Source organism: Frankia sp. Mgl5 (assembly GCF_023242985.1).
Lineage (GTDB): Bacteria > Actinomycetota > Actinomycetes > Frankiales > Frankiaceae > Parafrankia > Parafrankia soli.
The window spans coordinates 1-57,671 of sequence record NZ_JALKFY010000676.1; the positions used below are offsets into that span (position 1 = coordinate 1).

Annotated in this window: 43 protein-coding genes, 1 tRNA gene and 3 pseudogenes (1 of these 47 running past the window's edge); 20 read left to right on the plus strand and 27 right to left on the minus strand. The window is 72.1% G+C overall.

Going from position 1 to position 57,671, the window contains the following annotated elements; genetic code table 11:
- The 3 genes and pseudogenes from MXD62_RS23040 to xerC form a co-directional block, all read left to right on the plus strand.
- A pseudogene (locus MXD62_RS23040) lies at positions 1-510 on the plus strand (hypothetical protein); the annotation flags it as partial.
- Between the two features lie 307 nt (positions 511-817).
- Positions 818-1,039 (plus strand): DNA-binding protein, encoded by a 222-nt coding sequence (locus MXD62_RS23045; protein ID WP_248831554.1) that lies wholly within the window; start codon positions 818-820, stop codon positions 1,037-1,039.
- A 117-nt stretch (positions 1,040-1,156) separates the two neighbouring features.
- Positions 1,157-2,638: a site-specific integrase gene (gene xerC / locus MXD62_RS23050; protein ID WP_248831555.1), complete on the plus strand. Its 1,482-nt coding sequence runs from the start codon at positions 1,157-1,159 to the stop codon at positions 2,636-2,638.
- 320 nt (positions 2,639-2,958) lie between these two features.
- Here xerC and MXD62_RS23055 read toward each other — a convergent pair whose 3' ends face one another.
- Entirely contained in the window at positions 2,959-3,507 is a 549-nt protein-coding gene (locus MXD62_RS23055; RefSeq protein ID WP_248831556.1) for a hypothetical protein, read from the minus strand.
- Between the two features lie 762 nt (positions 3,508-4,269).
- On the opposite strand from MXD62_RS23055, the gene MXD62_RS23060 reads away from it, so the two are divergent.
- Positions 4,270-6,657, plus strand: a complete 2,388-nt coding sequence (locus MXD62_RS23060) for a tetratricopeptide repeat protein (RefSeq protein ID WP_248831557.1) — start codon at positions 4,270-4,272, stop codon at positions 6,655-6,657.
- Between the two features lie 123 nt (positions 6,658-6,780).
- Here the strand turns inward: MXD62_RS23060 and MXD62_RS40845 are convergent.
- The 3 genes and pseudogenes from MXD62_RS40845 to MXD62_RS23070 all read right to left on the minus strand — a co-directional run.
- Positions 6,781-6,873: pseudogene (locus MXD62_RS40845) on the minus strand (DNA-binding response regulator); the annotation flags it as partial.
- A gap of 55 nt (positions 6,874-6,928) precedes the next feature.
- A pseudogene (locus MXD62_RS23065) lies at positions 6,929-7,363 on the minus strand (DDE-type integrase/transposase/recombinase); the annotation flags it as partial.
- 510 nt (positions 7,364-7,873) lie between these two features.
- Positions 7,874-7,949, minus strand: a tRNA-Thr gene (locus MXD62_RS23070).
- 323 nt (positions 7,950-8,272) lie between these two features.
- Here MXD62_RS23070 and MXD62_RS23075 point away from each other — a divergent pair.
- Positions 8,273-9,340 (plus strand): adenylate/guanylate cyclase domain-containing protein, encoded by a 1,068-nt coding sequence (locus MXD62_RS23075; RefSeq protein WP_248831558.1) that lies wholly within the window; start codon positions 8,273-8,275, stop codon positions 9,338-9,340.
- A gap of 133 nt (positions 9,341-9,473) precedes the next feature.
- On the opposite strand, the gene MXD62_RS23080 is transcribed toward MXD62_RS23075, so the two are convergent.
- The 10 genes from MXD62_RS23080 to MXD62_RS23125 form a co-directional block, all read right to left on the minus strand.
- Positions 9,474-9,899, minus strand: coding sequence for a DUF3307 domain-containing protein (locus tag MXD62_RS23080; RefSeq protein ID WP_248831559.1), 426 nt, complete (start codon positions 9,897-9,899; stop codon positions 9,474-9,476).
- 379 nt (positions 9,900-10,278) lie between these two features.
- Positions 10,279-10,752, minus strand: coding sequence for a hypothetical protein (locus MXD62_RS23085; protein ID WP_248831560.1), 474 nt, complete (start codon positions 10,750-10,752; stop codon positions 10,279-10,281).
- Positions 10,753-10,973: 221 nt separating this feature from the next.
- Positions 10,974-11,651 carry a hypothetical protein gene (locus MXD62_RS23090; RefSeq protein WP_248831561.1) on the minus strand — a complete coding sequence of 226 codons (678 nt, stop codon included), beginning with the start codon at positions 11,649-11,651 and terminating at the stop codon, positions 10,974-10,976.
- Positions 11,648-12,019: a hypothetical protein gene (locus MXD62_RS23095; RefSeq protein WP_049795875.1), complete on the minus strand. Its 372-nt coding sequence runs from the start codon at positions 12,017-12,019 to the stop codon at positions 11,648-11,650. Before MXD62_RS23095 ends, MXD62_RS23090 begins: the two co-directional genes overlap by 4 nt.
- Positions 12,020-12,078: 59 nt before the next feature.
- Positions 12,079-12,672 carry an ATP/GTP-binding protein gene (locus tag MXD62_RS23100; protein WP_248831562.1) on the minus strand — a complete coding sequence of 198 codons (594 nt, stop codon included), beginning with the start codon at positions 12,670-12,672 and terminating at the stop codon, positions 12,079-12,081.
- The gene (locus MXD62_RS23105; RefSeq protein ID WP_248831563.1) at positions 12,653-13,045 is read right to left on the minus strand and encodes a DUF742 domain-containing protein; all 393 of its coding nucleotides are present in this window, start codon (positions 13,043-13,045) and stop codon (positions 12,653-12,655) included. Before MXD62_RS23105 ends, MXD62_RS23100 begins: the two co-directional genes overlap by 20 nt.
- 34 nt (positions 13,046-13,079) lie before the next feature.
- Complete coding sequence (locus tag MXD62_RS23110; protein ID WP_248831564.1) at positions 13,080-13,490, minus strand: roadblock/LC7 domain-containing protein; 411 nt, start codon at positions 13,488-13,490, stop codon at positions 13,080-13,082.
- A gap of 3 nt (positions 13,491-13,493) precedes the next feature.
- Complete coding sequence (locus MXD62_RS23115) at positions 13,494-16,607, minus strand: nitrate- and nitrite sensing domain-containing protein (protein ID WP_248831565.1); 3,114 nt, start codon at positions 16,605-16,607, stop codon at positions 13,494-13,496.
- Positions 16,608-16,844: 237 nt separating this feature from the next.
- Complete coding sequence (locus tag MXD62_RS23120) at positions 16,845-18,281, minus strand: LuxR family transcriptional regulator (RefSeq protein WP_248831566.1); 1,437 nt, start codon at positions 18,279-18,281, stop codon at positions 16,845-16,847.
- Positions 18,282-18,895: 614 nt separating this feature from the next.
- Positions 18,896-20,167, minus strand: a complete 1,272-nt coding sequence (locus MXD62_RS23125) for a sensor domain-containing protein (RefSeq protein WP_248831567.1) — start codon at positions 20,165-20,167, stop codon at positions 18,896-18,898.
- A 1,203-nt stretch (positions 20,168-21,370) separates the two neighbouring features.
- On the opposite strand from MXD62_RS23125, the gene MXD62_RS23130 reads away from it, so the two are divergent.
- The 5 genes from MXD62_RS23130 to MXD62_RS23150 all read left to right on the plus strand — a co-directional run bounded on the left by MXD62_RS23130 (position 21,371) and on the right by MXD62_RS23150 (position 27,062).
- A complete protein-coding gene (locus tag MXD62_RS23130; RefSeq protein WP_248831568.1) occupies positions 21,371-21,649 on the plus strand; it encodes a hypothetical protein in 279 nt (92 codons plus the stop codon).
- Entirely contained in the window at positions 21,646-22,977 is a 1,332-nt protein-coding gene (locus MXD62_RS23135) for a glycosyltransferase family 2 protein (protein WP_248831569.1), read from the plus strand. The genes MXD62_RS23130 and MXD62_RS23135 overlap by 4 nt, the downstream gene beginning before the upstream one ends.
- A complete protein-coding gene (locus MXD62_RS23140) occupies positions 22,974-23,801 on the plus strand; it encodes a family 16 glycoside hydrolase (protein ID WP_248831570.1) in 828 nt (275 codons plus the stop codon). Before MXD62_RS23135 ends, MXD62_RS23140 begins: the two co-directional genes overlap by 4 nt.
- 136 nt (positions 23,802-23,937) lie before the next feature.
- A complete protein-coding gene (gene wecB / locus MXD62_RS23145; RefSeq protein ID WP_248831571.1) occupies positions 23,938-25,200 on the plus strand; it encodes a non-hydrolyzing UDP-N-acetylglucosamine 2-epimerase in 1,263 nt (420 codons plus the stop codon).
- Positions 25,197-27,062, plus strand: coding sequence for a polysaccharide deacetylase family protein (locus MXD62_RS23150; RefSeq protein WP_248831572.1), 1,866 nt, complete (start codon positions 25,197-25,199; stop codon positions 27,060-27,062). Before wecB ends, MXD62_RS23150 begins: the two co-directional genes overlap by 4 nt.
- A gap of 139 nt (positions 27,063-27,201) precedes the next feature.
- Here the strand turns inward: MXD62_RS23150 and MXD62_RS23155 are convergent, their stop codons facing one another.
- Positions 27,202-27,846 (minus strand): hypothetical protein, encoded by a 645-nt coding sequence (locus MXD62_RS23155; RefSeq protein ID WP_248831573.1) that lies wholly within the window; start codon positions 27,844-27,846, stop codon positions 27,202-27,204.
- Between the two features lie 141 nt (positions 27,847-27,987).
- Complete coding sequence (locus tag MXD62_RS23160) at positions 27,988-29,433, minus strand: EAL domain-containing protein (protein ID WP_248831574.1); 1,446 nt, start codon at positions 29,431-29,433, stop codon at positions 27,988-27,990.
- A 118-nt stretch (positions 29,434-29,551) separates the two neighbouring features.
- Here MXD62_RS23160 and MXD62_RS23165 point away from each other — a divergent pair, with 118 nt between their 5' ends.
- Complete coding sequence (locus MXD62_RS23165) at positions 29,552-33,355, plus strand: ABC transporter ATP-binding protein (RefSeq protein ID WP_308301309.1); 3,804 nt, start codon at positions 29,552-29,554, stop codon at positions 33,353-33,355.
- Positions 33,356-33,490: 135 nt separating this feature from the next.
- On the opposite strand, the gene MXD62_RS23170 is transcribed toward MXD62_RS23165, so the two are convergent.
- Together MXD62_RS23170 and rlmB are read right to left on the minus strand one after the other, a co-directional pair.
- Positions 33,491-34,564 (minus strand): PHB depolymerase family esterase, encoded by a 1,074-nt coding sequence (locus MXD62_RS23170; RefSeq protein WP_248831576.1) that lies wholly within the window; start codon positions 34,562-34,564, stop codon positions 33,491-33,493.
- Between the two features lie 96 nt (positions 34,565-34,660).
- On the minus strand, positions 34,661-35,806 hold the full coding sequence (rlmB, locus tag MXD62_RS23175; protein ID WP_248831577.1) for a 23S rRNA (guanosine(2251)-2'-O)-methyltransferase RlmB: 1,146 nt from the start codon (positions 35,804-35,806) through the stop codon (positions 34,661-34,663).
- 445 nt (positions 35,807-36,251) lie between these two features.
- Between rlmB and MXD62_RS23180 the strand changes: the two genes are divergently transcribed.
- The 5 genes from MXD62_RS23180 to MXD62_RS23200 all read left to right on the plus strand — a co-directional run bounded on the left by MXD62_RS23180 (position 36,252) and on the right by MXD62_RS23200 (position 43,917).
- Positions 36,252-37,970, plus strand: coding sequence for a hypothetical protein (locus MXD62_RS23180; RefSeq protein WP_248831578.1), 1,719 nt, complete (start codon positions 36,252-36,254; stop codon positions 37,968-37,970).
- A complete protein-coding gene (locus tag MXD62_RS23185) occupies positions 37,967-39,265 on the plus strand; it encodes a serine/threonine protein kinase (protein ID WP_248831579.1) in 1,299 nt (432 codons plus the stop codon). The genes MXD62_RS23180 and MXD62_RS23185 overlap by 4 nt, the downstream gene beginning before the upstream one ends.
- Before the next feature lie 123 nt (positions 39,266-39,388).
- Positions 39,389-40,924, plus strand: coding sequence for a protein phosphatase 2C domain-containing protein (locus MXD62_RS23190; protein WP_248831580.1), 1,536 nt, complete (start codon positions 39,389-39,391; stop codon positions 40,922-40,924).
- A 106-nt stretch (positions 40,925-41,030) separates the two neighbouring features.
- Complete coding sequence (locus MXD62_RS23195; protein ID WP_248831581.1) at positions 41,031-42,317, plus strand: VWA domain-containing protein; 1,287 nt, start codon at positions 41,031-41,033, stop codon at positions 42,315-42,317.
- Between the two features lie 4 nt (positions 42,318-42,321).
- A complete protein-coding gene (locus MXD62_RS23200) occupies positions 42,322-43,917 on the plus strand; it encodes an FHA domain-containing protein (protein ID WP_248831582.1) in 1,596 nt (531 codons plus the stop codon).
- 219 nt (positions 43,918-44,136) lie between these two features.
- On the opposite strand, the gene MXD62_RS23205 is transcribed toward MXD62_RS23200, so the two are convergent.
- The 5 genes from MXD62_RS23205 to MXD62_RS23225 all read right to left on the minus strand — a co-directional run bounded on the left by MXD62_RS23205 (position 44,137) and on the right by MXD62_RS23225 (position 48,272).
- A complete protein-coding gene (locus MXD62_RS23205; protein WP_248831583.1) occupies positions 44,137-45,726 on the minus strand; it encodes a cysteine--tRNA ligase in 1,590 nt (529 codons plus the stop codon).
- Positions 45,727-45,795: 69 nt separating this feature from the next.
- Complete coding sequence (locus MXD62_RS23210; protein ID WP_012157807.1) at positions 45,796-46,188, minus strand: PPOX class F420-dependent oxidoreductase; 393 nt, start codon at positions 46,186-46,188, stop codon at positions 45,796-45,798.
- Between the two features lie 228 nt (positions 46,189-46,416).
- Positions 46,417-46,899, minus strand: coding sequence for a 2-C-methyl-D-erythritol 2,4-cyclodiphosphate synthase (gene ispF, locus MXD62_RS23215; protein ID WP_012157806.1), 483 nt, complete (start codon positions 46,897-46,899; stop codon positions 46,417-46,419).
- Entirely contained in the window at positions 46,896-47,585 is a 690-nt protein-coding gene (ispD, locus tag MXD62_RS23220; RefSeq protein ID WP_248831584.1) for a 2-C-methyl-D-erythritol 4-phosphate cytidylyltransferase, read from the minus strand. The genes ispF and ispD overlap by 4 nt, the downstream gene beginning before the upstream one ends.
- A 204-nt stretch (positions 47,586-47,789) precedes the next feature.
- On the minus strand, positions 47,790-48,272 hold the full coding sequence (locus MXD62_RS23225) for a CarD family transcriptional regulator (protein WP_006545253.1): 483 nt from the start codon (positions 48,270-48,272) through the stop codon (positions 47,790-47,792).
- Positions 48,273-49,398: 1,126 nt separating this feature from the next.
- Here MXD62_RS23225 and MXD62_RS23230 point away from each other — a divergent pair.
- The 4 genes from MXD62_RS23230 (at position 49,399) to MXD62_RS23245 (ending at position 54,212) form a co-directional block, all read left to right on the plus strand.
- Positions 49,399-50,187: a hypothetical protein gene (locus MXD62_RS23230; protein ID WP_248831585.1), complete on the plus strand. Its 789-nt coding sequence runs from the start codon at positions 49,399-49,401 to the stop codon at positions 50,185-50,187.
- A gap of 355 nt (positions 50,188-50,542) precedes the next feature.
- On the plus strand, positions 50,543-52,015 hold the full coding sequence (radA, locus tag MXD62_RS23235; protein WP_248831586.1) for a DNA repair protein RadA: 1,473 nt from the start codon (positions 50,543-50,545) through the stop codon (positions 52,013-52,015).
- A 146-nt stretch (positions 52,016-52,161) separates the two neighbouring features.
- Positions 52,162-53,241: a DNA integrity scanning diadenylate cyclase DisA gene (disA, locus tag MXD62_RS23240; RefSeq protein ID WP_248831587.1), complete on the plus strand. Its 1,080-nt coding sequence runs from the start codon at positions 52,162-52,164 to the stop codon at positions 53,239-53,241.
- A 95-nt stretch (positions 53,242-53,336) separates the two neighbouring features.
- Entirely contained in the window at positions 53,337-54,212 is an 876-nt protein-coding gene (locus tag MXD62_RS23245; RefSeq protein WP_248831588.1) for an A/G-specific adenine glycosylase, read from the plus strand.
- A 106-nt stretch (positions 54,213-54,318) separates the two neighbouring features.
- On the opposite strand, the gene MXD62_RS23250 is transcribed toward MXD62_RS23245, so the two are convergent.
- From MXD62_RS23250 to pstC, 4 genes are all read right to left on the minus strand, one after another.
- On the minus strand, positions 54,319-55,386 hold the full coding sequence (locus tag MXD62_RS23250; RefSeq protein WP_248831589.1) for a response regulator transcription factor: 1,068 nt from the start codon (positions 55,384-55,386) through the stop codon (positions 54,319-54,321).
- A gap of 11 nt (positions 55,387-55,397) precedes the next feature.
- A complete protein-coding gene (gene pstB, locus MXD62_RS23255) occupies positions 55,398-56,174 on the minus strand; it encodes a phosphate ABC transporter ATP-binding protein PstB (protein WP_248831590.1) in 777 nt (258 codons plus the stop codon).
- Positions 56,175-56,278: 104 nt separating this feature from the next.
- On the minus strand, positions 56,279-57,346 hold the full coding sequence (gene pstA, locus MXD62_RS23260) for a phosphate ABC transporter permease PstA (protein ID WP_248831591.1): 1,068 nt from the start codon (positions 57,344-57,346) through the stop codon (positions 56,279-56,281).
- A protein-coding gene (pstC, locus tag MXD62_RS23265) for a phosphate ABC transporter permease subunit PstC (protein ID WP_248831592.1) crosses the window boundary here: on the minus strand, positions 57,343-57,671 show its end. 823 nt of this gene lie beyond the right edge of the window; the window shows 329 of its 1,152 coding nt (coding positions 824-1,152); its start codon lies beyond the right edge, outside the window; it ends in the stop codon at positions 57,343-57,345. Before pstC ends, pstA begins: the two co-directional genes overlap by 4 nt.

The window sequence follows — 57,671 nt, forward strand, 5'->3', positions numbered from 1 at the left end:
AACCCCGCGAACTCCGACACCGGAACCGGTGGACAGCCACGACGTCGACGCACCATTCGATCATGGCTGATCGACGGCCGCGGGACAGCGGACTCCGCCGATGCAACAGCGCCGGTACACGGGGTCCGTAAACGCGACTACACCTACACCAATCGGCGGGGAAACCTCGCCGCCGCCGACCTGGACGAACTCCTCACGGGATTCACCGACATTCTCACCGGCGCCGCAGCACTTCTCCGCCCCGGTGGACTGGTCGCGATCGCGGTCCGCCCCTACCGCCAGGGCGGTGAGCTCATCGACCTACCCGGCGCCATCCTGCACAGCGCCAGCGGGGTCGGCCTGGTCCGCGCGGGGCGCGCCGCGGCCCTCCTCGCGGGCCTGCGTGAGGACCGCCTGGTCCCGCGCACGACCTTCTTCGCGCTCCACAACGCCCGCACCGCCCACGCCGCCGGCATCCCCCTCCACGCCACCGCCCACGAGGACATTCTTCTACTCAGATCCGCCCAGTAAGACCTGATAGGGCTCTGACCTGCGCAAACGTGATCTGACGGTGATCTGACACAAGTTGCACACGCAACATCAGTCAGATCACCGTCAGATCAGAGTCAGATCACCGTCAGATCGCTGTCGGGTCCCGCGCCGCCCCGGGCCGCCCCCCTCATCGCCCGATCGGTGCGAGCGAGGCCCCTCGGGGGTGCCTGGGGCGGTGCGGCACCCCCCGCTCGATCCCGGGCGTCCTCGGAATCCTTCCGCGCCCGCCGCGGAGTCTTCCCAGGCCCGGCCAGAGGAGAACCCACGCGTCCTCGCGAGGAGCCGAGTGAAAACGTGGACCGCACAGGACATAGAACGACTCGGTGCGACGGTCGGCATCGTCGTCGCCGGTGAAATCCTGGGAATAGGCCGGACGAAAGCCTACGAACTCGCCGCCCGCGGCGAATTCCCCGTCCCCGTTCTCCGGGTCAAGGGCCGATATCAGGTCCCGACCGCACCCCTGAAACATCTTCTCGGAATTCGTAAAGAAAATGGTGGATCGGCTTGACAGGAACCGAAACGGCGAGCCTGAATCGGATACGGCACCGGACGGCATATTCGATTATCCGGCCGGCCGGCGCCCTACCCTTCATATTCTTCTGCTGGAGTGCCCGTGACGAGTCCCATGGCTAACCCGAACGGATCGATTTTCAAACGGTGTAGCTGCCGCGATCAGGCAGGTCGGCGACTGGGAAATAGCTGCCCGAAGCTGCGGAGGAAGAACGGGGCCTGGCGTTCCGACCACGGCACCTGGTCCTACCGCGTCGACCTTCCCCCCGCCGCCGATGGACGCCGTCAGGAAGCGCGCCGGTCTGGTCTACCGTCGCACGACCAAGCCAACGCCGAGATCAGGCGCATTCAGGATCTCCTGGCCATTCCTGGCGCGGACAGCCGCGGGGTCGCCCAGATTCGTACCCTGATCCTCGACACGCTCAAGGCCGGGGATCCGTTGCCGGACCCCGCAGTCGTGAAGGAGCGGTATCGGCGCCGCGCGGACCTCAACCCGCAGATCACTGTCGCGGACTGGTTGAACACCTGGCTGGCGGGGCGGCGCACGATCCGGCGGTCTACCCGCGAAGGGTACGACGCGACGATCCGCCTACACCTGGCACCGCTCATCGGGGACATTCGCCTGGATCAACTGACGGTTGGCCATCTCGACGACATGTTCGACCAGATCGACATCCGTAACGAGACGATCCGCCGGATCCGCGCGGGGAAAGACCCCGAGCTGCGGGAGATGTTCAAGGGCCGGAAAGTCACCAGCGACGCCTACAAGCAGCGGATCCGCGCCACACTCCGCGCCGCACTCAACCACGCCATCCGCATCGGGCTGATCACCTTCAACCCCGCGAGCTGGGTGGAAATCCCCTCAGGGAAGCGACCCAAGGCACTGCTGTGGACAGCCGAACGTGTCGCCCGCTGGCACACCACCGGCGAGATCCCCTCACCCGTGATGGTGTGGCACCCCGTCCAGACCGGAGCTTTCCTCGACCACGCGGAAACCCGGAACGACCGCTACTACGAGCTGTATCACCTCATCGCCCACCGCGGTCTTCGCCGGGGCGAAGCCTGCGGTGTCCACTGGACCGACCTCAACCTCGACATCGACGAGGGCAGCCTCACCGTCCGCTGGCAAATCACCCAGCACGGCGCAGACACCGAGATGGGCGCCCCGAAATCCGACGCCGGAGACCGCCAAATCTCCCTCGACACCGACACCGTCACCGTTCTCCGACACCGCCGCTCCCGCCAGAACACCCACCGCCTCTCCCACGGTGAGCACTGGATTGACAACGGTCTGGTCTTCACCGAACCGAACGGCGCGCCCCTCATCCCCGACGACGTCACCTCCCACTTCAAAGAACTCGTCACCGCCGCCGGCCTGCCCCCGGTCCGGCTGCACGACCTCCGCCACGGCGCCGCCACCCTCGCCCTCGCGGCCGGCGCCGACATCAAAACCGTCCAGGAACTCCTCGGACACGCCAGCATCGCGATCACCGCCGACACCTACGCCCACATCCTCCCCGAACTCGCCCGCGAAGTAGCCGAGAACGTCGCCCGCCTCATCCCCCGCCAGAAAACCGCACGCACCATGAAGGCATAGCCGCGCACGGCGCAGGGCCGGGCAACGTGAGGTGACGTTGCCCGGCCCTGCGCGCTCTCCGGCCGGTCAGCGCACCACACGCCTGCGCCGAACGGTTCCCCGACGGCGGTTCCACGGTCTCCCCGGCACGGATGGGTCGGCATGGAGCGACCCACCCCGGGGCGTCCCGGGGCCCGCAGGCCGGTCCCGGCCGGGCCCACCCCCACCGGTCAGCCCGTACGTCCAACGGGTCCGGTGCCCGCACGCCGGTAGCCTCCTCACCCGCGTGATCCCTTCGCCCATGCAGGGCACGAGATCCAGCTTTCCGCTCAGGCGGGCTGTCACCGACGGGGCCACACCGAGGGCTGGATGGCCGTCACCACGGCACGGCGGAGCTGCCGGATGAGCCGGTCAAGCTCACCGGCGAGACCCTCGGGGAGCCGGTCCGAGGTCGCGGCCAGCAGCGCGCGGAGATAGGGCACCGTCAGCAGGAAGCCCCGGCGCTGCGCCCAGTAGACCCGGGCGTTCCGGGCCTGCCGTGCACCGCTGAGGATGGCGTCAATCCGGACCGTCATGTCCGCGGCGAGGACGGCGGCGATGTCCGAGCGGAGCGCGGTGAGCCGGCAGGCCGCCGCGTCCAGGTCGTGGCGGAACAGGTCTGCGATGGTCTCCTCCCCGTGCAGGAGCCACAACGCGATCAGCGTGTCCACGCCGCACCGGACAGCGACCCGCTCACTGACGACGTCGATGTCCACGTAGCCGGGGGCTTCGCGGAGCAGCACCGCGGCGATCAGAGCCGGTGCGGCGTCGGGGACATGCCGGCCGACGGTGAGCGCGACCCGGACCGCGTGCGCCCCGCGGGTGTGCCAGCCACGGTGCGCCCGGCACACCAGACCCGGGCCAGGCCCAACCCCACGTCGACCACCGGCGGCCGGGGCCGCGCGAGGGCACTGAGACGGCTCGACCGGACCGGGCGGTGTCCGGGCGACGGGCCTCAGGGCCCTGCTGATTTCCTTCTTCGCGGAGCTGGTGTCTCGTCACGTCGACTCCATGCTGCTCGTCGAGCAGGGCCGGTCGAAGTCGTGGGCGTCGCCGCGCGGTGGCGGCGGAGCACCTCGGCGATGAGGCCGAGAGTTCGGTAGGCGGCGTCCCGCCGATATCTATCGGGCGATAGTGCAGCGAGGAGCGCAAGCACAGCGACGAGAATGACAAGCAGCAGGAGAGCGGCGCATAGCGCGCCGGCTACGAGCTGGCCTTGTGGTGTGGCGAGTAGGCAGCCACTGATCGCTGTGGTGGTGGCGGCATGACGGAGAGCAGGCACGGCGGTTCCGTTCCGTTCGTCGCGGCGGTGTCGGTGGTCCCCACCATTGCGGTCGTCGCGGCCACCGTGGGCCAACTCCCGCTGGCAAAAGTTGGCCATGCGTCGGTTAGGCTTGATCAGGATCGTCGTTCGTCGAGGAGCTCGTATGACGCCGCCTGATCGACTGCCCCAACTTCGTAAGGATCTACGTGACCTACGCGTGGCGGTCGATGGCCCATCGCCGCGAAGGCTGGCGGGGCTGTGTCCGGGCACCGGTGCGCAGCCGAGCAGGACGACGATCGGAAACCTTCTGTCCGGGCCGAAGCTACAGAAGTGGGCGGTGGTCCAGGCGGTGGTGCTCGCGATGGAGAGACACGCGAAGGAAGAACGGCAACGACACCCTCCGGGCACCTTCGATCTCTCACAGTGGAAGGCGCGTTACCACAGCGAACTGCACGGGCAGGATACGGATGTCCCACCGCCCGGCACGGGCAACGGCCTTCCGCCCGACACGGATCTGATCGGCCGCAGGATGGAGGCACACGATCTCGCGGCACTGCTTGATATCGGCCCTGGCGGGCGACCTGTCACCGTCGTGGCAGGCATGCCCGGCGTTGGAAAAACAGCATTCGCGGTCCGGGCCGCGCGTGATGCCTGGGCCACCGGGGCATTCTCGCAGATCCTTTATGTGGACCTGCACGGTTACGACCCGGACCGCCGTGTGACCACGCATGCGGCGCTGTTCGAGCTCCTTGTCGATCTGGGTGTTGCTCCTGGCGAGATTCGGGATGTGCCGGCGAGCCGCGAGGCACAATGGCGACGTGTCCTCGCCGAACATACAGCACAGGGCCGCCGTCTCCTGGTCCTCGTGGAGAACGCGTCCTCGGCAAAGGACGTCGAGCCCTTCCTCGCGAACACCGGTGATCACAGAATTCTGGTCACCAGTCGACACACCCTGACCGACCTGTCGATGTCGAGGGTGGTCGAATTACCGGTCCTTCCGCGCGACGAATCAGTCGCCTTGTTGACTCGAATCCTCCAGGTTCAAAAGCCGGATGGACATTCGGCCGCGGAGTCGTCCCTGCTGAGCAGGGTTGCGGATCTGTGCGGTGACCTGCCCCTTGCCCTGGCCATCGCCGGTGGGCTGCTCGTCGCGGAACCTAAGATGAGCGTCGAGCGGCTCGTGTCCGAACTCAGCGAGTTTGCACGCCGTCTACCCGTGCTTGACTCGGGTGACAGTTGGTCCGTGCGGGTCGCGTTCTCACTGTCCTATCGCCACCTGACTGACCGTCATCGCGGGTTCTTCCGCCTGCTGGCATTGCACCCAGGCGACCTGCTCACGGCGGGTAGCGCCGGCGCCCTGGCTGACGTGGCCAGTCCTGTTGCACGGGACGTACTGCGTCAGTTGCGGCGCGGGCACCTGCTGGAGCCGGCAAGGACAGCTGGTTCCTACCGTTTTCATGATCTTATTCGGGCGTATGCCTGCGAACTTGTCGGCGAGGAGGAGACCGACGGGGCGCAGCGCGGCGCGCTTGACCGGCTGTACGGCTACTACGAGTCAATGACCGCGGACGCTCGCAGTCTCCTTCTCTTCTCGTGGCGGAAGGAGAACGGGTCCGCGAGCCGTTTTGAGTCCAGGGATGCGGCTCGTGCCTGGCTGGACACCGAGCGCGTCAACCTGGTCGCTGCCGTCGGCGCAGCGACCCACCAGGGTCGTGCACGCCATGCCTGTGTGCTGGCTGACAATATCGCCAACTACCTGGAGGACAAGCATTATGTAGAGGATTCCCTCGCAGTACACGATCACGCGTTGGCCGCGGCGGCCGGCCTCGGAGCGAGGTATCGCATGACCGCGTCCACATGGCGCGGTAATGCCGCTCGCGTCGCGTACCGGTTCGCCGAGGCAGAACGTTATCTTCTCGACGCACTGGAAATAGCGCGCTCTCTGCGGGCTCGACAGGCGGAAGCGTCGATACAACACAACCTGGGCCTCACCTACCATCGAATGGAGAGGTACGAGGAGGCGGAAATCTGCCATCGCTTCGATCTGGATTTCTGCAGGAAGCATGGTGACGTGTTGGGAGCGGCCGAAGCGCTGACCGCTCTCGGGGACGCCCTGCGCGGACGCGGCGAGCTGACCGAAGCCGCTGCCACACTCGAGAGGGCGATCGCTCTTTTCGTAACAGTCAACTACCAACCAGGCGAGCTGAGAGCGCGGGCGAATCTCGTCCTCGTCCGTCAGGCGCAATCATCAACACAGGGCGTCGCCGAAAACATCGAACAACTATGCCGCGTGCTTGACCAGTCCATCACCGAAGGCATGCCGGCGGTCGAGGTCCAAACCTACGTCAAGCTTGCCGAGGCATACCGCGCCCGATGCCCCCACTGCCACAACACGTCGGCACTTCAGTGGTCCAAGAAGGCCGTGGAGATGGCGCGCGATCTAGGCGACTCTCAGATCCTGACGCAAGCGCTGGTCACCCATGCGATCGCCCTCGGAGAGGGCGGCGACCTTGAGCAGGCATACGAGACCACGTCCGAGATAGCAAAGCAACCCCAATCGAATGAATTTCTGAAATTTACTCGTGCAATGCTCGATCACATCGCCTCCAACTCCGGCGTCCCCGACCACGAAACCTGCAGAAACGACCCCTGGACTCATCCTCTCGATCAACTGCCGCACTCGGTGTTGAGTGGTAGACACAACGCGCACCCGCAGGGGCATTCAGGCACCTCGTAGAAGGCTCTCTCGTGCCTCCGTTTGGACTGGCTGCGCACTGGCGCGGCGAGTGGCACCAGCCGGACGGGACGGCACGGCGGGAACATCTCCCGCAGCCGGATGGACCCGGGTGAATCATCCGCTTCAGGGTGTGGTGGCCGTTGCGCCCGGAGTGACCAGGCCGGTCTCGTAGGCGACGATGACCGCCTGGGCGCGGTCCCGGAGCCGGAGCTTGGCGGCGCTGACGCGTTCCGGAAAAGCTGGGCATGCCAGCGGCCTCGATGATCGGTGGTCAGGCGGCGGCGAGCTCGGTGAACGCGGCTGCCAGCCGCAGGTGCGGGTCGGTGTCGAGGGCGAGTTCGTAGTGGCCGCGGCGGATGTTCTGGACGAACGCATGCCCTGCGCTGATCGTCTGGACGGACCGCAGCCGTTTCAGCCCGCGCATCGGCCGGAGCCGGGCTTTCAGGCGGCTGTGATCGGCTTCGATCCGGTTGTTCTCCCGCGCGGCATCGACGTGGCAGGCCTCGGGGAGCAGCTCATCGAGGAGCCTTGGGTAGACGGGGGCCTTGTCGGTGGTGACCTCGACCGGCCGGCGGCCGTGGGACAGCGCAGTGGTGAAGAACCGGCGTGCCGTGGCCTGGTCGCGACGGATGCTGGCGAGGACGTCGATGACCTGCCCGTACTGGTCAACTGCCCGGTACACGTAGGTCCACCGGCCGGCGACCTTGCCGAGGTGCTATGCACGCGGGTCGGGGTACCGCGCGGGCGACCTGCCAGCGCATACCGTCACCCACCCGCCCGACCCAGGCCACACCAGCCAGCGGGAACCCCCACCGCGCAGAACCCGGACCCACGGCGCAGACACCCGGAATTACCCCGCCGATCCCATCACGCCGCGTTCCGCGGCCACCACCGACCCCAGACTCGCCACGAACGCCCGAACCTAACCCACAGTAACCACGGGGCGGGATAGCGGACCCGCCGCCGTCAGCCGACGCGCATCACTCTCGCCACAGCCCACTCGCAACCCAAACCCGCCAATTGTGACGGAACGTAACCACTTCGGGGGCGGTGTCGCGACGGCAAATCCGACTCAGGCACCCGAAGCGGACACCCCGCACATGATCGTTCCCTGCACAAAATTGCCCGATGCGCACCCAATGCGCACCCAAACCCGGTTTGATCTTGCCAAAATGATCTTTGACTCTGCAAAACCGCAGGTCAGAGGCCATATGTCTGGAGCCGACGAGGGGACTCGAACCCCTAACCGCTCGATTACAAGTCGAGTGCGCTACCAATTGCGCCACGCCGGCCAGCGATCCCACGATACCGGACGGCTCCCGCGCCCCGGGCGATCGCAAGGCATCGTGCCCTCCAGCGTTGGCCGCCCACCCGGCAGTGGACGATCTTGCTGGACGCGATCCCGCCGGCGCCCCTGACAGGGAGACCGGGTCTCTCGATCATCCCCTGCGTCCGGTTCCGGCGTGGTCGTGTCCAGTTGCGCAGGTCAGGGCGGCATTCGGGAGCCTTTTGTGGTCCCCGGCGGAAATCAGCACAGTAAGAGGTGGCTTCCCCGCTATGATTCCGCCGTACCCGCCGCACCAGCGGGTCGGAGGGGGATGGACGTACGGTGCAAATGGAAACGACGACCGTGATGGTCGTGGATCTCGTGGGTTCGACCCGTGCCATCGCGTCGGTACCGCAGATGCGCATGGATGAGCTCATGGCCGAGGCCGTCCTACCGATTCGCCGGGTTGTCGAGGAGACCGGCGGGGAGATCATCAAGTTCACCGGCGACGGCTACATGACGGCTTTCCGGTCGGCCACCCGTGCGCTTCACGCTGCCGCCCAGATCGCCGATCTGTTCATCGCCGGCCCACGGCTGCCGATCGGCGAGTGGCTCGAGGGCTGTCGGGTCGCTATCCACACCTGCGACACGACCAGGTTCGAGGATGACCTGCTCGGCGAGGGTGTCGTCGTCCCGGCGCGGATGGAGAAGTACGTTCCGACGAACGCCGTGTACGTGACGTCGACCGTCCGCGATGCCGCGAAGTCGGCGGAGTTCGACTTCGAGCCGGTCAGCGAGCTCGTCCTCGGGGGGATACCGCGTCCCGTCCAGGTCCACCGCCTTGTTACCGAACGCTATCGCGGCATCGAGCGCGGCACCTTCCTCACGGTGACCGATCTGGTCGGTTTGAACGCACTTGCGGCACGGGTTTCGTTGACCGCGTTGAACGAACGGCTTCGGGATTGGGTCTCTATTCACCGCGAAGCGCTGGGCGCGACCCGGGGCCGACTCCGGTCCGTCGCCGGTGACAATGTGTTGTCGACGCACGGCAGCGCGGACGAGGCAGTGAGTTTCCTCCTCACGCTCGACCATCTGGCGCGCGCTCGGAGAATTTCCGGTGACGACGGCCAGCCTCCGTTCACGTTCAGCGCGGTCATCGCGCACGGGGATCTCTTCGTTCCCGATTTCGGGCTGGCCGGCCCGCTGGTGAGCAGCACCTGCCGGACGTTGCAGGTCCTCGAACCCGGCACGAAGATCATCACGGACGGGGTCTTCCAGGGCCTCACGTCGGAGCGGGATGTCTTCGGCCCCGAGCTGGCCCCCGCCCCGGGCGGCCTCAAGGATGGCTACCGCCTGCTCATATATCCCGGAAGCAGCCTCGCGGACGGAGACGGCGAGCCGCTCGCCGCGGGGTGACCACCACCGCGAGGCTCCGACGGCCCCGGTAAGCGACCCGTGTCCGGTGATCCACCGAGGCCCCGGGCCTGTGTTTTCAACCGCGCATGTATACAGGGCCACGCATGATTTTCCGGCCCGGTACCGTGACGGATCAGCTCAGGCCCGCAGCCAGAAGGGCACCGATGAACAGACATCCAATATGTAGTGACTGATCGGCCAGGTACATTCCGTTGAGGCCGCCGCTTTTCAGCTCGGAGAATCGGGCCGCTCCCGATCGGCGCAGCAGCCAGCGTACCGGCCACCTACGGTCGATAAACCCGTGCGTGACGATGGACCAGCCCAGCGCGGCTATCGCGCCCGGAAGACGCAGTGGTACGTCGATAATCAGGAGACTCGCCAGGGCCGCAGCGACGCACAGATGGTAAGCGAATAGATGACCGGTCATAGCGCGGACGGCGGACCATCCGCGCCCGTCCTTCTCGGTCGCCTGTCGATCCGTCTGCGCGACATGATCACCTAGGTGATGGCCCGTAAATAAAGCAATGAACGCGGCACAGAACACCATGGCATCAGTCATCGACGTGGCCCCCTCCCGCCGAAATAACAGTAGGGCACACCACGACAGAAGATCGGGACTTCGGACCGGAAGCGGCGATTTACGACGCTCCAGGCTGGCGCCCCGGGCAGCCAGCCGCTCGCACGTCCCACCCCCGGCCAGGAGGACAACGACACCGGGCCGGGTCCGCGCCCTCGAAATTTCGGAACATCCGCCATGGATAGGGCAAAAGCCCCGCTCCCGCATGGCCCGGGAACACCCCGATCACAAAACTGTGGCGGGTGAGTGAGTCCATGGACTCACTCACCCGCCACACATCGAGCGGCAGTGCCTCCAGCCGGCGGGTGTGACTGGTGGCCGGCTGGCGGGTGTGATCGTTACCAGGTGATGGGCGTGGTTGTCACCGGGTGGCGGTGGAGGTGACCGGGCCGGAGAACAGGACGTTCCCGTTCAGGTCGTAGCCGGTCGCCGTTCCGGTGGAGCTGAACGCGTCCCGGCTGCTGAAGGTGGCCGAATGCTGGATGTCGATGGAACCGACCACCGTTCCGTTCGGGCCGGGCAGGGTCCGGACGAAGGCGTAGGTGAAGGTCTTCGATCCGGTCGAGTGCCAGGAACCCCAGAAGGTCCCGCTCGGCGTGGCGACGGCGAAGCGGCTCTTCGGCAGGAACAGCATCTGGACCGACTCGGTGGCACCGAGTGCCGTCGTGGCCGTGCCCGTCCAGTAGCCCACCGGGCTGTAACCGCCGTCGTAGGAGGTCGTGCTCGCGGCTCCGGCGACCGGCGCCACGCCGACCGCCAGGGCGAGCGTGCCCGCCAGAGCCGCCAGCAACAGCGCCGCCCGCGTGGAGGCGAGACGGACGCGAGGTCGCAACATACAGGTTCTCCTTTGCCGTGGACATCAAGGTGCCTGAACACCGCCGACCGGCTTGAAGAAGCCCCGGAAACACGGTTCCGCGTGCGCGCTCAGGCGGCGCCACGCACGTGCGCGTATCCGGGACCAAGAAACGGGACACCACCCCCCGGCCGTGGTGTTGGGGGTTCGTGCCGGCATTGCTGGCACGAACCCCCGACCACACGGCTGGTAGGACCCGTCGGTTACGGGACTGGGAAGCGGAACTCCGACGGAAAGCAACTGAAACCGGAGACATCGTCACCCAGGCAGAATGCGTGTGTCCAGTCCCCCGAGGGCGGATCGACCACACACCAGTCGGCGCCGACCCAGCTCACCTCAACCCGCATCGTCGTCGTGACCGCGTCGCCGCCGTCCACAGAACGGGTGAGGAGGTATCGAATCGCCGCTTTCCTGGACGAATAGTGCTCGACTTCCCATCCGATGATCTGCACCTGATACCAGGAGGTACCACTCGGCCCGCTCCCACCCCCCGGGACGGGCTTTCCGCCGGCCGCACCGGCCGCACCGGCCGCGCCCCCAACACCACCAGCACCCCCAAAACCGCCACCGCCTCCACTGCCCCCAACGCCTCCAACGCCTCCAACGCCCGCGGCGCCGACGGTGGAGGTCGCCCGGTGCGCAAGGTTGATCGCGGCGATGACAGCACCCAACGGTGAGCGCTCGAATCCCGCGACGACGTGCTCGCCCAGCACCCGCGGACCGGCGGAACGGCTGCATGGCAGCTGTGCGCCGTCCGCGTGGTCATAGAAGAAGACGTCGGACATGGTGACGGCCCGATATCTCGTCCAGGTGCGGAGCAACAGGTAGGTGGAAACCCCGAAGACGACCGCGGCCTCGGTCGTCAGCAGGAGGAGGGTCATACGATTCCCCCAGGCGCGATCTCCCGGCAGCCGGCGGGTGGTGGCAGGTCGGCCGGTGGCAGATCGGCGAGCTCGGGATGCCGGTCCGAGCCGGCGGCCATCCGGGCCGCGGCGAGCAGGGCCCGGGCGACCTGCGCCCATTCGCTGCTGTCACCGCCGACGGCGCCCCGGATCGTCTCCAGGCTGTGCAGCTCGTGGGACAGCCCGCCGGCCACGTAGGCCGGCATCCGCACCATGACGGCGGGGCGCTGGCTGTTCGGCGGATCCTCCACCTCGATGGGGTGCTCCCAGTCGACATAGATCTCCATTTCGACGCCGGGCACCCGGCTTTTGCGCGGACGCGGCGCGTCGAGGTCATGGCTGGGCATGTCCACCTCCTGGCGTCCCCCCGGCTGGTCAATCCGCTTTCCTGGTCGGGTCGGGCCCGTCATGGCTCGTCCGGCAGGTCGCCGGAGAGAGCCAGTTCCAGTGCGTGGCGCACAAGATGGACCAGGGTCGTCTGCGCGCTGTCCGGGCGCCGGGCATCGCAGTACATCAGCGGCCGGTGCGGCGCCAGGTCCGCCGCGTTGCGGACCATGGGCAGCGGGTACTCGTAGGTGTTCGCGTCGAACCGGTTGACGGCCACCAGGAACGGGACCCGGCGGTTCTCGAAGAAGTCGATGGCGGGGAAGGAGTCCGCCATCCGCCGGGTGTCGACGAGAACGACCGCGCCGATCGCGCCGCGGACGAGCTCGTCCCACATGAACCAGAAGCGGTCCTGGCCGGGCGTGCCGAACAGGTAGAGGATGATGTTGTTGCTGAGCGTGAGACGGCCGAAGTCCATGGCGACCGTGGTGGTCGTCTTGCCGTTCACGGCGCTGGTGTCGTCGACGCCGAGGCTGGCGCTGGTCAGCGCCGCCTCGGTGGTGAGCGGCTCGATCTCGCTCACCGACCCCACGAACGTCGTTTTTCCTACTCCGAACCCACCGGCGACGAGAACCTTGACCGCGGTGGGCGCCCGCTTAGAGACGGGTGAGACCATGCAGAACCCTCCGTAGGAGTTCCGGACTGGGCCGATCTGGATTTTCGGGGCGGTGGACGGAGACCATTCCGTCGCGCGCCATGTCGTCGATGAGGACCCGAACCACCATCAGCGGCAGCTTGAGCCTGGCGGAGATCTCGGCGATCGAGTGGATTCGCATGCACAGGATCGCGATGTCGTGTTCCTCGGGGGCGAGCCGGCCGCGCCGCCGGATCGCCGCCATTCCCGAGTCGGTCGTCGCGACCAGCGCGACGAGCTCCAGCGGGACGGCGGGCGCGGTGCGCCCCCTGGTCACCGCGTAGGGACGGACCAGCGGCTCGGACTCATCCCAGCTGTCGCCCAGTCCTCCTGACCCGGGCCAGTCGCCAGCCACCCTGTTCCACCTCCCTGCGTGACGCGGTCCGAGCTCAGGACGGAAGGGCAGCCCGCATCTGGTTGCGCAGCTCGGGGGTCAGGAACCTGCCGGCCCGGCTGACGAGATGGGCCATCTCGTAGGCGATCTGGCCGACGTCGGCGTCGGCCCTGCTGGAGACCGCCAGGCAGGCGCTGTGGCCCACGGCGGTGATGAACAGGTAGCCGTTCTCCATGTCGACCATGGTCTTGTTGACCTGGCCCCAGCCCTGCTGCCGCGCCGCGCCGCGCGCCAGCGCGTCGAATCCGGAGGCGACCGCCGCGAGCTGGTCGGCCGCGGCCCGGTCGATGCCGGTGGACGTGGCCAGCAGCAGCCCGTCGGAGGACAGGACGACCGCGCAGAGAATGTCTGGCACGGTCTCGCGAAGTCGGTCGAGCAGGAAGGACAGGTCAGGCTGTCGGGGCACGGCTCATCTCCCGTCGAGGTCGTCGGCGTCGCGCATGCCGCGGTCGAAAGCGGTGGTGAAACGCTGGGCGAGCGCGCGGGCGGCTTCCGGGTCGGGCGCGCTGGCGGCCTTCTGCGGCAGCCGCTCGGCGGCGGGGTCCTCGCGCAGGCTCTTGGCGAGGTGCGCGCCGCGCTGCCGGCGCGGCAGGTCCTCGAGTCGCGGGTGTCCGCCGGGGCCGGGCGGGCCGGCCAGCGCCTCGGCGCCGTCGTGGCCGCGCAGTGGGCCGAACAGCGGGTCGAACAGTCCGCCGTCCGCCAGGTCCGCGGCGCTGTGTGCGACCATCCCGCCGGGACGTCCCTCGGGCCGGCGGCGCGGCGCGGCGTCGAGACCACCGTCGACGAGACCACGTCCGAGACCACCGTCGAGCCCGTCGTCGAGGCCGCCGTCGAAACCCCTGTCGAGGCGCAGGCCGCGTGGGTCCTCGAGCTGCCGGTCGGCCAGGTCGCCGCCGTGGCCGCCGGCCGCGCGGGCGTCGCCGTACCGGCCGGCGCGGGAGTCCGGCCCGTAGCCGGCGGCCCGGGGATCGTCGCCGTACCGGCCGGCGCCGGTGTCGCTGCCAGGACCTCCGGTGCGGGGGTCGTCCTGATAGCCGCTGTCGTTGGGGTCGCCGCGGTAGCCACCGTCGCGGGCGTCACCGCCGTAGCCGGCCTGGCGCGCCTCGGCACCGTAGCCACCGTCGCGGCCGTCGCGGCCGTCGCGCGGGTCCCGGGGATCACGGGGGTCACTGCCGTAGGCGGCCGCGCGCGGGTCCTCCCCATAACCCGCCGGGCGAGGGTCCTCCCCGTAACCCACCGCACGCCGGTCCTCCCCATAGCCTGCCGCGCGCGGGTCCTCCCCGTAGCCGGCGCCGCGGGGATCGCCGTGCTGGCCACCGAACCTGTCGTCGCCACCGCCGGGACGAGCCTCGCCCGGACGAACCTCTCCGGGACGGGCGTCGCCGCCACCGGGGCGGGCGTCGTCGGCGGCGTCGGGCCGCAGGCGGGCGGACGCCCGGTGCGGAACCGCCGCGACCGCTCCGGCCAGCGCGAGCTCCTCGGTGGGGGTGGGCCCGGCCCGACGTCCACCGCGATCGCCCGGCGCGCCGGGACCAGTTCCGCTGCCGCCGCCGGCACCTCCGCCGTACACGGAGCCGCCCGCCGCGAGCGCCGCCGGCTGGCGGCCGCCGTTCGACCCGGCGGCCGGCAGCGATGCGGCCTGATGCGGGATCTCGGTGTGGATGAGCCCGGCCGGGATGATCGTGACGACGTGGACACCCCCGTACACGCTGGGCTTGAACCGCACGGCGATCTTGTGCCGGGCGGCCAGCCGGGCGACGACGAACAGGCCGATCTGGCTGCCCTGCGTCGAGGCCTCGAACGGCGGCGGGTTGGCCATCCGGTGGTTGGTCGAGGCGTAGGACGCCGGGTCGAGGCCGACGCCGCGGTCCTCGATCTCCACCGTCCATCCTTGGCCGACGCGGCTGGCCTGCACGGTCACCGGGGTGTCGGGTGGGGAGAAGGCGGTGGCGTTCTCGATGAGCTCGGCGAGCATGTGGGTCAGGTCGCCGACGGCCGAGCCGACGATCTCGACGTCCGACGTCGGCAGGTGCACGTGTACCCGGGTGTAGTCCTCGACCTCGCTGGCCGCCGCGCGCAGCACCTGGACCAGGCGCACCGGCCCGCGGAAGGTGCGTCCCGGCTGGCCGCCGGCGAGGACGATCAGGCTCTCCGCCAGCCGCCGCATGCGGGTGGCCTGGTGGTCGACGCCGAACAGGCGGGTGAGGATCTCGCCGTCCTGCTGGTCGCGCTCGAGCTCGTCGATCAGCCGGAGCTGACGCTGGATCAACCCCTGGGTGCGTCGGGCGAGCGTCTGCAGGATGGCGCCGACGCTGCGGCTCTCCGCCACTTCGTAGGCCGCCGATACCGCGGACGAGTAGGTCACGTTGAAGGCACGGGCGACGTCGCCGATCTCGTCGCCGGTCGCGGTGGCGAAGGCCGGCGGCTCGGCGGCCGGGTCGATGGGATGTCCCTGCCGCAGCTTCGAGGTGACCGCGGGCAGCCGCCGCTGGGCCACCTCGAGCGCGCCGGACCGCAGCGCGCGCAGCGCGCCTACCAGCCTGGTCGCGACACCGACGGACACCGCGATCGACAGGGCGACCACGCCGGCGGCGAGCAGGCCGGAAAGCAGGGCGCTGCGCAGCGCGGCGTCGGCGAGCGAGGCGCTGCGGTGCTCCAGGTCGTCGACGACCTGCCGCTGCACCTTGCGGAACTGCTCGCTCTTCGCGCCGCTCGCCGTCGCCCACGCCGTGAAGTCGATGCGCTCGCCGCGCAGCACCCGGTCGCGCAGGTCGATGACGGGGTTCAGTGTCGGGCCGACGACGGAGTCGTACAGGGCGAGCTGCTCGGGGGTGGCGGACGACCGGAACTGCGTCGTCCACGCCGCCTCGGCGCCGATCGCCGACTGGACCCGGGTGGCGCTGTCGGACACCGCGCCACCGAGGACGGCCGCCGCTGAGACGTACCCGTACTGCTGGCTGATCGCCTCGCTGGCCCGGGAGACCGCGGACAGTGCGGTGGCCCCGCGCACGACCTCGGTGTCCTCGCTGCCGATGCCGACCATGGCGGCGCCGACGTCCAGCCAGGACGAGATCATCTGGTTGAAGGTGACGGTTCCCGGGCCGGGCTGGAGGGTCTGCGCGTCGACGCCGGCGCGCACCGTGGCGAGTCCGGCCATCTGGTTCCGCGCGGCGCCGACCGCGTCCCGGACCTGGTTTCGCGGGCCTGCCGGCAGTTCGTCGGCCGTCTCGGTGACGGTCGCGAGGGCCTCGTCGACCGGGCCGCGCGCGCTCGTCGAGCGGGCGGCGAACTCCCGTTCCCGGTAGCCGGAGCCGACCAGGCTGGAGACGGCGTACCGCTCGGCCTGCAGGGCGTAGACAAGATCGTTGACGTGGATGAGGAACCGGGCGGCGGTCCTGGTCTGGTCGCTCGCGCGCTGGGCCGCGAGCTGGCCGGTCACGACCCAGCTGCCGAAGCCGACCAGGGCCATCAGTGGCAGGAGCAGGACCAGAGTGATCTTGTACCGGATGGGCCAGTTCCGCACTCCGCCACCTCTCGTCGGGGACGCGGGGGTCCTCGAGACATCCAGTCGGCCGACGGGACCGGGGGGCGGTAGGAGGGGAGTAACCGCGCCCGACTGCGGACGCACTGGGTGGCGTGGCGACCTCGCCCCGGCGCCAGCGGCCACCGAGAACGACGCTGAGCAGCTGTTCCGATCCCGTCGGCAATCAGGACGCTAACCGCGAGGGGCGCTTTACCGGAAGAGTAATCATGTGACGCTTTAGGGACGCCGTGTCCTGTTCATGCCATTACCGCGCCCGCCGACCGCCCGATCGCCCGTCCGGTCGCCCGCGCGGTCGCCCGCGCGGTCGCCTCGACGGGTACCGGCGGCACCCGTCTGGCCAAGTCGTGCCACCGGACGGGCCGCGCCCGGCCCCGAGGAGGCGGCCGCGGGCACCGACGAGGAGGATCCGGCCGCCTGCGCCGACGCCGACGCCGCGGTCGCCGTGGCGGGGTCCGACTCGGGCGACGCCGGAGCGGGAACCGCTGGCAGGGCAGCCGCGCGGCCGCCCCTGCCGGCCGCGAGCGCCCCGCCGCGGACACCACCGAGAACCCCGCCGAGCGCGCCGTCGAGACCACCGCCGAGGGCGCCGTCGAGGCCACCGTCGAGCGCGGCGTCGAGGCCGCCGTCCGGTCCGCCGTCCCAGCGGCCGGCGCCGGCGCCCCGGGGCAGGTATCCGGCGCGCGCGGCGGCGGCGCCGAGTTGGAACCGGGTCAGGACGCCGAAGCGTTGGCACATCTCCGCCACGTCCCGTTTCACCGTCCGGTCGGAGACACCGAGCTCCCGGGCCGCACGGCTGTCGTCGAGCCCGCTGTCGAGCAGCTGGAGCAGGGCGCGCTGGCGGCGCACCGTCGCGGGCTCGTCAAGCTCGACCTCACCCGACCCGCGCCGCGCCGCCGCGTACTGGGTGCGGGTCACCATGTCCGCGATCGCCCGGACCAGCGTCGGGGCGACGACCGCGAACGCGCCGTCGTCGAGGTCGTCGTCACGCACCGGCACGAGCGCGGCGGAGCCGTCCCAGACGATCGCCCGCATCGGCAGCGCCGGCAGCACGTGGATCTGCCCGATCGGCGGCAGCCGCCGCCCCTGGTGCCGCCGGCGCGCCGCCGCGACCGCGCCCGCCGTCCACACGCTGACGACGCGCACGCCCCGGCCGGCGGCCGGTACCAGCAGGTCGGGGACGTCCCCACCGAGGCCGGGAGGCGGCGGCCCGGTCAGCAGGAACCGGACGGACTGGGTCGATCTGCGGGTCAGCTCCGCCATCCGGGGGAAGATCTCGTCGCGGGCGAGAAGCTGCACGCCCGCGTTGGTCCCCGCCCGGCGGCGGCCGGCGACGTAGTCGCCGAACAGGCCCGACCGGTAGAGCTGCGCCCGTTCGTCGGCCATCCGCGCCCGCTCGGCGACCAGCGCCGCCTCGCGCATGGCGTGGCGTGCCTGCAGGACGCGTACCGGGTCCTGCGGCTCCCACTGGTGGCCGACCCGGCGGACGAGACCCGCCTCCACCAGCCGGTCCATCTCGGCCTGGACAATGGGCTCGGGGCGGCGCAGCCACTCCGCGAGCAGGTCAACCCCGCAGTAGGGGTGGCGGGCCACCGTCCGCCACACCTCGTCGGAGAATTCGTCCAGACCCTCGAATCCGAGTTCGGACAGACGCACGCCCACCCCTCCCCGCGCAGCCGCCAGCCACGAGCGACGAACATTCCAGATACGTCCCGGAAACACTTCGCTGGATTCACGGGAAATCGCGGTGCGGGGCAGACCGAGAACCGTGCTGACGCGCCGATTACATCTGGTTACGGCAAGCTATACCACTTTGGGTGACTCTTCAACGGCTTTGCGCGAATTGCGGCGGGATCGACCGCGACACAACAACAGATACACAAAGATGATCGATTGTTTGACCTGTCATGTTCTTGCATGGTGCGCACGGACGATGAACCTGACACCATCCGTAACATAGCGATAATTAAACCTATACACACCAACAGAAGCCCACCTGCACTCCGGGTCGAGAGCGGCCGTCGTCGGCGCCTGGACCCGGCCCGTCCCACGTCACGGGCCCGGGGCTCACCGCCGAGGGCCGCCGCCAGGCGACCCGCTCCGGCCCCCGTCCACGCACAAAACCGTTACCCGCCCGTTACCCGGCCGGACGGCCCGCGATCGGCCGGGAATCGACGGCGCGGGCCGGCGGACGCCCATTCCGCGCGTCCGCCCGGGGACGCCGGAGGCAGATTTGAAGATGACGTCGATGATGACTGTCGCCGGAATGATCAGCCCGACTGTGTCTGTTCCCTGTCCCGCCACGGCACCTTCGCGATGACGTAGGTCGGCCCGCCGGGTGGGCTGTCCACGATCAACGTGCCGTCGATGGCGTCCAGCCGCTCGGTGAGGCCCGCCAGGCCGCTGCCCCGGCCGAGGCTCGCGCCCCCGCGGCCGTCGTCGGTTATCCGCAGCAGCAGGTTGTCACCGACCCGGCGCAGGTCGACCAGCGCGTCCGACGCCTGACTGTGCTTGCTGATGTTGGTAAGCAGCTCGGCGGCGGTGAAGTAGACGATGCCCTCGATCGCCGGCGCCGGCCGCTCGTCCAGCTCGACCGTCACCCGGACGGGAACCGTGCAGCGCATCCCCAGCGACGGGATCGCGCCCGGCAGGCCCCGGTCGGTGAGGATCGCGGGATGGATGCCGCGGGCGAGATCCCGCAGCTCCCGCAGCGCGAGCTTGACCTCGCCGTGTGCCTCCTCGACCATCTTCGCCGCGGTGTCCGGGTCGTCGGCGAACTTCTCGCGCGCCAGGCCCAGCCCCATCGCGAGCGCGACCAGACGCGCCTGCGCGCCGTCGTGCAGATCCCGTTCGATGCGCCGCAGATCGGCCGCGGCCGTGTCGACGACGACGCCGCGGTCGGCCTCCAGCTCCCTGATCCGCCGCTCCATCCGGTCGGACGGCGACAGCAGCGCCGAGATCATCGCCCGGTCGACGGCCGCCAGTGCCCGGGCCACGACCGGCAGCACCGGCCAGCCGACGAAGAGCAGCACCAGCGTCACGGTGAAGGTGACGATCGCCCAGGGCAGCCGGATCACGAAATACAGGGCGTGCCGCCAGCCGACCGGATCCGCCACCCCGGCCCACAGTCGACCGAAGGCACCTGTCGACGCCGACCGCGGCCGCGAAGCCGACGGAATGTGCAGGCCGAGGATGACCCGGGCCCGGGCCCGTTCGACGGTGCCGAGCGCCCGGGTCACCACCAGGCCGATGGTCAGCAGCGGCAGACCGACGACCGTGACCGCCATCCCCACGCCGACCGAGAACCAGACGACCACGAAGACGAACCCGACGAGGCCCGTCGGCAGGTTCAGCAACAGGAAGAGGACCCGCCGCCAGGTCCGGTTGTCGAGGGCGAAGACCTGCTCGGGTCTGGCGTCCACCCCGGCGCCGGCGCCGGGCTGGTCGGGAACGGGCTGGTCGGGAACGGGCTCTTTCCCGGCCGGCGGGGCCACGGGCCGCTCGGTCCGTTGGTCCGAGGTCGCGTCGACGGGGCCGGCCACTGCTGGTGCTCCTCCCGGGTGTGCGGCGGCTGCACGGGGCAGGCTCGACTCTCGCGCCACTCCGTCTGGACGACACAGCCTGGACGACGCACAAGGACACCGTACTCGTTCAACAGGACAAACAATAGCGAGGGTTTCTATCCGCTTTACGGCGGCACCGAACGAGACCACGTCGTGTGACGCGAGGGCCGGCGCGAGAAAATTTCTCAACCCCCTGCCACCACAGTCGCACGGCGTGTAAGAATAAGCGCCGAACAGGAAAGTAACGGGGCGCCCTCCCGCCCTGGTCCACTGAGGATTCAGCGAGATCGCAGCCGTCGCGTCTCGGCGGCCTGGCGGTTCCGGGAGGCATGGCTCCATGGGGGGGAAATGATTTGGATCAGCAGAAACCCACGGGCGGCGATGTGTCGTGACGGTATCGCTCCGGCCCCGCCCACGGCCCACATCGGGCATACATCCGAGCTGCTCAGACAGCTTGAGGGGTGTCCCCTGGCCCGGCGCCGAGCGCGCTGCCGGGCCACGGTGAACCACTGTCACGCCGGCACATCCTGAGTCGCCGTACCGGGCGTTTTCCACTTTTTAAACGACCGCCGGCCGACCCGTCGATAGTTTTCTCTGGCCAGCACGAAACCGCGCGAACCTGATTCCTCCAATCCGTTCCGGGGAATCAGTTGGACACCGCACCGGAATAGTTCCGTCGACATTTCTTGCGGCGCCGGCCGAATACACCGTCCAACGACCCGTGAGGGTGGCTGGCGCCTGGGCTGCCGGCTGGCCGGCCGGGTCATGATGCCTCGGCCGGATCCGTCCAGTGGTCTCATCCGGGCCGGAGCGATCGGCTGACCCGGGCTCCGGGCTGACCCATCGACCGCCGCGCCACAGCGATCTCCCGCTGGAGCGCGGTGGCGGGGCTGGTCACGCCCTGTGCCCGTCATGCCCGGCGCTCGTCGTGCTCGTCGTGCCCGCCACGCCCTGAGCTGGGCACATCCCGGGTCAAGGAACACCCGGGTTCGGCGCGTCCCGAGTTCGACGTGTCTGGGCTCGGCCCGCCCCCGGGCCTGGTCCCGGGCGTGATCGCGCCGCGACGGCTGGCGTCCGGACAGGGCGCAGGAAAACCGGCCGCCGGTCGTCGACCGGCCGCCACCTCCCGTGCGGCGACGGCCGTCCCGCCGCCGCACGGACCCCATCTCGCACGGAGGAACCATGCACGTCCCCCTGACGTCCGGCGCGGCGCTCACCCGCGCGGGGCTCACGCCCGCCCACCAGGCTCCCGGCGGGGCGGGCGGCGCGGCCCCGGTCGCCCGCGACGCCTCCTCGGACCACGCGACCGTGCTGCTCGATCTGCTCTCGGATCTGCTGACCAACCTCGTGGGACTCGCCTTCGTGCTGTACATGACGGTCGGCCTGCTCGGTGTCCTGCTGGCACTGGCGCTGCGGGCCCGGCGCGGCGCGTCCCGGCCCGGTCCCGGAGCGGCGACGTGAACCTGCTCGACGCCGACGGCCGCGACGCGCGCCTGCTCGCCGCGGCCATGATCACCTTCGGGATGGTCTACCTGTTCGCGATGCTGGTGCTCTCCCGTGTCCACCGGCCCCGGACGGGCACGCCCCCCGACGGCCTCTTCTTCGTCTTCGTGATGCCCTGCCTCAACGAGGAGGCGGTCATCGAGGCGAGCCTGCGCCGGCTCCTGCTCTCCCCCGCCACGAACCGCCGGGCCCTCGTCGTCGACGACGGCTCGGACGACCGGACCTCGCTGATCGTCCGCGGGGTGGCCGACGACCGGGTGTGGCTGCTGCGCCGCGAGCCACCGGACGCCCGACGGGGCAAGGGTGCCGCGCTGAACGCCGCCGTGGCCCATCTGGCGACCCGCCCGGAGATCGCCGCCCGCGACCCCGACGACGTGATCATCGCCGTGGTCGACGCGGACGGCCGTCTCGACCCGCACTCGGTGGAGGCGGTCGCCCCCTACTTCGCCGATTCCCGCACCGCCGGCGTGCAGACGGGCGTGCGCATCAACAACCGGCACACCAGCCTGCTCGCCCGGCTCCAGGACATGGAGTTCGTGATCTACACCGATGTCTTCCAGCGCGGACGCGGCCAACTGGACAATGTCGGCCTCGGTGGCAACGGCCAGTTCGTCCGGCTCTCGGCGCTGCGGTCCCTCGGCGGCGACCCGTGGTCGCACAGCCTGACCGAGGATCTCGATCTCGGTGTCCGGCTGCTGCTGACGGGCTGGCGCAACCAGTTCTGCCCGCAGGCGGACGTCCACCAGCAGGGGGTCGTCCGGCTGGGACGGCTGCTGCGGCAGCGGTCGCGCTGGTTCCAGGGCCACCTGCAGTCGTGGGCGCTGATGCCCCGCGTGCTGCGGCAGGCGCGGGCCCGGGCGCTGCCCGACATGCTGTTTCACCTCTCCAGCCCGCTGCTGATCCTCCTCGCGTCGCTGCTGACGGCCGCTTTCGTGCTCAGCACGGTGGGCGTGCTGACGAGCTGGCTCGCCGGCGGGCCGGCGCCGGACCCGCGCTACTTCCTCGGCGCCTACCTGATGGCGGCGGGACCGGCACTGGTCTGCGCGCTGATCTACCGGTCACGCGAGCCGCTTGTTGGCTTCGACGTGGTCCGCCTAGCCGGCTATGCGCACCTCTACATGCTGTACGCGCTGGTGTGGTTCGTCGCCGGCTGGTGGGCGATGGGACGGGTGGTCAGCGGCCGGACGAGCTGGCACAAGACCGCCCGAACCCCGGAGAGCGCGCCCCCCACGCCCCTCCAACCGGTGTCCGCCGCTCCCGCCGCTCCCGAGGGACCGGACCGGTGAGCGCCAACCACGACCACACCGACCTCCACCACAGCCGCCACCTCGGCCAGGAGCGTGTCCGGCCTGGCGCCGGCCCGCCAGCCAGGTCCGCCGTCGGCTCGCCGCGCCCGCCGCGCCGGCGGGTCCGCCGCCGGTATCGGCTCGTCGTCCTCGCGCTGGTCAGCGCGGGCGGGATGGCCACTCTCGCCGGGCTGTGGGCGGTCATCTCGCTCAGCACCGGGGACGGGCCGACCCGCTGGCGGGACGGGACCAGGCACGGCCCGTGGCTGGCGGTCTTCGACGGCTACGGCCGCACCACCGGGCAGCTCGAGGCCGGCGGCCTGGTGATCACACTCGCCCCCCGGACCGCCGACGCGCCGGAGCGCACCCACGCCGGCCTGGTGGTCAGCTCGGAGCACTACAGCGACGTGCGGTTCACCACGCAGGTGCACACCGTCCGCCAGCTGCGCCACGGCACCCCGGCCCCGTGGGAGGTCGGCTGGGTGCTCTGGAACTACACCGACCCGGCGCACTTCTACGCCTTCGCGCTGAAGCCCAACGGCTGGGAGCTCAGCAAGCAGGACCCCGCCTACCCCGGTGGCCAGCGGTTCCTGGCCAGCGGGCCGGCGCCGCGGGCCCGCCTCGGCAGCTGGCACACGGTGGAGGTGATCCACGACCGGGACTCGATGGCGGTGTCCGTGGACGGCGTCCCCACGGTGCGGATGCAGGACACCGAGCGCCCCTACGTCTCCGGTGCCGTCGGCCTGTACTGCGAGGACTCCGTCGTGGAGTTCCGCAGGTCCGGCGCCCGCCACCTGCGCCCGACCGACCGGCCGCCGTTCTGACCGACCGCCGTTCTGACCGACCGCCGTTCCGGCTGGCGCCGATCGGCCGCCGTTCGGAGCGGCGGCCCCCGAGCACCCGCCTCTCGGCGCGGTGGAGTTCAGCCGTTCACAAACGATCAAGGATGGGAGGATCGACATGACCTACAGCTCTGACGGTCGCACGGTGCTGCTCGTGTACGGCACCCGGCCCGAGGCGATCAAGATGGCTCCGGTGGTCCATGAACTTGGACGGACCGGCCCGCTGCGGCCGGTCGTGGCCGTCACCGGCCAGCACCGGTCCATGCTCGACCAGGTCAACGACCTCTTCGGCATAGTTCCCGACTACGACCTCGGGATCCTCCGGGACCGGCAGTCGCTGGCCGGGGTGACCACCCGCTCGCTCGGCGGCCTGGAGTCGGTGATGGCCGAGGTGCGCCCGGACGTCGTGGTCGTCCAGGGCGACACGACGACGGCGTTCACCGGTGCCCTCGCCGCGTTCTACCAGGGCCTGCCCGTCGTCCACATGGAAGCCGGGCTGCGCACCGAGGACCCGGCCTCGCCGTTCCCGGAGGAGATCAACCGCCGGCTCACCTCGCAGCTCGCCGACCTGCACCTGGCGCCCACGCCGTCGGCCCGGGCGAACCTGCTGGCGGAGGGCATCCGGCCGGAGTCCGTGCTGGTCACCGGCAACACCGTCATCGACGCGCTGCTGCACGTCACGGCGGCACCGCCCCCGCCGGACCGGCTGCTCGCCGAGGTGCGCCAGCGCTCGGGCGACGGCCGGCGGCAGGTGCTGCTCGTCACCGCGCACCGGCGCGAGTCGTGGGGGGAGCCGCTCGCGCGGGTCGGCGCGGCGCTCGCCCGGCTGGCCGAGCAGCGGCCCGAGCTGCTGATCGTGCTGCCCGTGCACCGCAACCCGGTGGTGCGGGAGACGGTCCTGCCGCCGGTGGAGGGGTTCCCCAACATCCTCGTCGCCGATCCCGTCGACTACGCCTCCTTCGCGCACCTGATGAAGGCCGCGACGGTCGTTCTGACGGACAGCGGCGGCATCCAGGAGGAGGCGCCCAGCCTGGGCAAGCCGGTCCTGGTGCTGCGGGACAACACCGAGCGGCCCGAGGGGGTGCAGGCCGGCACCGCCTGCCTGGTCGGCACCGAGCCGAACCGGATCGTCGCGGCCGTCGACCGGCTCCTCGACGATCCCGTCGCCTACGCGGCGATGGCGGAGGCGATCAACCCCTACGGCGACGGGCAGGCGGCGCGCCGCACCGTCGCCGCGATCGCGCACCGCTTCAGCGACGCGCCCGCCCCGGACTCCTTCGTCCCGCGCCCACGCACGATCACCATTCCCGTCCAGCCGGCCGGCCCGGGGCAGGAGCTGACCGGCTCCGCCGCCGGCAGACGAGAGGAGTCCGGAACATGACCCCGCGGCTCAGGTGGCTCCCGCGCCGGCGCACGAGCCGTCCCGACGGCACCGGTCGGGGTGTCCGCCGGGGCATCAGACGCGGTGGCCGCGCGACGACGACCGCCGGGCTGCTCGCGGTCGTGCTCGGTGCCGGCGCCGGTGCCGCGGCACCCGTGGCCGCGGCACCGGACGCGCCCAAGCACCCGCCGCGGCACGCCCGCGCGGCCACCCCGCAGGTGCTGCCCGCCGAGGGGCGCTTCGCCTCACCGCCGGCTCCACCGGCGCCGCCGCGCACCCCGCCGCCGCGGCGGGCCGCGCGGCCCGTCCCGGGCACGAACCAGCGCCCGCCCGCGGCACCGGACGGCGCCACCGGGCCCGGGGCCGCGTCGGCGCCGTCCGGCCAGGCGACCGGGACGGGCACCCTGATCCTGTACGACACCACCGGCGCGTGGGGGTGGCTGGGCGAGCAGTACGCCATGCAGGCGGCCAACCTGGCCTCCCGGTTCGGCACCTGGCAGGCCCGTCCGGTCAGCTCGTACACCGCGGGCCAGATGTCCGCGTACGCCGCGGTGGTGTACGTCGGGTCGACCTACGACGAGCAGGTCCCGACGGCGTTTCTCACCGACGTGCTGGCGGGGAGCCGGCCCGTGGTGTGGATGTACAACAACATCTGGCAGCTCACGTCGCAGGCGCCGGCCTTCCCGACGACGTACGGGTGGAACTGGTCCGGCTTCGACACGTCGGCGATCGGGACCGTCAGCTACGAAGGGACCGACCTGACCCGGTACGCGGCGAACGCCGCCGGGATCATGAACTACGCCTCCGTGGACACCACCAGGGCCACGGTGCTCGCCGAGGCGGTGCGCGGTGACGGCACCCGCTTCCCCTGGGCGCTGCGGTCCGGGAACCTGACCTACATCGGCGAGATCCCGTTCGCCTACGCCGACATGACCGACCGCTACCTCGCGGTGGCCGACATGCTCTTCGACGTCCTCGCGCCGCAGACCGCCGCCCGGCACCGCGGGCTCGTCCGCATCGAGGACGTCGGGCCGGACGCCGACCCCGCCGAGCTGCGCGCGATCGCCGACTACCTGTCCTCGGCGCAGGTCCCGTTCTCGGTCGCCGTCTACCCGCGGTACGTGGACGCCAACGGCACCTACAACAACGGCGTACCGCAGGACTACGCCCTCGCGTCCAGACCGGACGTGGTCAGCGCGCTGACGTACATGACCCAGCGTGGCGGCACACTGATCATGCACGGCTGGACGCACCAGTTCTCGAACGTCGCCAACCCGTACTCGGGCGCGAGCGCGGACGACTTCGAGTTCTTCCAGGCGCATGTCGACGCCCAGGACTACGTGGTCTACGACGGACCCGTGCCCGGCGACAGCCAGACGTGGGCGACCGACCGGATGAACGGCTCGGCCGCCGCGTTCACCGCCGCCGGGCTGCCGGTGCCGACGACCTTCGAGTTCCCGCACTACGCCGCGTCCGCCCCCGACTACGCCGCGGCCCGGGCGAACTTCCCGCGCCGCTACGACCGCGGGCTCTACTTCCGCAACCAGCTCGCCGGCGGCGCGGTGGACCACACGAAGTACGGCGGCCAGTTCTTCCCGTACCCGGTGACGGACGTCCACGGGTCCTTCGTCATTCCGGAGAACATCGGGAACATCGAGCCCGAGCCGTTCAACAACCACCCGGCGCGGCTGCCCGCGGAGCTGATCGACGCGGCCCGGCGCAATCTGGTCGTCCGGGACGGTTTCGCCAGCATGTTCTACCACCCGTATCTGGGCGTCGACTACCTGCGCCAGACGGTGGAGGGCGTGCGCGCCCTCGGATACACCTTCGTCGCGGCCGGCTCCGTCGTCGCGGGCGGGTAGATCTGACGGGCGCGGGAGTCCACCCGGGCTCCCGCGCCCGTCGCTTTCACGGATCCGTTTCCGACTTTCCCGGGCCCGCGTTTTCGCCCCGTGGTGCGCCTGTTCCCGTGGATTTCGTTCGCACGGTTCTCCGGGAGTGCTACCGCGAGGCCCGGCCGGTGATGGCGACGCGTGCGCCGAGGCCGGTCAGGTAAAGCGGGCTGCGGTCGGTGAATCCGGCGACGTCCTCCTCGCCGATGTAGAGATCGAGGTGGCGCCGCCCGCCGAGCCCCGGTGTGAACTCGTCCCGGACCTCCCACGTCCCGCGCCGCAGCGCCGCGCACGCGTTCGGGTCGATCTCGGAGCCGTCCTCCTCGTGCCCGCAGTCCTCGACCACGAAGGTCGTGCCGGCCGGCAGGGTGGAGGAGTCGGCCGCGGCGCTGCGGAACGGGACCAGCGCCCGCCCGGCGGTGTCGACCGGGACATCGTCGATCCAGAAGCCGGAATCGTACGACCAGTTCAGCACCGAGCCCCGCCGCGGGCCGCTGGTGATCCGCCCCGTGCCCTCCTCACGCACCACCTGGACGAATCCGGCCGGGAACGTCCCGAGGAAATCGTTACCAAAGACGCAGTCGAGCTGGGGGCAGCCCCGCACCGTCAGAGGTGGGCCGTCATGGAAACGCTCCACGGCCGTGTAGTAGACGGTGATCTCCCAGTCACCTTTGGGCCCGCTCGGGGACTGGCCACCCGCCGACGGTGCACAGGCTCCCATTCCGATCAGCAGGGTTCCGGCGATTCCGGACATGGCGGAAACCGCCGCACGCCGATTCAGCCACCGGACCTTGTTCACGATGCCCACGACACGACACTGTCCCGGTTTCCCCAACGGCGGGCAACGATCTCCGCCGAAAAAGGCTCCGGGCCACCGCGGAAGACCACACTGTATTTACGCCGGGGCCGGATTCAGGACGCGCGCGCGGACACCAGCGGCCCGTGACTCGCCGGGACGCACCGGGACGCACCGGCCGTGCGCGGGCAGCGGCAGCGGCCCCGGCGGGCCCAGGAACTGGCCCTGCCCCTGGTCCACACCGGCGGCGGTCAGCACGCGCAGCTCGTCCGCCGCCTGGATGCCCTCCGCCACGAGACACGCCCCGATCTGCCGGGAGAAGTGCACGAGCGCCTCGACGAGCGCGCGCCGCGCCGCGTCGGCGCCGACGTCCGTCGTCAGCCAGCGGTCCATCTTCACGACGTCCGGCAGGATCTGCACCAGCCGGCGCAGGCTCGCGTAGGCGACGCCGACGTTGTCCACCGCGATCCGCACCCCCATGTCCCGCAGCTCGTAGAGGCGGGCGAGCGTGCCGGGCAGGTCGTGGATGCCGTCCCGTTCGGTGATCTCGACGATCAGTTGGTCGGCCGCCGTGGCCGCGAGCAGCTCCCCGAGGCGGCCGGACGCGATGGTCGCCGGGGACGCGTTCACCGCGAGCGACAGCCCGCGCGGGAACCTGGGCAGCTCCGCGACCGCGGCCCGGATCGCCGCCAGCTCCAGATCGATTCCCATCCCGACCGACGCGGCGTGCGCGAACCAGCGGTCCGGCGGAAGATCACCGAAGTACGGGCCGGCGGCGGTGCGGTCGTCGGCCTCCTCACCGGCCGCCCCGCCAGCCTGGTCACCGGTCTCCTCACCGAGGTCCCCGGCCGACTCCCCCGGCGGCGCGGGGAAGGTGGGGAAGCGGGCCAGCGCCTCGGCGCCCACGAGGCCGTGCGTCGGCAGGTCGAACACCGGCTGGAAGACCATCACCGGTCCGCCGCGGGCGATGACCTGCGCGATCACGCTCCGGATGTGGTCGTCGTCCGCCCCGCCGCGGTGCAGGGCGGACACCGCGTCCGCCACGACGTCGGCGAGCAGGCTCAGGAAGCGGGCCTCGCGGTCGCCCAGGCCCGGGTCCGGCTCGGTGCTCAGCGCGCACAGCATGCCGTAGAACTCGCCGCTGTCGAGGTACACAGGCGCGCCCACGTACGAGCCGATGCCCAGCTCGCGGGTGACGGCCAGGGCGGCGGTGCGCTGATCCGCCCGGGCGTCGGGAATGACGGCGGGCAGCCGCCCGTCCAACACCCGGGCGCAGTAGGTCGCCTCCTGCTCGACATGCCTGCCGACCAGGCGCTCGACCAGCTCACCCTCCCCGGAGATCAGGTCGATGACCTGTTCGTCCCCGGTGAACCGCGACAGCCAGGCGACGTCCGTTCCGAGGTGGCGGCGGGCCAGGTCCAGTACCCGGGCCACCTCGTCGGTGCGCTCGCGCACCCGCCCGCCGACGCGACGGTCCCGGCCACGCCGGCCGCGACGGCCGTCAGGTGGGTCCTGCGACCCAGCCCCGCTAGCGAAAACACTCACCAGTCCACCTCCACGGGTGTGTCCCAGGCGTCCAGCCCGGCCCGTGTGGACGTCCGCGGCGGTAGGCTTTTGCGCCATCGCCGGACTTCCGTCACCCCGTACCGTTTCCCGCAGCACGGTGTCCCGCGGCCCGGTCGCGGGCGGGAAGGCCGGCTGGCTCCGCCGGCTGACGCGTCAGTGCTGGCGGCACCGCGCGGCGCTGATCACCACCTGGGTCTGTGCGGTGACCGGGATGACCATCAACGCGCTCACCCCACTGCTACCCAGGGTGATCATCGATGATGTGATCATCGCGCGGTCCCGGCCGATGCTGCCCTGGGCCGGGCTGATGCTGCTGGCCGGGATCGCCGCCTACCTCCTCCTCATGGTGCGCCGGCGCTGCGGAGCCCGCATGACGCAGGAGGTCACGCACGACCTGCGGACGGCGATGTTCACCTCGCTCACCCGCCTGGACGGCGCCGGCCAGGACTCCCTGGAGATCGGCCAGGTGATCGGCCGCAACACCTCGGATCTGACCCGGGTCCAGAACCTGCTCACCCGCACCCCCACGGCGCTCGGCGGCCTTGTGGCGCTGGCCGTCTCGCTCGGGGCGATGGTGGTCCTCTCCCCGCGGCTCACCGCCGTCGCGCTGGTGACCCTGCCGGTGCTCGGCGCGCTCTCCCTGACCAGTCGCGTGACGCTGTTCCCCGCCTCCTGGTACGCGCAGCAGCAGGAGGCGGCGGTCGCCGGGGTGGTGGCGGCGACCGTGTTCGGCGTGCGGGTCGTCAAGGGCTTCGGGCAGGAGGAACGCGAGCTGAACCGGCTGGAGGCGGTGGCCGCCAGGCTGTTCGCCCACCAGCTGCGCGTGGTGCGCATCGACAGCCGCTTCGCGCCGTCGATCCGGGCCGTGCCGTCGCTGGGGCAGATCGCGATGCTCGCCTTCGGTGGCGCGCTCGCCGTGCACGGCCAGCTCTCGCTCGGCACCTTCATCGCGTTCGCCACCTACCTGACCAGGATCAACCAGCCGATCCGCAACCTGGTCGCGCTGGTGACCCTGGCCCAGCAGGCCCGAGCCAGCGCCGAGCGGATCTTCGAGGTCATCGACACCGGCCCCACCGTCGTCCAGCGCCCGGACGCGGCCGACCTCGACGTCGCCGAGAACGGCGGCGTCGCCGAAGACCCCGCGGACGGGCCGGCGAAGGTGCGGCCTGCCCGGGCACGGCCGGTGCCGGGTGCCGCGGCCGTCGAGTTCGACGACGTCTCGTTCGGTTACCAGGACGGCCGGCCGGTCCTGGACGGCTTCCGGCTGGCGGTGGCGCCCGGCGAGACGGTCGCGCTCGTCGGCCGCTCCGGCTCCGGCAAGTCCACCGTCGCGGCGCTGCTCAGCCGCTTCTACGACCCGTCCGCGGGCGTCGTGCGGGTGTACGGGCACGACGTGCGCGATCTGACGCTGACGAGCCTGCGCGGGCTGATCGGCGTCGTCGGCGACGACGGCCTGCTGTTCTCGACCAGCCTGTGGGAGAACATCGCCTACGGGTGCCGGGACGCCCCAACCGCGACAGTGCTCGCGGCGGCACGCGCGTCGCGGGTCGACGAGTTCGCCACCGACCTGCCCGAGGGCTACCGGACCAGGGTCGGCGAGCGCGGCCTGACGCTCTCCGGGGGCCAGCGCCAGCGCGTCGCGATCGCCCGGGCGATCGTCGCCGACACTCCCGTCCTCGTCCTGGACGACGCGACGTCCGCGATCGACGCGGAGGTCGAGGCGGAGATCCACCGGGAGCTGCGGACGGTCACCTCGACCCGCACGACGCTGTTGATCGCCCACCGCCGGGCGACGCTGCGCCTGGCCGACCGGATCGGGGTCGTCGAGCAGGGCCGGATCATCGACATCGGCACCCACGACGAGCTGATCGCGCGCTGCGCCGCCTACCGCGACCTGATCACCCCGGACGACCCGGACGACCCGGCCAACCAGAACGATCCGGGCGACTTCCCGGCCCCGCGGCCCCGCGAGCCCACGGAAGCGACCACACCCACCGAGACCCCGGTGCCGGACATCCAGGCCGCCGCCGTTCCCGAACTGGAAGGACTGCCGGCGGCGCTGCGCCGCCGGGTGCTGGCGCTGCCGCCTGCCCTGGACACCCCGGACCTGGACCAGGAGGTCGTCCGCGCCCGCGACCCCCGCTTCGGGCTCGCCGCCATCGGCCGGCTGCTGTGGGCCTCGCTCACCATCGCCTGGCTGCTGCTCGTCATCGACAGCCTCACCACGCTGGCGCTGCCCATCCTGATCCGGCACGGCATCGACGAGGGCGTCACCGCCCGCTCGCTGCCGGTCGTACTCGGCACCGCCGGGGTCGGCGTCGCCGTCATCGCCGTCTCGTGGAGCGCGCACACCGCCCAGATCCGGGTGGTCGGCCGTCTCGGCGCGCGGGTCGGCTACCTGCTGCGGGTGAAGCTGTTCGCCCACCTGCAACGCCTCGGCCTCGATTTCTACGAGCGCGAGGCCAGTGGACGGGTGATGACCCGCCTCACCTCGGACGTCGACCAGATCGCCGACTTCATGCGGAGCGACGCCGCGTCATCCGCCGTCTCCGTTCTGACGGCGCTGGGCATCGCGATCGCCCTGGTAGTCATCGACCCCGGCCTCGCACTGGCCGTGTTCGCGCTGGTCCCGCCGCTCGTCGTCGGGTCGGTGTTCTTCCGGGGGCGCGCGGCGCGGGCGCACGCCGACGCCCGCGAGAGCCTGGCGGAGCTCACCGCCGAGCTGCAGGAGAACGTCACCGCGATGCGGATCGTCCAGGCGTTCCGCCGCGAGCCCGACACCCTCGACAGTTACCGCGACCGCAGCGCCACCTACCGCGACCAGCGGTTACGCGCCGTCCGGTACCTCGCCTACTACTTCCCCTACATCCAGCTGCTGTCGACGGCGGCGAGCGTGGCGGTGCTGCTCGTCGGCTCCGGGCGGGTACACGCCGGGACGCTGACCATCGGAGCGCTCGCCGCCTACCTGCTCTACATCGAGCTGTTCTTCGCGCCGATCCAGGATCTCGCCGAGGTGTTCGACGAGTACCAGGCGGTCATGGTGGCGCTGGGGCACGCCCGGGAGCTGATGGCCGTCCCGCCCGTGCCGGCGGACGCCCCGCACGCGCGGCCGGTCGAGCGGCTGCGCGGCGAGATCAGCCTCACCGGCGCCGGCTTCACCTACCCGGGCTCCGCCACAGCCGCGCTGCGGAAGGTGAACGTCACCATCCCCGCCGGCCAGACGGTGGCGCTGGTGGGCCGGACGGGCTCGGGCAAGTCGACTCTCACCAAGATCATCGCTCGCTACTACGACCTCACCGAGGGCACGCTGCGCGTCGACGGCGTCGACGTCCGCGGGTACACGCTGGCCGACTACCGGCGGCGGCTGGGCCCGGTGCCCCAGGAGGCCCACCTGTTCGCGGGCACGGTCCGCGACGCGATCGCCTATGGACGTCCCGACGCACCGGACGAGCAGGTCAGAGCGGCCGCGCGCACCGCGGGGGCCGAGGAGATGATCGCCGGGCTGCCCGGCGGCTACGGCTACCGGGTGCGCGACCAGGGCCGGAACCTCTCCGCGGGCCAACGCCAGCTCCTCGCCCTCGCCCGCGCCCACCTGGTCGGGCCCGACATCCTGCTGCTCGACGAGGCGACGGCTGCCCTCGACCTCGCCTCCGAGGCCGCGGTCGCCCGCGCCGCGGCCGAGGTCGGGCGCTCGCGCACCACGGTGGTGGTCGCGCACCGACTGACCACCGCCGCGCGCGCCGACCGCGTGCTGGTGCTGGACGGCGGCCGCCTCGTCGAGGACGGCACGCACGGCGCGCTGATGGCGGCCGGCGGCCACTACGCCCGTCTGTGGGCGGCCTACGCGCACGAGCACCGCCTGGAACTCCCGGCGGACGCCGGTCCCGCCGCGGCCCAGTGACCGCCGCTCCTGCGCACACCGCCCGCTCGATGACGCCGCCGCCGCAGAGCACGGTCGATCATGGTGTCTCGCGGAACCGGAACGCCGGTGCCAACCGGCGCCGGGCCGTGACGCCGAGCTACTTCCGACGCAGGACTACGAAGGCTGAGCGGGAGGGCTGTGGGAGGCGAGGAACTCCCAGATGACCCGGGTCGCGTCGGGGGCGTCCGGAGCGTCGTCGGCGCGTGGGCGGATCTTCGTTCCGCCCGGCCAGGCGTGCCCGCCCCCGCCGACGCTGTAGAGAACGACGTCAGAGCCCCGCGCGCACCCTGAGTAGGTCGTGCGGATCACGGTGCCGTCCGGGACGGCCGACGGTTCCGGCACCCAGGGCCCTCCGGGCCCGACGGTTCCGCCCGGGGCGGGGCCGCCGGGCCCGTCGACCCCCTCGACCTCGGGCATTGCTCCGCATGCGTTGTGCTCGGCCCAGAACTGGATGGCGTAGGCGACGGACTGGTCCACCCGGTCGTTCTCGGCGCCGACCCCGCGCCCCGTGGACCGCCCGCCCGCGTAGGGGACGTTGTCGTCGGCGGTGCCGTGGATGGCCAGTACAGCCACGGGCCGCGTGGGCTGGCAGCCGTCCACGTTCATGGCCCCGGCCACCGGGGCGATGATCGCGACCCGCGCCGGGAGCTCGCAGCCGATCCGGTAGCTCATCATGGCTCCGTTGGAGAGCCCGGTGACACCGACCCGATCCAGGTCGACGGGATACCGCTTGGCGAGGTCGTCGAGCAGCGCGCCGATGAAGGCCACGTCGTCGATGTCGTTGTCACGGGCGGATCCACAGCAGTTGCCGGCGTTCCAGGTGAGCAGACGACCACCCGCGCGGGCCGTTCCGTCGGGGTAGACGGCGAGGAAGCCGGCCTCGTCAGCGAGCTCGCTGAACCCGGTCTGCCGCTCGGTGAGCTCCCCGTTGCCTCCGCCCCCGTGCAGGACGATCATCACCGGCAGGTCGACGCCCCCTGCCGCCGGGGCGTGCGCACGGTAGGAGCGCTCACGCCCATCCACGGTCAGGGAGCGCACGACGGTGCCGGCCGCCGCGGCCCCCGCCGCCGACGGGGCCGCCGGGGCCGACGGGTTGCCCGGGATCACCGGCCCGCCGCGCTGGCAGCCGCCGGCCAGCAGCACGGCGACGAGGCCGAACCCGACAACCGCGAACGATCTGACGCGCATGTCACCTCCCGGACCCCAACCGGCCGGCACGGCTGCCGGCCGCCGACTGGGCGGACGGTAGCCGGCCGAGATCTGAGAGAGGTGTGAATCCGCGGGTCAGACGGCGGCGGCCACCCGGCGGCGGCGGGCGATCTCGGAGAGGGCGATGCCGGTCGCGACCCCGGCGTTCAGGGACTCCACCGGGCCCGCCATCGGGATGCGCACCCGCAGGTCGCAGCACTCGCCGACGAGCCGGGACAGGCCCTTGCCCTCCGAGCCGATCACCAGCACCAGCGGGTCGGTGGCCACCTGCAGCTCGTCGAGGGAGACCTCGCCGTCCGCCGCGAGACCCACGACGAACAGGCCCGACTCGGCGAACGAGCGCAGGGTGCGGGTGAGGTTCACCGCACGCGCGACCGGCAGCCGCGCGGCGGCACCCGCGGACGTCTTCCACGCGGCGGCCGTCACCCCGGCGGCGCGCCGCTCCGGCACGACGACGCCGCTCGCGCCGAACGCCGCCGCCGAGCGGACGACCGCGCCGAGGTTGCGCGGATCGGTCACCCCGTCGAGGGCGACGACCAGCCCGGGCGCCGCGGCCCGCGCGGCCGCGAGCACGTCGTCGGGGTGGGCGTACTCGAACGGCGGGACGGACAACGCGAGGCCCTGGTGGGGCGCGGTGCCGCACAGGCGGTCGAGCTCGAACCGGCCGATGTCGACCACGGCCAGCCCGGCCCGGCCGGCGAGGCGCCGGGCGTCGGCGACCCGCTCGTCGAAGTCCAGGCCGCCGGCGATGTACAGGGTGGTGGCGGGCACGCCGGCCCGCAGGGCCTCGACGACCGCGTTGCGCCCGACCACGAGCTCGTCGGTCTCGACCCGCCGCGAGCCGTGCGCCCCGGGAGCCCCCGCCCCGCCGTGACCGTGCGCCCCGTGACCGCCGCCTCCCGCGCGCCCGGCACCGGTGGCACCGGCCGATCCACCGGTGCCCCGCTCGGCCCTGGGACGCTCGCGCTCGTCGGCCGCCTGGCCGCCCGGGCGCTTCGCGGCCGCCCGGGTGCCGGCGGCGGCGACGGCCGCGCGCCGCTGCGCCGGATGGCCGGGACGCATCTCGGCCGGCGGCGTCGCGCCCTTGCCCTGCAGCGCCTTGCGGCGCTGGCCGCCGCTGCCGACCGCCGCGCCCTTGCGGTGGGAGCCAGCCTTCGCGGCCCGGCCTCCCTGACCGCCGCGGGCGATCCCTCGACCGCCTCGACCCTGGCCACCGGCCATCACAGTCCACCTCGTCACTAGCCCGTCGGGTCGTGAACCCGCCCGGCGAGCCCACGATCGTCCGACCGCGTCAGCTGGCCGTCCGCGGCCACACCGCGACGCCGGTCGTCCATCAACGGTATCCGTAATGAGCACATCACACGGCGGGCGCCGCCAGGCGATGACGTCGAGGCACCGGCCGACGAGCGGACGAGAAGTCCGGTCACGGAGCAGGCGACCGAACGGGCCACAGTGACGACCACAGACCGCACCAGTTCGGCGAGACGGTCCGCGAGGCGACGGCAGGCTACCTATCCTCGGTAGCAGGGACGTCCCCCGGCCGCTCCGGCGGTGCCGTCGGGCGGGCCACACCGCCCGGTGGAGGTGGCCGCGCGCATGGACAGGAGGCGCATGCACAGCGGGCGGATGTACAGCGTCTCCCGGCCCGGTCGCGGGCGGTGAGCCGGTGCCCTCTCCCGGCATAGACGATCTCGACGCTGCCCTGCGGGCGATCGAGGAGGCTGTCACGGCCCGGGCGGGCGTCCTGCTCGACCTGGAGGACAGCCCCGAACGCGCGCTGCTCGACCCGGCGTCGCTGAGCGGCGTCACCCGGGCCGAGGCACTCGCCGTGATCGCCGTCCTGGCGGACGTCTGGCAGGCCTTCGCGGCCCTGCGCGACGTCGCCGAAGCCGCGCGGAGCCTGCGCGGCCGGCGCTCCCGGGTGGACGCGAGGACCCTGGCGGAGCTCACCGCGTTGCTGTACGGCCCCTCGGTGCCGGACATCCTTCCGCAGGCGAAGATCCTTCCGGCACCGAGGATCGGCCCGGTGGCACAGATCCGCCCGATCGCGGAGATCCGCCCGATCGCCGAGATCGGCCCGGTGCCGGCGCGCTACGGGCCGGCGCGTTCCGGGCAGGTGCACCCGACCGAGCTGGCACGCCGGATGGACGCCGCCGTCGCCGCGGTGCGGGGGCGGATGCGGCTGATCCTCGGCGTGCGCAACGCCGTGCTGGCCGAGATCGCCGCCGGCAGCCGGACCATCGCCGAGACGAGCGTGCTCGCGGCCCGGCTCGGTCTCGCGCCCGGTGACGCCGGGCTGGTCGCGGCCCGGCGGCTGCTGGCGGAGCTCTCCGCCGCGGCGCGCTCCGATCCCCTGGGGATCCCTCCGGGGCTGCGCGCCCGTACCGAGGCCGCGGTCGCCGCGGCCGCGCGCTCGACTGGCGATCTCGCCCGGCGCCACGACGGCCTCGACGCCGACCTGGCCGCGGCGGGCGCGCTGCTCGCCGAGATCACCCGGCTGGACGACGCCGCCCGCCGCGACGCCGGGCTGGCGACCGGCCGCATCCGCGGGCTGGGGCCGCTGTACCGCCTGGCGGACAGCTGGCGGGACGACCAGCAGCAGGGCCTGGCGCCCTGGCTCATCCGGCTGCGCACGCAGGCGGCCGCGGGCCGTTGGAAGGAGTCGAGCCGGGGGCTGGCCCGCTGGCTGGAGGTGGCCGAGGCGACCCACCTCGCCGCCCAGCGGATCGCCGGCGCGAACGGCGCCGCGCTGCGCCGGCGGGAGGAGCTGCGCGGCCTGCTCGGCGCGTGGGAGGCCAAGGCGGCCCGGCTTGGTCTCACCGCGGACCCGAGCCTGCTTTCGCTCGCCCGCGCCGCCCGCCGCGAGCTGTACTCGGCGCCGACCGATGTCGAGCGCGCCGCCGGCCTCGTCAACGACTTCGGCGCCGCCCTCGCCGCCCGGGGCGGCTCGCCCGCGCCGGACGCCCTGCCCGCGCCCGAGGTCCTGCCCGCGCCGAACGTCTCGTTCGTGCGACCGGCACCGCCGCGGCGACCCGCGCAGCGGGACCGATCCGGTACGCGCACCCACCCGATCCCACCCCCGCAGACCGCTCCGCACCCGCGGCCGGCACCGGCACCGGCACCGGCCGCCTCGACCACGCGGCCCATCCAGGCCACGCCCTCCGCTCCACCCGCGCCTCCCGCCGAGCTTGCGCGCCTCGCCCAGCCCACGCCTCCTGGTCAGTCCCCGTCCCCCGTTCGGTCCGCGCCCTCCACACGGCCCAGGCATCCCACCCAGCCCACGTGGCCAGCACGGCGCACCCGGGGCAGGCGGCCCGCGGGGAGCGCCGGGGGCGGGAAGCCGGCCGGGATCGGGAGCTCCACCCGTCCCGAGGCGGTGACGTGACCCGCGGGCATTCGGTTCGCGGGCGCGACCGGGGCACACCGCGTGAGCCGGCCGCGCGCTGCCCCGTCTGCGCCGGGCCGATCGGCCGCGGCCGGCTCGGGCTGCCCGCCCGGGACCGCGGCTTCTGCCCACGCTGCCGGACCCCCTACTCCTTCGCGCCCCCGCTGCGCGCCGGGGACGTCGCCGGCGGCTACGAGATCGTCGAGTGCCTGGCCGAAGGCGGCCCCGGGCCCGCCGGTTGGGTCTTCTCGGCAGTCGACCTGCGCGGCGTGGCGGGCGCCGCCGAGACCACCGGCACGGGCGACCCGGCAGGCCAAGGTGGCCCAGGCTCCGGCGGTGGCGTCCCGGGGCGGCTGGTGGTGCTCAAGAGCGTGCGCCGCGGTGGGATGCGCCCGCCCGCGCGGCTGGGCCTGCGCCCGGGCCGCCGGCTGCCGCCCGACCCGCCGCTGCGGCATCCGGCGATCGTCGAGACGCTGGGCGAGGTCCGCCACGACGGCGTCGTCTACGCGGTGATGGAGCTGGTGAGCGGCCCGTCCCTGGCGGATCTGCTCCGGTCCCGGCGGGCGGCGCGCGGCGGGGCGCCGGCGCCGCTACCCGTTCCGGAGGCGGTCGCCGGGGTGCGTCGGCTGCTGTCCGCGCTGGGGTACGTCCACGACCGCGGGTACGTCTTCTGCGACCTGGCACCGGGAAACGTGGTGTGGGACGGCGACCGGGTGACGCTTATCGATCTTCAGGCGATCCGTGAGCCCGGGCGGCGCGGCGGCACCTTCCATGTGACGGCCGGTTTCGACGCCCCCGAGCTGACGGTGAGCCCCCCGTCGGTGGGTTCCGACCTCTACGCTCTCGGCAGGCTGTTGGCCACCGCGGTACTCGACTTCCCGAACAGAGCGTCAACCTACCGATACACCCTTCCCGCCCAGGAGGTCGACCAGGTGCTGGCTCGGCACGAACCGCTGCGCCGGTTCCTCCTTCGTGCCACCGCCGCCGATCCGGCGGACCGGTTCGCCAGGGCCGCCGACATGGCCCGCGAGCTCGCCGGAATCGCGGTGGACGGCGCCGCCGCGCCGGCCGTGGGAGCCGCCGCGGAGGCGAGAAACAGAGCGCCCACTAGGGAAAAGGTGGGAGAGGTGGCAGAGGTTACGGAGAGCGCCCGTGGCGAGGGCGTACTGGAGACAGAGCTCCGGCCGATCCCAGGAGCACGGGCGAGCGCTGGCACCGAAGGGGGCACCGAGATCACGGGCGTCGACGCATCTGGCGGATCATGCCACTATTCATTTCGGCGTACTTGGATTTGAGCAGGTCGACGTGATATATCCGGTCCCCACAGGACGGGCAGGAGGCACTCACCACATGGCTCCGCGCACACCGCCCAGACTCGCTGTCCCCGGCGGGCCGGTCCAGCGGCCGGTGGCCTGACTGTGGACCTCAACCCCCGGCACGGGCAGGGCTACCCCGGGCACGGCTATCCCCCCGAGCGCCCGGACTCGCCGCACCCGAATGCCGGCTACGCCGAGAGCTCCACCCACCCCGGCGGATACCCAGGTGACGATCTTCCAACCGAGAGCTACCGGGCGGAGGACTTCCGAGCCGATGATCAGCCTACCGAGAGCTACACGCCGGACCAGTTCTCCGGGTCCGCCTACCCGGAGAACGGCTACGCCGACAACGGCTATGCGGAGAACGCCTATCCGGACGGCGCCTATCCCGGCGCCGGCTACCCGGCGGGCACGGGTGGCTACCGGGACGGCGACTATCACCACGAGTACCCCGAATCCGCGTACTCCGAACCCGGCTACCAGGGTGAGACGTACCCGGACGACACCTATTCGGGCAGCGGATTCAACGAGGACGGATACGCGGAGGACACCGATCCGGCCACGATGCTCCTGGGCCAGCGCGCCGCCTCGGGCGAGGCGGACGACGACGCGCACGACGAGGTGATGCGCTGCCCGGTGTGCGCGGCACCCAACTACCAGGACGCCCGGTACTGCGAGGCCTGCGGTTTCGCCCTGACCGGCGTCCCGGTAGCCGGCGGCGACGAGGACCACCGCGAGATCGACCTCGGCCCGCTCGCCGGCGTGTGCGACCGCGGCGTGCGGCACACCACCAACGAGGACTCGATGGGCGTGGCGATCGTCCACGGCACGCTGATCGCGGTGGTCTGCGACGGGGTCTCGACGACTCCGGGCTCCGGGGAGGCGTCCGCCGCCGCCGCGGCGACCGCGACGGCCATCCTCGCCGACGCGGTACGCGCCCACGGGCCCGGCGAGGCCGTCCCGTACGACGAGCGGCCGGCGAGCCGGGCGAACGACGTCCTCGACGTTCTGGAGGAGTACTCCGAGTACGACGAGCCGCGCACCGCTCCGCGGCGGATCTCCGGTGGTTTCGGCCCGGACGAGGCCGACATCGCCCTGCAGCGGGCCGTGGAGGCCGCCCAGGCCACGATCGCCCAGCTCAGCGCGGCGGAGGGCCGGATGGCGCCGTCCTGTACCTTCGCGGCGGCGATCATCACGCCGCCGTCGGTGGACGGCCCCGGCATGGTGACCGTCGGCTGGGTCGGCGACAGCCGCGTCTACCTGCTCGGCCCGCGCTGGTGCGAGCGGCTCACCGCGGACGACACCTGGGCGGCCGAGGCGGCCCGGGCCGGGCTCATCCCGGCGTCGGAGGCGGAGACCCACCGGCGCGCGCACACACTGACGCGCTGGCTCGGCGGCGACGCCGAGGACGTCACCCCGCACACCGCCGCCTTCCCGATCGAGACCCCGGCCACCGTGCTCGTCTGCAGTGACGGCCTGTGGAACTACTCCTCGCGCCCGGACGTCCTCGCCGCGCTGGTGAACCAGCTCGAGCCGAGCGCGTCCGCGCTGGACGTCTCCCGCCACCTCATCGACTTCGCCATCGACCAGGGCGGGCACGACAACATCACCGTGGTCGCGGCGAGGGTGACGAGCTGACGATGCCGCCGCGCCCGCAGGCCGCCCGCCGTGTCCGCGGGCGGGGCCGCTCCAGACCCGGCCCCGGCTCCCGGCGGCGCTGCCGCGCCCGGGCCGCGGCGGGCGGATGAGCGCGTTCACGGCGAAGGTGTACCAGAACGAGTTCCTGCCGGTCGGCGGGACCCAGGTACACGCGGTGATCACGGTGACCTCGACGGGCGCCCCGGCCGCCCCCCCGATCGCGGGCCGGCCGACCGGGCGTCCGGAGCAGGCCCTGGTCATCCTGCTCGACTGCTCCGGCTCGATGGCGAACCCGCCCGCGAAGGTCACCCAGGCCCGCCGCGCCGTCCGGGCGGCGCTCGACAGCCTGCCCGACGGGGCATGGTTCGCGGTGGTGCGCGGCACCGGCTCCGCCGCGATGACGTACCCGCGCTCGCCCGAACTGGTTCCGGCGTCCGCGGCGACGCGGGCGGCGGCCTGCCACGCGGTGGACGCGCTCGAGCCGCACGGCGGCACCGCCATGGGCCGCTGGCTGCGGCTGGCGAACGACCTGCTGGCGACCCGGCCCGACGCCATCGGCCACGCGCTGCTGCTCACCGACGGGCAGAACGGCGAGATGGAATCCGAGCTGCTCGGCGCCGTCGACGCCTGCCAGGGCCGGTTCCAGTGCGACTGCCGAGGGGTGGGCACCGACTGGCGGGTGGAGGAGCTGCGGGCGATCGCCACCGGCATGCTGGGGACGGTGGACGCCGTCCCCGAGCCCGCCGGCCTCGCGGCCGAGTTCGAGCGGATCGTGGCCACCGCCCTCGACCGGGCCACCGACCGGGTCTCGCTGCGGCTGTGGACGCCCACCGGTGCCTCGCTGGACTTCCTGCGCGAGGTCACCCCGGACCTGCGGGACCTCACCGGCTCCGGCCGGGTCGTCGACGACCACTGCACGGACTACCAGACCGGGGCCTGGGGGATCGAGTCCCGGGATTACCACCTGTGTGTCCGTCTGCCGGCCCGCGAGGTCGGCACCGAGGTCCTGGCGGCCCGCGTAAGCCTCGTCGTCGACCACCAGCCGACGTCATCCGCGCTGGTACGCGCACTGTGGACGGATGACACGGCACTGGCCACCCGGGTCAACACGGAGGTTGCGCATTACACCGGTCAGGCCGAGCTGGCCAGGGTCCTGGCGGACGGGCTGGAGGCCCGTCAACAGGGAGACGACGTCACTGCCACACTGAGGCTTGGGCGGGGAGTACAGATCGCGCTCGCGTCGGGCAACGAAGCAACCTACCGCCTCCTACAGAAGGTGGTTCACATCGACGATCCCACAACGGGTACGGTTCGTCTGAAGAAAAACGTCGAGAAGATGGACGAGATGGTCCTCGACTCGAGGTCAACCAGGACTGTCCGGGTGAACAGGTGATCAGGTGAGCGCACGCTGCCCGGAGGGGCACCTGTCGCACGATCCCGACTACTGCGATCAGTGTGGGCTGCGGATCGTGGGCGGTCAGGAGCGATACGGCTACCGTCAGGACGACGCCGGGCGCGGCGCCGCGTACAGCGCGGGCGCGCCGGCGGGGCGTCCGGCGGACCCGTACGGGCGTCGGACGCCGGAACGGGATCCCTCGGTGCCCCCGGGGCCTTCGGGCCCCGCCGGAGCGCCGGGAGGCTATGACCCGCTCGGCATCCGGCGCGCCCCGGCCGACGCGCCAGGCGTGGCGGATCCGCCGCGGGGCGCCGGCCGCGGCGGCGACCCCTACGGGGGCTACGGCCGCGAGGGATACGCCGAGGAGCCGCGCTCCGGACGGTCGTACCCGGCGGCGGATCCGTACAACCGCGACGGGTACGGGCGCCCCGCCGACGAGCGGGCCCGGCCCGACGAGCGGGCCCGGCCCGACGGCCGCGGCGAGCGGCCGCGGGAGGGGCTCGACCCCTACGGCCGTGAGCGCGACGATCGCGGCCCCGGCTTCGGCGGCCGCGACGAACGCACCCCGCCCGGGTACGGGCGGGACGACCGCAGCGGTGCCGGCGGCTTCGGCGGCGGGCGTGGCGAGCCGGATCCCGCCGGCTACCCTCGCGCCCGCGACGACCGCGGCGGGTACGGCGCGCCCGACGGGCGGGGCGGCTACGGCCCTGGCGAGCCGGGCCGGCCGGCGCCCGAGGCCGACGACCGGCGCGGCTACCGTGACGACGGCTACGGCCCGAACGGCGGCGGCTACGGTGCGGACCCGCTCGGCGTGTCGGCCGCCGGCGCGACCCCGGTACCGGCCCCGGCCGGCACCCGCGACCGCGGCGCCGACCGCTACGCCCCCGCCCCCTGCCCGAACTGCCGCTCGCTGAACGAGCCGTCCGCGCGGTTCTGCGAAACCTGCGGGCTCGACTTCAGCACCGGCCAGCTGCCCGCTCCGGCGGGCGCGGTGCCCGTCGACGACGCGGGCGTGACCTCCCGGCAGACCGGGTCACGGCGCGGCACCGAGGCCCGCCACTCCACCGACCCGCGGATGGCCGACCCGCGCCGCGCCGACCCGAGGCTCGACGATCCTCGGCTCGGCGACCCGCGCGCGGCCGATCCCCGGATGGGCGGCGACCCGCGAGCCGGCTCCCGTGGCCGCGAGTGGGACGAGGCCGGTACCGGTGGCACGTGGGAGGCCGTCGTCGAGGCGGAACGCGAGTACTACGACAGCGGTGACGACCACCGCGTGCCGTTCCCCGCGTTCTACCCGCGCCGCGTCTTCGTCCTGACCGAGTCGCAGATGTTGATCGGCCGGCGCAGCGAGTCGCGCGGCATCCACCCCGAGATCGACCTCTCGGGAGCACCGGAGGACCCGGGCATCTCCCGGGCGCACGCGACCCTGGAGCGGATGCCCGACGGCACGTACGCCGTGCGTGACCCCGGCTCGACGAACGGAACCCGCCTCAACGACGAGCCGGACCCGATCGAGCCCGGCCGTCCGATCCCCCTGCGCGACGGCGACCGCGTCTACGTGGGTGCCTGGACGAGGATCACCGTCCGCGCGCAGTAAGCCCCGCCAGCCCCAACGGCTCAGCCCCACCGGCTTCTCGCGGGGCCCTCGCTGGCTCCTCGTCGGGGCCTCCGCCGGGCTACCGCGCTGAAACGTGGTGCGCCAGCAGCACATGGACTGACTCAGGCGACTCGCTTCGACGACGGGCCACGCGGACGACGGGCCACGCGGATGGCCGGCCGGCCCGGATCTCGCCCAGGCGGGCCGGCGGCCCGTCGCCTATGTGAGGTGCCAGCGCTGCCCTTCGGGCGTGTCCTCGATGACCACACCGGCTGCCGCGAGCCGGGAGCGGATGGAGTCGGCCTCGCTGTAGTCCCGCCGGGCCCTGGCCGCCGAACGCAGGTCCAGCAGGACGTCCATGACGCCGTCGAGCGCGGGGCGCAGCTCGGCGCCCGCAGTCGGCCACTGCTCGACCGGGTCGAGCCCGAGGACGGTCAGCATCCGGCGGGCGACGTCCACCCAGCCAGCCAGCTCGCGGCTGTGGGTCTTCGACAGCACCTGGTTGCCCCGGCCGACCACGCCGAACAGGGCGGCCAGCGCGCGGCCGACGCCGAGGTCGTCGTCCAGCGCCGCTGCGAACTCGGACCAGGCCCCGTCCGCGTCCGCGGCCTCGGTGCCCGCCACGCGATCGGCCTCGGCGGCAAGCGCCGCGGCCTCCGCCGGCCCGCCCAGGATGTCCAGGGCGTTGCGGACGAACGTCTCGATCCGGTCGTGCGCCGCCGCGGACTCGTCCAGGGTCTGCTCGCTGTACTCCAGCGAGGAGCGGTAATGCGCGGACAGGAGGTGGTAGCGCAGCACCTGGGGGCGTACCGCGGCGAGCGCGTCGGTCACGAAGAACGAGTTCCCCAGCGACTTCGACATCTTGGTGCCGCCGGTGGTGAGCAGGCCCACGTGCATCCAGTAGCGCGCCATCTCGCCCGCCACGCCGGCACCGGCCACTCCCGCACCGGCACCCCTACCAGCCACGCCCGCACCCGCCGCGCGGGCGCCAGCCGGCACGGCGCCGCCGGAAACGGCACCTCGGGACGCCGCGCCCGCGCCTGCGGTCGCGCCCGCGGCTTCCGCGACCGCCAGCTCCGCCGCGCACACGGACTGCGCCCGCTCGTTCTCGTGATGCGGGAACACCAGGTCGAGCCCGCCGCCGTGGATGTCGAACAGATCGCCGAGGTACTTGCCCGCCATCGCGGAGCACTCGAGATGCCAGCCCGGCCGGCCGGGGCCCCAGGGAGAGGACCAGGACGGCTCACCGGGCTTCACGGCCTTCCACAGGGCGAAGTCCCTGGGGTCGGCCTTGCCCGGCTCGGACTCCGGGGACGGGTGCATCGCGGCGGGCCGCTGGTGGGAGAGCGCGCCGTAATCCGCGAAGGCCCCGACGCGGAACCACACCGAGCCCGCGCCGGGATAGGCGAACCCACGCTCGACCAGGACGGCGATCATCTCGAGCATCTCAGGGATGTGCCCGGTGGCTCGCGGGGAGATCGTCGGGGGCAGGATCCCGACGGCCCGGTAGGCGTCCTCGAACGCCCGGGTCTGCCGGGTGGCGAGCTCCCACACGCTCGTCCCCGCCCGGTCGGCGTTGACAATGATCTTGTCGTCGATGTCGGTGACGTTCTGGACGAACGTCACCGACAGGCCGCTCTGCGTCAGCCAGCGCCGCAGCAGGTCGAACGCGAGGGCGGTACGGATGTGGCCCACATGCGGCGGAGACTGGACGGTGGGCCCACACACGTACACGCCCACATGACCGGGGCGCTGCGGCACAAACGGCCGCACGCGCCGGGTGCGCGTGTCATAGAGGTGAAGACCCATCTGTCAAGGGTACGGCCCCGCCGCGGCGACAGCGCCAAAGGGAGGTCCCCCGGGTCGGTCACGGCGGGCTCAGCCGGTGGTGAGAACGCGCTCCGCGACCACCCGGATCACCAGCCGGACCTCATCCGGACCGTCCCACTGGTATGGGGACCCGGTGTACTTGGTGGCGAGCTGATCGATGAGCTCCTTGCCGCCCTCCTCGGAGAGCGTGGCCAGCCCGCGGACCTCCACGTAGCTGTACGGGTCCCGCTGGTCGAGGAACATCAGCCCGACCCGCTGGTCGCGCGCGATGTCACGCTCCTTCGCGCGCCCGCGCACGGTCGACAGGAGCAGCTCGTCGCCGTCCCGGGCGATCCACAGCACGGTCAGGCGAGGCGAGCCGTCGGGACGGATCGTCGCCAGCGTCACGTATGTCGGAGCATCCGCGAGCGCCCTGACCGACTCGGGAAGCCGCGCCGCCATCACACTCCTCCGGGAGTCACTCACCGGGCACACCCTCTCACTCCACCCGGGATCCAACCTACGCCGATGCCAGTCAGGCATATCCCTTTGGCCACGACTTGACCCACGACCATTTCGGACGACCGCGGGCACTGACAGCCACAGGCACTGTCACGTGCGTCCGGTCAGACGGGTCCCGCCGGGCACGGGGTAGTCGGGCGCCGAGGGTCGGGGGCCGGGCCGAGAACGTCAGACGCGGGTGACCAGAGCCGTCGCGATGGCGGCCAGGCCCTCGCCGCGGCCGGTGAGGCCCAGCCCGTCCGTCGTCGTCGCCGAGAGGTTCACCGGGGCGCCCAGCGCCGCCGACATCGCCTCCTGCGCCTCGACCCGGCGCGCGGCCATCCGCGGGCGGTTGCCCACCACCTGGACGGCGACGTTCCCGATCAGCCAGCCGCCCTCGGCGAGCAGGCGCGCGGTCTCGCCGAGCAGCGCCGCGCCGGACGCACCGGACCACTCGGGGCGACCGGTGCCGAACACGGCACCGAGATCACCGATGCCGGACGCGGTGAGTAGCGCGTCGCACGCGGCGTGCGAGGCGACGTCACCGTCGGAATGCCCGGCGAGCCCCGTCTCCCCGGGCCACAGCAGGCAGGCGACCCAGCACTCCCGCCCCTGCTCGAAGGGATGGACGTCGACACCTGTGCCCACCCGGGGCAGCGACGGTTCGGTCACCGCTGCCCGTCGCCGGGTGCGAACTGGGCCAGCAGGGCCTCCGCGAGGACCAGGTCAGCTGGTCGGGTCACCTTGAACGCCTCCTCGGCGCCGGGGATCGTCGTCACCGGCACCCCCAGAGCTTCCACCAGGCCGGCGTCGTCGGTGACCGGCAGGTCCCGGTTCGCGTAGGCCGTGCGCAGGATGTCCCGCCGGAAGCCCTGTGGGGTCTGCACCGCGCGCAGGACGTCCCGGGGTGGGGTCCGCACCACCCGGCCGTCGGCGTCCACCTCCTTGACGGTGTCCGTCACGGGCAACACGGGGATGACGGCGGGATGGCCGTCGAGCACCGTGGTCGCGACGGCGTCCACCAGTTTGGCGGGCGTGAGCGGCCGCGCCGCGTCATGCACGAGGACCACGCCGATGTCGTCGTCCAACGCCTCGAGCGCGGCGCGGACCGAGTCCACCCGCTCGGCTCCGCCGGGGACGACGCGCACCCGCGGACCGAGGATCTGGCTGACCACCTCGACGAGGGTCGGCGGTGCCGCGACCACGACCTGGGAGACGAGCGTGGACGACAGAAGCGTCTCCACCGCGCGCAGAAGCATCGGCCGGCCCGCGAGCGGCCGCAGCGCCTTCGGCGTGCCACCGCCGAGACGCTCGCCTCGCCCCGCCGCCGGGACGAGGGCCCCGACCCGAGTGCTCACCAACTCCGGCCGCCGCGGCGACCGCGCCTACCCACCCGTGAGATCCGGGCGGGCGAGAGGCCCCCTTCCGGGGGCACTCCCACGGGGATGAAAATCCGCCGCAACCACGATTCGGTCGGAAACATCAAGCCTTCCGCTGACGTCGGACGGCGCACGCAATGCCGTCCCGGTGTTGCCGACCGCGCATGTTCGAGCCTGCCGGTATCAGCCGGCGAGAACCTCGTCGAGCATGGCTTCAGCCTTGTCCTCATTGGTTCCCTCGGCGAGCGCGAGCTCGCTGACGAGAATCTGCCGCGCCTTGCTGAGCATGCGCTTCTCACCCGCGGAAAGACCGCGTTCACGATCACGCCGCCAGAGATCACGAACCACCTCGGCGACCTTGTTCACGTCACCCGAGGCGAGCTTCTCGAGATTGGCCTTGTACCGCCGGGACCAGTTGGTCGGCTCCTCCGTGTGCGGGGCGCGCAGCACCTCGAACACACGCTCCAGGCCGTCCTGACCGACGACGTCACGCACCCCGACCATGCCGACGTTGTCGGCTGGAACGCGGACAGTTAGATCGCCCTGAGCGACCTTCAGCACGAGATAAAGTTTCTCTTCACCCTTGATGACGCGTGTTTCAATCGCATCAATCAGAGCAGCACCATGATGCGGGTAAACAACGGTCTCGCCGACTTGGAACGCCATGTGTCACGTGCCCCTTCCGCCTCTACCAGCGTAACACGCACGCATCGCCGCAGGTCAGACGCGCGCTGCTGGCCTGCCGTGGGAAGGGGGCAGCCGTCGTGTTCCGGCCACCCTCCGAGGCCGGCAGGTACGGCACGCGACAGACCTGGCACCGAGCCCGACCGGATCGGCGCAGGTCGGGGGCTATCAACGGGCGACGTGTCCGGTCTGGCGAAACAGATGGCGTTGCGGCGGAAGTTGTCCGGTTGTTGGCATCAAGAGCGTCGCGACACTACCGTCCCTACCCCGCCGGCCCCACATCGACCCGCCGAAGGTCCCCCGGAGCCGCCGTCCGCACCGGGCGTGTCGCGCCGGCTCGGTGGGCCGCTTCCCGCCCCCGTCCGCCGCCGCGCCCGCCCGCCCGCTCGCCCGCTCGCGCTCGCCGTGCGACCGAAGACGGGGCGTCCGCCGCGGGGACCGAAGACCCTGTCTCCCAGGGCCCTGCGGCCTTTCTCCCCCGGACCTGTGGAATCCGGTCGGCCCGCCCCGAGGGTGCCGGGCCCTTCCAGGCCCCCCTGTTCGGTGCGCACAACTGGCCCGAGTCATGACGAAGCGGATCCTCCGGACATCTGATCACGCAGATGACATCCGGTTGCGCGAGACGACAGGGAAACGCCATGCTCGCGGTCGCTCACCCGCCCCAGGCCGGCTCCCTTCCGCCAGCTCCACCCGCCGACCTGGTCAGACAGCTGAACCCGCCTGGACCCGCCCCCCGCGGCCACGGCTCCCCCGCCCACACCCGCGCCGCGGCGAACGGGTCCGACCTGCGGGCGGGTTCGCATGGGCCGTTCGGATCTGTTGCCAGCCGTCCGATCGGTCCGAGATGTCGAGCCCAACACGCTAGGCCGCACATAGCGGGCGCGGATGGCTAGTCTTAGCCCCGCACCCGCGGCTCCGACCTGGGACGCGGGTGACCGGGTGCGCTCCCGGTGCGCCACGCGGCGATCCACCGACTGGACGTCGCGACGGCCCGCACCGGTGCGCGCCGGCCGCTGCGGGCCCCCGCAACGGCCACCTGACCGGTCACGACCGATCGGCACCGACGCGCCAGGCGCGCCGGTCCCTGCGCAGGAGGAGCCACCGAGCCGTGAGCCGCCGTCTGGGTGCTCGTTCCGCGACGTCCACCATCCATGGGACGCCGCACGTCGAAGCCACCGAAACCGGTGGTCCGGGCCACGCCCCGGAAGTCGGCGGCGGCCCGAGAACCGCCCGCCGCGGCCGGGTCCGCGCGCGGGCCGCCCTGGCGACATCCGTCGCCGCGGCCGCCGTCGCCGCGGCCGCGCTGAGCGGATGCGCGTCCGGCACCGACGCCCTCACCAACTCCGCCCGCACCACGACCAACGCGGTGAGCGGAGCCGTTGGGTCGGTCACCTTGCGAAATGTCTACGTCGCGGGCCCGGCGAACGAGGGCGGGTCGACACAGATCATCTCCGCCGTGTTCAACGGTGGAGCGGAGGAGGACAGCCTGATCGGGATTTCCTCCCCCGCCGCCAGTAGTGGCACGGCACCCAAGCCCTCGATCATCCGTCCCGGTGCGGGCAACATCTACATCGCGAACGGTTCGGCGCCCACGCTGACCGGCCTGAACGAGACGCTGGCCGTCGGCGACGAGGTGCCCGTCACCTTCACATTCGCGAAGGCGGGCAGCGTCACCCTCGACGTGCCGGTCGAGGCCCCGGCCCCCGGGGCGTCCGGTGGCCCGGTGGCCCCGACGGTGCCCGCGGAGACCTCGGCGTCCCCGTCCGGCACCGCCACGCCGTCCAGCGGCGCGCCAGCCGAAAGCGGCGCACCGGCGGTCGGCGGCACGACGACCGAGCCCGGCGCCCCCGCGGAGAGCCCGGCCCCCGCTGGCGCCCCCACCGCCCCGACGGCCTGACCCACCCGCGGCCGGGGCAGGTCTCCGGGTCGGTGCCAGGAGGCAGGCTGCCGGGCCCCGACGACCGTCCGGCCGCCGTCTTCCCTTGATCTGCACGAAGTGTGGCGGGTCAGTAAGTCCATGGACTTACTGACCCGCCACATTTCTGTGAGCAGGTCCCGTTTCGGCCGCCGGGCCGCCGGGCCGCGGTTCAGCCGCTGGGCCCGGCTTCGGGGATCAGGCCCGCGCTCTGGTGCCGAGCAGCTCCTCGGCGGTGCCCTGAGGGGCTCCTCAGCAGTGCCCGGAGGTGGGAGCCCGCCCTGCTGCAGGTGGGAGCTCGCCCTGATTGTCGGACCTACCGGCTACGGTGGCCGCCATGTCGTCTACAGGTCCCGCGGCGCGGTCCGGTGCGAGCGCAGGACGTGCCTCCTCGCGGGCGGGCGCGGGTTCCCGCAACCCCGCGGGTGGTTTCCGGTGCTCGGCCTGCGAGGCCGAGGCCGTTCGGTGGGCCGGCCGGTGCCCGCGTTGCCAGGCCTGGGGCACCCTCGAGGCGCAGGCACCCGCCCCCCGCCGGGCCGGCGGGTTCTCGGGTGGGCTGGGTGGCACCGGTCGCATCGGTGCCGCGGCCCCGGTGACGGCGCCGGCCACCCCGGTCACGGCGGTCGACGTGACGACCGCCCGCTCGCGGCCCACCGGCATCGGTGAGCTTGATCGCGTGCTCGGCGGCGGGATCGTCCCCGGGGCGGTGATCCTGCTCGCCGGGGAGCCGGGTGTGGGCAAGTCGACCCTGCTGTTGGAGGTCGCCGCCCGCAGCGCGGCCACCGGGTCGCGCTCGCTCGTCATCACCGGGGAGGAGTCCGCCGCCCAGGTCCGCCTGCGCGCCGGGCGGACGGGCGCGCTGCATCCCGATCTCTGGCTGGCGGCCGAGACCGATCTTGGCGCGGTGCTCACCCATGTCGAGCAGGTCCAGCCGGCCCTGCTGGTCGTCGATTCGGTGCAGACCATCTCCTCCTCCGGCTTCGACGGGTCGGCCGGCGGGGTGACGCAGGTACGCGAGGTCGCCGGCGCCCTGATCCGCACCGCCAAGGCGCTCGGCCTGGCGACCGTGCTGGTCGGTCACGTGACGAAGGAGGGCGCCGTGGCCGGGCCGCGGCTGCTCGAGCACCTGGTGGACGTCGTCCTGCACTTCGAGGGCGAACGGCACTCGACACTGCGTCTCGTCCGCGCCGGCAAGAACCGCTACGGCCCGGCGGACGAGGTGGGGTGCTTCGAGATGCACGACTCGGGCATCCGCGAGGTCGCCGATCCCAGCGGGCTCTTCCTGTCGCGGTCCGGCGGCGCCGGGCCGGCGGCCGTGCCCGGCACCTGCGTCACGGTGACGGTGGAGGGTCGGCGTCCGCTGGTTGCCGAGGTGCAGGCACTGGTGGCGGAGGCATCGGCGCAGGTGCCGCGCCGCGCGGTGTCGGGGCTGGACGCCGCCCGGGTGGCGATGATCCTCGCCGTCGTCGAGCGGCGGGCGCGGGTCCGGTTCGGCCGCGCGGACGTCTACACGGCGACGGTCGGCGGGGTTCGGCTCGCCGAGCCGGCGGCGGATCTGGCGGTGGCGCTGGCCACGGTGAGCGCCGCACGCGACCGGCCGCTGCCGGGTGATCTGGTGGCGATCGGCGAGGTGGGCCTGGCGGGCGAGGTGCGTTCGGTGGGCGCGGTGCGTGCGCGGCTCGCCGCGGCGGCCCGATTGGGCTTCCGCCGGGCGCTCGTGCCGACCGGGTCCGGTGAGGCGCCGGAAGGGTTGACCGTCCAGGAAGTACCGGACCTTATCGCGGCCATTGCGCACATGTACGACGAATGAACCTGCTTTGGTGATTGCCGGATATGGTGAGGCCGCTGTGAGCCCGCACTGATCCGCATGCGACTTACCGATACCATTACGGCGACGGGCACGACACGGTGGGGGCGTTCGACGCACAGGACGTCGAAGAACAACGAGGGAGCCTGATGGCAGGACCACCCGGGGATGACATCTTCCGGGCGACACTCGCCGCGGTCGCGCCCGGTACCCCGTTCCGTGACGGTCTCGAGCGCATCCTGCGTGGGCACACCGGAGCGCTCATAGTGCTCGGCCACGACAAGGTCGTCGAGGGCCTGTGCACCGGCGGATTCGAGCTCGACGTGGAGTTCTCGGCCACCCGCCTGCGCGAGCTGGCGAAGATGGACGGCGCGATCGTGCTCTCCTCCGACCTCGCGCGGATCGTACGGGCCGCCGTGCACCTCGTCCCGGATCCGACGGTCCCGACCGAGGAGTCCGGCACCCGGCACCGCACCGCGGAGCGGGTCGCGAAGCAGACCGGCTTCCCCGTGATCTCGGTCAGCCAGTCGATGCACATCATCGCCCTGTACGTGGCGGGGCGGCGGTACGTGCTCGACGGCGCCGCGGCCATCCTCTCCCGCGCCAACCAGGCGCTGGCCACGCTCGAACGCTACAAGCTGCGCCTCGACGAGGTCGCCGGCACCCTCTCGGCGCTGGAGATCGAGGATCTGGTCACCGTCCGTGACGCGATCTCGGTGAGCCAGCGGCTGGAGATGGTCCGGCGGATCGCCGACGAGATCGAGAGCTACGTCGTCGAGCTCGGGACGGACGGCCGGCTGCTGTCGCTGCAGCTCGAGGAACTGATGGCCGGCGTCGAGACCGAGCGTGAGCTCACCGTGCGCGACTACCTGCCGGTCGGCTCGCGGGCGGGCAACGCCGCCCAGGTGCTCGCCGAGCTGTCCGCGATGTCACCGACGGACCTGCTCGACCTGACCGTCATCGCCCGGGTGATCGGCTTCTCCGGCGGGGCGGACATCCTCGACCGCCAGATCAGCCCGCGTGGCTACCGGATGCTGGCCAAGGTCCCGCGCCTGCCGCGGATGGTGGTGGACCGCCTCGTCGACCACTTCAGCACCCTGCAGAAGCTGCTCGCCGCCGGGGTCGACGACCTCCAGGCGGTTGACGGCGTCGGTGAGACCCGCGCCCGCACGGTCCGTGAGGGGCTCTCCCGGCTCGCGGAGTCGAGCATCCTCGAACGCTACGTCTGAGAGCGCGCGGTAGGCGGTGCGGCGGCGGGAGGCGGCCGCGGGCGGGCTGAGGGCCGGCGGTGGGCGGTGTGCCGGGGCTTGAGACGATTCCCGCGATGACATCCGTGCGAATGGCTGACGAGGTGCTGGAGTGGTTCGCGGTCTGTGCCCGCGACCTGCCCTGGCGGCGGCCCGAGACGACGCCGTGGGGCGTCCTCGTCAGCGAGATCATGTTGCAGCAGACGCCGGTCAACCGGGTCCTGCCGGTCTGGGTGGAGTGGCTCAGCCGCTGGCCGACACCGGCCGACCTCGCCGCGGAGCCCTCCGGTGAGGCCGTGCGGGCGTGGGGGCGCCTCGGCTACCCCCGCCGGGCTCTACGACTGCACCAGGCCGCCACCGCGATGCTGGAACGGCACGGCGGCGCCGTCCCGGACGAGCTTGACGACCTGCTGGCACTGCCCGGTGTCGGGAGCTACACGGCCAGGGCCGTGGCGGCGTTCGCCTTCCGGCAGCGCCACGCCGTGATCGACGTGAACGTCCGCCGCCTGGTCGCCCGGGCTGTCGAGGGGGTCGCCGAGGGGCCGACGTCGGTCTCCCGGCGCGACCTCGCGCTGGTCGCCGACCTGCTGCCGGCGGACCCGGAGACCGCGGCACGGGCGAGCGCGGCGTTCATGGAGCTGGGCGCGCTGGTCTGCGTGGCCCGGGCGCCCCGCTGCGCCGCGTGCCCCGTCCGGGACAGGTGCGCGTGGCTGGCGGCCGGCAGCCCACCCTCCGAGGGCCCGGCCCGGCGCCCGCAGGGCTACGCCGGAACCGACCGCCAGGTGCGCGGCCGCCTGCTGGCCGTGCTCCGGGAGGCGACCGGGCCGGTCGAGCAGGCCGACCTCGACGCGGTGTGGGACGAGCCCGTCCAGCGCGACCGGGCGCTCGCCGGGCTCCTCACGGACGGCCTGGTCAGCCGGACGGCGCCGGGCGTCTACGCCCTTCCACGCTGACGCCCCGGGCCGCCCGCCCGGACGCCGCGGCCCTCTTTGGCATCCCGCGGACCATTTCACGGCACTTCGGTGCCGCCGAAGTGCCGTGAAATGGTCCGCCCCGAAATCAGGTTGGGCGCGGAGCGGGGGCCCGAAAGCGATATCCGATCCCGCGGATGCTCTCGATGAGCGGTGGATGAACGTCGATGAGGCCACGGGAAGTCACAACCGGGCGCGACGACACGCCGGGAGCGTCGGCGGAGTCGTGTCGCTGCGCGGCGCCGTCGGCCGCGCCGGAGATGGAGTCCCCGAGGCGGCGGCGCAGGCGGCGCACGTGCACCGCCAGCGTGTTCGGGTCGGTGTCGGCCGAGCCCCAGACCTCGGTGAGCAGGGTCTCCCTGGTGACGACCCGCCCGGCGTGCCCGAGCAGCAGGTGCAGCAGCCGGAACTCCCGTGGCGGCATGTGGACGGCGCGACCGTCCACGGTGACCTCGTGCGCGTCGACGTCGAGAACGACCGGCCCGGAGCGCAGCACGCTCGATGCGGCGGGGACCGTCAACGCGCCGGCCGACCCTGACCGGCCCGGCCCGCCGGCGGCCAGCCCGGCGGCGAGGACCCCGCTGAAGCCGCCGGCGCGCTCCGGCCCGGCGCCGAAGCCGCCGGCGCCCTCCGGGCCTCCGGGCGAGCCGGCGTGGCCCGCGGCCGGCATCATCCGGGTGCCTGAACCGCTCAGACCGCCCGAGCCGTCCAGGCCGGCCGTGACGGCCGCCAGGCCGCCGACGGCACCGACCATCGCCAGCACCTCGTGCAAGCGGTACGGCTTGCCCACGCAGGCGCTCGCCCCGGCCTCGAGCGCCGCCGCGGCCTGTTCCCAGTCACCGGGGCCGACCGCGAACAGGATGGGCGTCGTGTGCCGGCCCGCCACGGAGCGGACCGTGCGGATCACGGTGACGCCGTCCACCACCGGCAGCCGTGCGCTGATCAGCACGGCAGACGGGTCGAGCCGACCGATCTCGACGAGGGCCTGGGCGCCGTCGGTGACGACGCTGACCTCCACGCCCTGGCCGCGTAGTACCGGTAGCAGTTCGTCGTTCGCCTCGTCGTCGGCGATGAGCAGCGAGGGCGAGGGCTGCCCGTGATCTGGCGCGGCGGGGGCGACCGCACCGTCGCCCCCGCCGCTGACCGTCGGCCACACGTCGGGAGATCTCAGCCGAACTTCCCGGAGACGTAGTCCTCGGTACGCTTCTCCTTCGGGTTGCTGAAAATCTGCGAGGTGCGGTCGCATTCCACCAGCCGTCCCGGTTCGCCGGTCTTCTCCAGCGAGAAGAACGCGGTCGTCTCGCTCACGCGGGACGCCTGCTGCATGTTGTGCGTGACGATCACGATCGTGTAGCTGGACCTGAGCTTCTGGATCAGATCCTCGATCGCGAGGGTGGAGATCGGGTCGAGCGCGGAGCACGGCTCATCCATGAGCAGCACCTGCGGCTCGACGGCGATCGCGCGGGCGATGCACAGTCGCTGCTGCTGGCCACCGGACAGGCCGGCGCCGGGCCGGTTGAGCCGGTCCTTGACCTCGTCCCACAGGTTGGCGCCGCGCAGCGACTCCTCGACCCGCTCGTCGAGCAGGTTCTTCTTGCGGATGCCGTTCAGTTTCAGCCCGGCGATGACGTTCTCGTAGATCGACATCGTCGGGAACGGGTTGGGCCGCTGGAAGACCATGCCGACGTTGCGGCGGACGTTCACCGGGTCGACCCCGGGGCCGTACAGGTCCTCCCCGTCGAGCAGGACCTTGCCCTCGACCCGGGCACCGGGGAGGACCTCGTGCATCCGGTTGAGCGTCCGCAGGACGGTCGACTTCCCGCAGCCGGACGGCCCGATGAAGGCCGTCACGGTCTTGGGCTCGATCGTCAGGTTCACGTCGGCTACGGCCTTGAACTTCCCGTAGTAGGCGGTCAGCCCCGAGATGTCGATACGGGTGGCCATTGCTACCTCGACTCAGGTGTTTGTGCGGTCGGTCGGTTCGTGGAAGTAGGCAGTACCCGGACTGCCCACCGGTGCCCTGGGCGGACGACGACGGCCACCGCGGGCTACCTGATCGTCGCCCGGCGCGCCACGAGCCGAGCGAGCAGATTGAGCAGCATGATGATGATAATCAACACGAGCGCCGCGGCCCAGGCTCTGTCGATCGCGACCTGCTGTGGCTGTCCGGCCTGTGAATAGATATACAGCGGCAGGGCAGACTGCTCACCGGAGAACGGATTGAAGTTGATCGAGTTCGCGCCGAAGACGGTCAACAGCAGCGGCGCCGTCTCGCCGGCGACCCGGGCGACGGCCAGCATGACGCCGGTGACGATTCCCGGCAGCGCGGTCGGGAGCACCACCTTCAGAATCGTCCGCCACCGGGTGACACCGAGCGCATAGCTCGCCTCGCGCAGCTCGTCGGGGACGAGTTTCAGCATCTCCTCGGCGGACCGCACGACCACCGGAATCATGAGAATCGTCAGGGCGAGGGCGCCGGCGAAGCCCGAGAAGCTCTGCCCCAGCGCGAGAATCCAGAAGCCCAGCACGAACAGACCCGCGATGATCGACGGGAGGCCGGTCAGGACGTCCACGAAGAAGCTGATCACCCGGCTGATCCGGCCGGTTCCGTACTCGACCAGGTAGATGGCGACCAGCAGCCCGAACGGCACCGCCATGATGCTCGCCAGCCCGACCTGTTCGAGGGTGCCGATGATCGCGTGGTAGATGCCGCCGCCGGCATCCCGGGCCCTGATGCTGCGCATCGAATGCGTGAGGAAGTTCCCGTCCAGCCGACTCGCGCCCCGCGTCACGACGCTCACGATGATCGCGAGCAGCGGAATCAGCGCGAGGAGGAACGAGCCGAACACGGCCGAGGTGACGAGTCGGTCCCGCGCCCGCCGCGACCCCTCCACCATGACCGACGCGATCGTCTGTCCGACCCCGAACAGAATGAGCGCGATCAGGACGAACTGGATGCGGCTGTGGATGGACGTCACCAGGTAGAGCAGGACGGTCAGCGCGACCGCACCCACCGCTATGGCGCCGAGCACCGGCCGGCCGAGCGTCTGCCCGCGCAGGTTCAGCGAGCTGCCGCCGACAGGGGCCGGCGGCGCCGTCGTCGTCGCGGTGCTCATGCCGCGCGCCCCGAGAACTCGCGACGCCGCGCGATGACGGCTCGAGCAATCATGTTGACCACCATCGTGACGACGAAGAGAACGAGACCGGACGCGATGAGAGCGCCCTTTCCGATGTCGTTTGCCTCACCGAAGCCGTTCGCCACGTTAGCGGCGATCGTGTTTCCGGCGGGAGTGAGGATCTTCCAGGAGATGTTGAAGGAGGCCGGCAGGACGAGGGCCACCGCGATCGTCTCGCCCATCGCCCGGCCGAGGCCCAGCATGGAAGCACTGATCACACCCGGCTTGCCGTAGGGAATGACCGCCGTCCGGATCATCTCCCAGC

Excerpts from the sequence above, each read along its gene's own strand:
- MXD62_RS23085 (WP_248831560.1), bottom strand. The coding sequence starts at position 10,752 with ATGTTGCGACCTCGCGTCCGTCTCGCCTCCACGCGGGCGGCGCTGTTG.
- MXD62_RS23090 (WP_248831561.1), bottom strand. The coding sequence starts at position 11,651 with ATGACCCTCCTCCTGCTGACGACCGAGGCCGCGGTCGTCTTCGGGGTT.
- disA (WP_248831587.1), top strand. The coding sequence starts at position 52,162 with ATGGCAGGACCACCCGGGGATGACATCTTCCGGGCGACACTCGCCGCG.
- wecB (WP_248831571.1), top strand. The coding sequence starts at position 23,938 with ATGACCTACAGCTCTGACGGTCGCACGGTGCTGCTCGTGTACGGCACC.
- MXD62_RS23155 (WP_248831573.1), bottom strand. The coding sequence starts at position 27,846 with ATGTCCGGAATCGCCGGAACCCTGCTGATCGGAATGGGAGCCTGTGCA.
- pstB (WP_248831590.1), bottom strand. The coding sequence starts at position 56,174 with ATGGCCACCCGTATCGACATCTCGGGGCTGACCGCCTACTACGGGAAG.
- MXD62_RS23130 (WP_248831568.1), top strand. The coding sequence starts at position 21,371 with ATGCACGTCCCCCTGACGTCCGGCGCGGCGCTCACCCGCGCGGGGCTC.
- MXD62_RS23205 (WP_248831583.1), bottom strand. The coding sequence starts at position 45,726 with ATGGGTCTTCACCTCTATGACACGCGCACCCGGCGCGTGCGGCCGTTT.
- MXD62_RS23150 (WP_248831572.1), top strand. The coding sequence starts at position 25,197 with ATGACCCCGCGGCTCAGGTGGCTCCCGCGCCGGCGCACGAGCCGTCCC.
- MXD62_RS23195 (WP_248831581.1), top strand. The coding sequence starts at position 41,031 with ATGAGCGCGTTCACGGCGAAGGTGTACCAGAACGAGTTCCTGCCGGTC.
- pstA (WP_248831591.1), bottom strand. The coding sequence starts at position 57,346 with ATGAGCACCGCGACGACGACGGCGCCGCCGGCCCCTGTCGGCGGCAGC.
- MXD62_RS23095 (WP_049795875.1), bottom strand. The coding sequence starts at position 12,019 with ATGCCCAGCCATGACCTCGACGCGCCGCGTCCGCGCAAAAGCCGGGTG.
- xerC (WP_248831555.1), top strand. The coding sequence starts at position 1,157 with ATGGCTAACCCGAACGGATCGATTTTCAAACGGTGTAGCTGCCGCGAT.
- MXD62_RS23080 (WP_248831559.1), bottom strand. The coding sequence starts at position 9,899 with ATGACTGATGCCATGGTGTTCTGTGCCGCGTTCATTGCTTTATTTACG.
- MXD62_RS23100 (WP_248831562.1), bottom strand. The coding sequence starts at position 12,672 with ATGGTCTCACCCGTCTCTAAGCGGGCGCCCACCGCGGTCAAGGTTCTC.
- MXD62_RS23075 (WP_248831558.1), top strand. The coding sequence starts at position 8,273 with ATGGAAACGACGACCGTGATGGTCGTGGATCTCGTGGGTTCGACCCGT.
- MXD62_RS23210 (WP_012157807.1), bottom strand. The coding sequence starts at position 46,188 with ATGGCGGCGCGGCTTCCCGAGTCGGTCAGGGCGCTCGCGGATGCTCCG.
- rlmB (WP_248831577.1), bottom strand. The coding sequence starts at position 35,806 with ATGGCCGGTGGCCAGGGTCGAGGCGGTCGAGGGATCGCCCGCGGCGGT.
- MXD62_RS23170 (WP_248831576.1), bottom strand. The coding sequence starts at position 34,564 with ATGCGCGTCAGATCGTTCGCGGTTGTCGGGTTCGGCCTCGTCGCCGTG.
- MXD62_RS23225 (WP_006545253.1), bottom strand. The coding sequence starts at position 48,272 with ATGGCGTTCCAAGTCGGCGAGACCGTTGTTTACCCGCATCATGGTGCT.
- radA (WP_248831586.1), top strand. The coding sequence starts at position 50,543 with ATGTCGTCTACAGGTCCCGCGGCGCGGTCCGGTGCGAGCGCAGGACGT.
- MXD62_RS23245 (WP_248831588.1), top strand. The coding sequence starts at position 53,337 with ATGACATCCGTGCGAATGGCTGACGAGGTGCTGGAGTGGTTCGCGGTC.